At 61.8% G+C, this 57,199-nt stretch carries 49 protein-coding genes (2 of these 49 running past the window's edge); 14 read left to right on the top strand and 35 right to left on the bottom strand.

The annotated features are described in order from the left end of the window. The gene (locus tag ACMGG8_RS18580) for an IS3 family transposase (RefSeq protein WP_414158119.1) occupies positions 1-502 on the top strand; it begins 634 nt to the left of the window's first position. Within the gene, positions 1-502 belong to an annotated coding region that runs on past the window's edge; the region does not span the whole gene. A 515-nt stretch (positions 503-1,017) separates the two neighbouring features. Here the strand turns inward: ACMGG8_RS18580 and ACMGG8_RS18575 are convergent. The 9 genes from ACMGG8_RS18575 to ACMGG8_RS18535 form a co-directional block, all read right to left on the bottom strand. After that, positions 1,018-1,764 (bottom strand): SDR family oxidoreductase, encoded by a 747-nt coding sequence (locus ACMGG8_RS18575; protein ID WP_414158118.1) that lies wholly within the window; start codon positions 1,762-1,764, stop codon positions 1,018-1,020. A 141-nt stretch (positions 1,765-1,905) separates the two neighbouring features. Next, positions 1,906-3,993 carry a putative bifunctional diguanylate cyclase/phosphodiesterase gene (locus ACMGG8_RS18570; protein WP_060839454.1) on the bottom strand — a complete coding sequence of 696 codons (2,088 nt, stop codon included), beginning with the start codon at positions 3,991-3,993 and terminating at the stop codon, positions 1,906-1,908. A 221-nt stretch (positions 3,994-4,214) separates the two neighbouring features. Continuing rightward, positions 4,215-5,708 (bottom strand): efflux transporter outer membrane subunit, encoded by a 1,494-nt coding sequence (locus tag ACMGG8_RS18565; protein WP_414158117.1) that lies wholly within the window; start codon positions 5,706-5,708, stop codon positions 4,215-4,217. Then, on the bottom strand, positions 5,705-8,812 hold the full coding sequence (locus ACMGG8_RS18560) for an efflux RND transporter permease subunit (protein WP_414158116.1): 3,108 nt from the start codon (positions 8,810-8,812) through the stop codon (positions 5,705-5,707). Before ACMGG8_RS18560 ends, ACMGG8_RS18565 begins: the two co-directional genes overlap by 4 nt. 121 nt (positions 8,813-8,933) lie before the next feature. Next, entirely contained in the window at positions 8,934-12,026 is a 3,093-nt protein-coding gene (locus tag ACMGG8_RS18555; RefSeq protein ID WP_414158115.1) for an MdtB/MuxB family multidrug efflux RND transporter permease subunit, read from the bottom strand. Next, positions 12,023-13,345 (bottom strand): MdtA/MuxA family multidrug efflux RND transporter periplasmic adaptor subunit, encoded by a 1,323-nt coding sequence (locus ACMGG8_RS18550; RefSeq protein WP_414158114.1) that lies wholly within the window; start codon positions 13,343-13,345, stop codon positions 12,023-12,025. Before ACMGG8_RS18550 ends, ACMGG8_RS18555 begins: the two co-directional genes overlap by 4 nt. A gap of 178 nt (positions 13,346-13,523) precedes the next feature. Then, on the bottom strand, positions 13,524-14,024 hold the full coding sequence (gene tpx, locus ACMGG8_RS18545) for a thiol peroxidase (RefSeq protein WP_060839459.1): 501 nt from the start codon (positions 14,022-14,024) through the stop codon (positions 13,524-13,526). 847 nt (positions 14,025-14,871) lie between these two features. Further along, positions 14,872-15,549 carry a type 1 glutamine amidotransferase domain-containing protein gene (locus ACMGG8_RS18540; protein ID WP_060839460.1) on the bottom strand — a complete coding sequence of 226 codons (678 nt, stop codon included), beginning with the start codon at positions 15,547-15,549 and terminating at the stop codon, positions 14,872-14,874. 67 nt (positions 15,550-15,616) lie between these two features. Beyond that, a complete protein-coding gene (locus tag ACMGG8_RS18535) occupies positions 15,617-16,060 on the bottom strand; it encodes an SRPBCC family protein (protein ID WP_414158113.1) in 444 nt (147 codons plus the stop codon). Between the two features lie 390 nt (positions 16,061-16,450). On the opposite strand from ACMGG8_RS18535, the gene ACMGG8_RS18530 reads away from it, so the two are divergent. Both ACMGG8_RS18530 and ACMGG8_RS18525 read left to right on the top strand, forming a co-directional pair. Continuing rightward, positions 16,451-18,076, top strand: a complete 1,626-nt coding sequence (locus ACMGG8_RS18530) for a J domain-containing protein (protein ID WP_414158112.1) — start codon at positions 16,451-16,453, stop codon at positions 18,074-18,076. Continuing rightward, positions 18,073-19,053: a DUF3829 domain-containing protein gene (locus ACMGG8_RS18525; RefSeq protein ID WP_414158111.1), complete on the top strand. Its 981-nt coding sequence runs from the start codon at positions 18,073-18,075 to the stop codon at positions 19,051-19,053. Before ACMGG8_RS18530 ends, ACMGG8_RS18525 begins: the two co-directional genes overlap by 4 nt. A gap of 43 nt (positions 19,054-19,096) precedes the next feature. On the opposite strand, the gene ACMGG8_RS18520 is transcribed toward ACMGG8_RS18525, so the two are convergent. From ACMGG8_RS18520 to ACMGG8_RS18510, 3 genes are all read right to left on the bottom strand, one after another. Further along, positions 19,097-19,768 carry a DUF3313 domain-containing protein gene (locus ACMGG8_RS18520; protein ID WP_060839464.1) on the bottom strand — a complete coding sequence of 224 codons (672 nt, stop codon included), beginning with the start codon at positions 19,766-19,768 and terminating at the stop codon, positions 19,097-19,099. A 197-nt stretch (positions 19,769-19,965) separates the two neighbouring features. Then, entirely contained in the window at positions 19,966-20,460 is a 495-nt protein-coding gene (locus ACMGG8_RS18515) for a DUF934 domain-containing protein (RefSeq protein ID WP_060839465.1), read from the bottom strand. Beyond that, positions 20,457-22,130: a nitrite/sulfite reductase gene (locus ACMGG8_RS18510; protein WP_060839466.1), complete on the bottom strand. Its 1,674-nt coding sequence runs from the start codon at positions 22,128-22,130 to the stop codon at positions 20,457-20,459. Before ACMGG8_RS18510 ends, ACMGG8_RS18515 begins: the two co-directional genes overlap by 4 nt. Before the next feature lie 266 nt (positions 22,131-22,396). On the opposite strand from ACMGG8_RS18510, the gene ccoN reads away from it, so the two are divergent. Both ccoN and ACMGG8_RS18500 read left to right on the top strand, forming a co-directional pair. Continuing rightward, positions 22,397-23,824, top strand: a complete 1,428-nt coding sequence (ccoN, locus tag ACMGG8_RS18505) for a cytochrome-c oxidase, cbb3-type subunit I (protein WP_060839467.1) — start codon at positions 22,397-22,399, stop codon at positions 23,822-23,824. A gap of 58 nt (positions 23,825-23,882) precedes the next feature. Next, entirely contained in the window at positions 23,883-24,101 is a 219-nt protein-coding gene (locus ACMGG8_RS18500) for a hypothetical protein (protein ID WP_060843700.1), read from the top strand. Positions 24,102-24,267: 166 nt separating this feature from the next. Here the strand turns inward: ACMGG8_RS18500 and ACMGG8_RS18495 are convergent, their stop codons facing one another. Both ACMGG8_RS18495 and ACMGG8_RS18490 read right to left on the bottom strand, forming a co-directional pair. Further along, entirely contained in the window at positions 24,268-24,759 is a 492-nt protein-coding gene (locus tag ACMGG8_RS18495; protein WP_414158110.1) for a hypothetical protein, read from the bottom strand. Positions 24,760-24,930: 171 nt separating this feature from the next. Next, positions 24,931-25,737, bottom strand: a complete 807-nt coding sequence (locus tag ACMGG8_RS18490) for a helix-turn-helix domain-containing protein (protein ID WP_414158109.1) — start codon at positions 25,735-25,737, stop codon at positions 24,931-24,933. A 78-nt stretch (positions 25,738-25,815) separates the two neighbouring features. Here ACMGG8_RS18490 and ACMGG8_RS18485 point away from each other — a divergent pair, with 78 nt between their 5' ends. Then, positions 25,816-26,508, top strand: a complete 693-nt coding sequence (locus tag ACMGG8_RS18485; protein ID WP_414158108.1) for an aspartate/glutamate racemase family protein — start codon at positions 25,816-25,818, stop codon at positions 26,506-26,508. Positions 26,509-26,719: 211 nt separating this feature from the next. Here ACMGG8_RS18485 and ACMGG8_RS18480 read toward each other — a convergent pair whose 3' ends face one another. Beyond that, a complete protein-coding gene (locus tag ACMGG8_RS18480; protein ID WP_060839472.1) occupies positions 26,720-27,232 on the bottom strand; it encodes a GNAT family N-acetyltransferase in 513 nt (170 codons plus the stop codon). A 106-nt stretch (positions 27,233-27,338) separates the two neighbouring features. Further along, positions 27,339-29,276 (bottom strand): hypothetical protein, encoded by a 1,938-nt coding sequence (locus ACMGG8_RS18475; RefSeq protein ID WP_414158107.1) that lies wholly within the window; start codon positions 29,274-29,276, stop codon positions 27,339-27,341. 196 nt (positions 29,277-29,472) lie between these two features. On the opposite strand from ACMGG8_RS18475, the gene ACMGG8_RS18470 reads away from it, so the two are divergent. After that, positions 29,473-29,868 carry a hypothetical protein gene (locus tag ACMGG8_RS18470; RefSeq protein WP_414158106.1) on the top strand — a complete coding sequence of 132 codons (396 nt, stop codon included), beginning with the start codon at positions 29,473-29,475 and terminating at the stop codon, positions 29,866-29,868. Between the two features lie 66 nt (positions 29,869-29,934). On the opposite strand, the gene ACMGG8_RS18465 is transcribed toward ACMGG8_RS18470, so the two are convergent. From ACMGG8_RS18465 to ACMGG8_RS18420, 10 genes are all read right to left on the bottom strand, one after another. Next, positions 29,935-30,912, bottom strand: coding sequence for a LysR family transcriptional regulator (locus ACMGG8_RS18465; RefSeq protein WP_060843707.1), 978 nt, complete (start codon positions 30,910-30,912; stop codon positions 29,935-29,937). Positions 30,913-31,625: 713 nt separating this feature from the next. Continuing rightward, positions 31,626-32,582 carry a peptidylprolyl isomerase gene (locus ACMGG8_RS18460; protein ID WP_235760162.1) on the bottom strand — a complete coding sequence of 319 codons (957 nt, stop codon included), beginning with the start codon at positions 32,580-32,582 and terminating at the stop codon, positions 31,626-31,628. Then, on the bottom strand, positions 32,579-33,061 hold the full coding sequence (locus tag ACMGG8_RS18455) for a YbjN domain-containing protein (protein WP_414158105.1): 483 nt from the start codon (positions 33,059-33,061) through the stop codon (positions 32,579-32,581). Before ACMGG8_RS18455 ends, ACMGG8_RS18460 begins: the two co-directional genes overlap by 4 nt. Positions 33,062-33,081: 20 nt before the next feature. Then, positions 33,082-33,729, bottom strand: coding sequence for a DNA repair protein (locus tag ACMGG8_RS18450; RefSeq protein ID WP_414158104.1), 648 nt, complete (start codon positions 33,727-33,729; stop codon positions 33,082-33,084). 14 nt (positions 33,730-33,743) lie between these two features. Further along, positions 33,744-35,447 carry a putative porin gene (locus tag ACMGG8_RS18445; protein ID WP_414158103.1) on the bottom strand — a complete coding sequence of 568 codons (1,704 nt, stop codon included), beginning with the start codon at positions 35,445-35,447 and terminating at the stop codon, positions 33,744-33,746. Positions 35,448-35,487: 40 nt separating this feature from the next. After that, a complete protein-coding gene (locus ACMGG8_RS18440; RefSeq protein WP_060839481.1) occupies positions 35,488-36,204 on the bottom strand; it encodes an energy transducer TonB in 717 nt (238 codons plus the stop codon). A gap of 3 nt (positions 36,205-36,207) precedes the next feature. Next, positions 36,208-36,633: an ExbD/TolR family protein gene (locus tag ACMGG8_RS18435; protein WP_011061113.1), complete on the bottom strand. Its 426-nt coding sequence runs from the start codon at positions 36,631-36,633 to the stop codon at positions 36,208-36,210. Between the two features lie 11 nt (positions 36,634-36,644). Further along, the gene (locus ACMGG8_RS18430; protein WP_060843714.1) at positions 36,645-38,462 is read right to left on the bottom strand and encodes a DUF2341 domain-containing protein; all 1,818 of its coding nucleotides are present in this window, start codon (positions 38,460-38,462) and stop codon (positions 36,645-36,647) included. 21 nt (positions 38,463-38,483) lie between these two features. After that, the gene (locus ACMGG8_RS18425) at positions 38,484-40,157 is read right to left on the bottom strand and encodes a ShlB/FhaC/HecB family hemolysin secretion/activation protein (RefSeq protein ID WP_414158102.1); all 1,674 of its coding nucleotides are present in this window, start codon (positions 40,155-40,157) and stop codon (positions 38,484-38,486) included. 32 nt (positions 40,158-40,189) lie between these two features. Next, positions 40,190-40,792 (bottom strand): transposase, encoded by a 603-nt coding sequence (locus ACMGG8_RS18420; RefSeq protein WP_060839484.1) that lies wholly within the window; start codon positions 40,790-40,792, stop codon positions 40,190-40,192. A gap of 1,015 nt (positions 40,793-41,807) precedes the next feature. Here ACMGG8_RS18420 and ACMGG8_RS18415 point away from each other — a divergent pair. Further along, entirely contained in the window at positions 41,808-42,071 is a 264-nt protein-coding gene (locus ACMGG8_RS18415) for a short-chain dehydrogenase (RefSeq protein ID WP_414158101.1), read from the top strand. A 156-nt stretch (positions 42,072-42,227) separates the two neighbouring features. Here ACMGG8_RS18415 and ACMGG8_RS18410 read toward each other — a convergent pair whose 3' ends face one another. Further along, positions 42,228-46,112, bottom strand: a complete 3,885-nt coding sequence (locus tag ACMGG8_RS18410) for a hypothetical protein (protein WP_414158100.1) — start codon at positions 46,110-46,112, stop codon at positions 42,228-42,230. A 543-nt stretch (positions 46,113-46,655) separates the two neighbouring features. Here ACMGG8_RS18410 and ACMGG8_RS18405 point away from each other — a divergent pair. Further along, positions 46,656-47,303: a hypothetical protein gene (locus ACMGG8_RS18405; protein ID WP_414158099.1), complete on the top strand. Its 648-nt coding sequence runs from the start codon at positions 46,656-46,658 to the stop codon at positions 47,301-47,303. Between the two features lie 155 nt (positions 47,304-47,458). Further along, positions 47,459-48,364 carry a hypothetical protein gene (locus ACMGG8_RS18400; RefSeq protein WP_414158098.1) on the top strand — a complete coding sequence of 302 codons (906 nt, stop codon included), beginning with the start codon at positions 47,459-47,461 and terminating at the stop codon, positions 48,362-48,364. Positions 48,365-48,755: 391 nt separating this feature from the next. Here the strand turns inward: ACMGG8_RS18400 and ACMGG8_RS18395 are convergent, their stop codons facing one another. From ACMGG8_RS18395 to ACMGG8_RS18385, 3 genes are all read right to left on the bottom strand, one after another. After that, positions 48,756-49,133 (bottom strand): hypothetical protein, encoded by a 378-nt coding sequence (locus ACMGG8_RS18395; RefSeq protein WP_235760075.1) that lies wholly within the window; start codon positions 49,131-49,133, stop codon positions 48,756-48,758. 24 nt (positions 49,134-49,157) lie between these two features. After that, positions 49,158-49,721 carry a hypothetical protein gene (locus ACMGG8_RS18390; RefSeq protein WP_414158097.1) on the bottom strand — a complete coding sequence of 188 codons (564 nt, stop codon included), beginning with the start codon at positions 49,719-49,721 and terminating at the stop codon, positions 49,158-49,160. Positions 49,722-50,136: 415 nt separating this feature from the next. Further along, positions 50,137-50,406, bottom strand: a complete 270-nt coding sequence (locus ACMGG8_RS18385) for a hypothetical protein (protein ID WP_414158096.1) — start codon at positions 50,404-50,406, stop codon at positions 50,137-50,139. A gap of 199 nt (positions 50,407-50,605) precedes the next feature. Between ACMGG8_RS18385 and ACMGG8_RS18380 the strand changes: the two genes are divergently transcribed. After that, the gene (locus tag ACMGG8_RS18380) at positions 50,606-51,019 is read left to right on the top strand and encodes a hypothetical protein (protein ID WP_414158095.1); all 414 of its coding nucleotides are present in this window, start codon (positions 50,606-50,608) and stop codon (positions 51,017-51,019) included. Positions 51,020-51,446: 427 nt separating this feature from the next. On the opposite strand, the gene ACMGG8_RS18375 is transcribed toward ACMGG8_RS18380, so the two are convergent. The 3 genes from ACMGG8_RS18375 to ACMGG8_RS18365 form a co-directional block, all read right to left on the bottom strand. Further along, positions 51,447-51,884, bottom strand: coding sequence for a tetratricopeptide repeat protein (locus tag ACMGG8_RS18375; RefSeq protein ID WP_231978956.1), 438 nt, complete (start codon positions 51,882-51,884; stop codon positions 51,447-51,449). A gap of 532 nt (positions 51,885-52,416) precedes the next feature. Continuing rightward, positions 52,417-53,013 carry a hypothetical protein gene (locus tag ACMGG8_RS18370; RefSeq protein ID WP_414158094.1) on the bottom strand — a complete coding sequence of 199 codons (597 nt, stop codon included), beginning with the start codon at positions 53,011-53,013 and terminating at the stop codon, positions 52,417-52,419. Between the two features lie 62 nt (positions 53,014-53,075). Continuing rightward, positions 53,076-53,513, bottom strand: coding sequence for a hypothetical protein (locus tag ACMGG8_RS18365; protein ID WP_414158093.1), 438 nt, complete (start codon positions 53,511-53,513; stop codon positions 53,076-53,078). 133 nt (positions 53,514-53,646) lie between these two features. Here ACMGG8_RS18365 and ACMGG8_RS18360 point away from each other — a divergent pair, with 133 nt between their 5' ends. Both ACMGG8_RS18360 and ACMGG8_RS18355 read left to right on the top strand, forming a co-directional pair. Then, positions 53,647-54,117 (top strand): DUF6896 domain-containing protein, encoded by a 471-nt coding sequence (locus ACMGG8_RS18360; protein ID WP_414158092.1) that lies wholly within the window; start codon positions 53,647-53,649, stop codon positions 54,115-54,117. Beyond that, complete coding sequence (locus ACMGG8_RS18355; RefSeq protein ID WP_414158091.1) at positions 54,114-54,551, top strand: hypothetical protein; 438 nt, start codon at positions 54,114-54,116, stop codon at positions 54,549-54,551. The genes ACMGG8_RS18360 and ACMGG8_RS18355 overlap by 4 nt, the downstream gene beginning before the upstream one ends. A gap of 7 nt (positions 54,552-54,558) precedes the next feature. Here the strand turns inward: ACMGG8_RS18355 and ACMGG8_RS18350 are convergent, their stop codons facing one another. Both ACMGG8_RS18350 and ACMGG8_RS18345 read right to left on the bottom strand, forming a co-directional pair. Beyond that, on the bottom strand, positions 54,559-55,731 hold the full coding sequence (locus ACMGG8_RS18350) for a contractile injection system protein, VgrG/Pvc8 family (protein WP_414158090.1): 1,173 nt from the start codon (positions 55,729-55,731) through the stop codon (positions 54,559-54,561). 165 nt (positions 55,732-55,896) lie between these two features. Continuing rightward, complete coding sequence (locus ACMGG8_RS18345; RefSeq protein WP_108543970.1) at positions 55,897-57,000, bottom strand: polyamine ABC transporter substrate-binding protein; 1,104 nt, start codon at positions 56,998-57,000, stop codon at positions 55,897-55,899. A gap of 138 nt (positions 57,001-57,138) precedes the next feature. Between ACMGG8_RS18345 and ACMGG8_RS18340 the strand changes: the two genes are divergently transcribed. Next, on the top strand, positions 57,139-57,199 hold the beginning of the coding sequence (locus ACMGG8_RS18340; RefSeq protein WP_060839497.1) for a helix-turn-helix transcriptional regulator. It continues 725 nt past the right edge of the window; only the first 61 of its 786 coding nucleotides appear in the window; it begins with the start codon at positions 57,139-57,141; its stop codon lies beyond the right edge, outside the window.

Below are 57,199 nucleotides of genomic sequence, written 5' to 3'. Positions count from 1 at the left end.
GCGTCAGTTTGAGGTTACGGCGATGAATCAGGTGTGGTGCGGCGACGTCACGTACATCAAGGTCGGCAAGCGCTGGCTGTATTTTGCCGCAGTTCTGGACTTGTTCGCCCGCAGGATCGTGGGCTGGTCGTTTTCGATGATCTCTGATGCCTCGCTGACCTGTGAAGCCTTGCGGATGGCCGTCGAGCTACGGGGGCGTCCCAAAGATGTGTTGTTTCACTCCGATCAAGGTTGCCAGTACACCAGCCATAAGTTCAGGAATGAGCTGCTGGAACATGGGCACCGGCAAAGTATGAGTCGTAAAGGTGAATGCTGGGACAACGCTCCGATGGAACGTTTCTTTGGCAGTTTGAAGTCGGAGTGGGTACCTGAAACAGGCTACAACTCGGAGCATGAGGCCCGAACGGATGTACAGCGCTACGTCATGCGCTACAACACCATCAGGCCTCACAGTTATAACGACTATTGGTCGCCGGTGGCGATGGAGAAACTGGCGGCGTAGAACCTTAATCGGTGTCCAGGATTACTTGACCAGTTCAAGCCGGCTCCTACTTGACAGACCACAAGCTCAGAGGGGGCTGTAGGAGCTGGCTTGCCAGCGAAGGCGTCTGCGAGGTCAGCACAAGGCTTGTGGGCCTCTTCGCCGGCAAGCCGGCTCCTACATGGCAGACCACAAGCTCAGGGGGGGCTGTAGGAGCTGACTTGCCAGCGAAGGCGTCTGCGAGGTCGGCACAAGACTTGAGGGCCTCTTCGCCGGCAAGCCGGCTCCTACATGGCAGACCACAAGCTCAGAGGGGGCTGTAGGAGCTGGCTTGCCAGCGAAGGCGTCTGCGAGGTCGGCGCAAGGCTTGAGGGCCCCTTCGCCGGCAAGCCGGCTCCTACATGGCAGACCACAAGCTCAGAGTGGGCTGTAGGAGCTGGCTTGCCAGCGAAGGCGTCTGCGAGGTCGGCGCAAGGCTTGAGGGCCCCTTCGCCGGCAAGCCGGCTCCTGCGGATAGGCCGCAGACTTGCGGGGGCTCAGCGGCCGCCGCCCAGGTCGATGAAGCTGCCGGTGGTGTAGGAGGCCTTGTCCGACAGCAGCCAGAGAATGGCTTCGGCCACTTCGTCGGGACGTCCGCCACGGCCCATGGGAATCGCCGATTCCAGTTTGCTGACCCGGTCGGCGTCGCCGCTCAGGGCATGGAAGTCGGTGTAGATGTAGCCCGGACGCACCGCATTGACGCGGATGCCCTCGCCCGCCACTTCCTTGGACAGGCCGAGGGTAAAGGTGTCCAGGGCGCCCTTGGACGCAGCGTAGTCGACGTATTCGCCCGGAGAACCCAGGCGCGCCGCCACCGACGAGACGTTGACGATGCTGCCGCCCTGCCCGCCATGGCGCGGCGACATGCGCAGCACCGCGTGCTTGGCGCAGAGGATCGGCCCCATGACATTGGTCTTCATGATCTTCTGGATGCGGAATTCGGACATTTCATCGAGACGGGACTTGTGCCCCACGGTCCCGGCGTTGTTGACCAGGGCGGTGACCCGGCCCAGCTCGCTGTCGACCCGCTGGAACAAACCGATGACTTCGTCTTCGATACTGACGTCGGCCCGCACCGTGATGGCCTGCACGCCCAGGGCGCGAACCTGCTCCAGCACCTGATGAGCCGCCTGCTCGTCGGCCTGGTAATTGATGCACACCTTGAAACCCTGCTGCGCGGCCAGCAATGCCGTGGCCGCACCGATTCCCCGCCCGCCACCGGTGATGACGATGACTTTGTCCATACTGCCGACTCCCTGACTGATCATTTCAACGCCCGCCATTAAACACCCCGCAGGCAGCGATGAAAACCGCAGTGACATCAAACAGCCTCTATTCCGGGCTCACAGGACCGTGCCCCTGGTGATGGCCGGCCGAGGCCAGCCTCAGGTGTCGTGCCGGGCCTGTTGTTCAGCCTGGTGGATACCCTGCATGAAGCTCTCGGGCGGTAGCGGGTGACCCAGGTAATAGCCTTGCAGCGAGTCGCAGCCCAGCTGGGTGAGGAAGCTCTGCTGCACCCCGCTCTCCACCCCCTCGGCGACGATGCGCAGGCCCAGGGCCTGGCCCAGGGCGACAATCGCCGAGACGATGGCGGCGTCGTCGCTGTCGTGCTCCAGGTCACGGACGAAACCGCGGTCGATCTTCAACTCGTTGGCCGGCAGGCGCTTGAGGTACATCAGGCTCGAATAGCCGGTGCCGAAATCGTCGATGGACAGGTCCACCCCCATGTCCGACAACTGCTGCAGCACGATCATGCTGACATCAGCGTCGTTCATCGCCGTCGTCTCGGTGATTTCCAGGGTCAGGTTGTTGGCCGGCAACTGATTGCGCTCCAGGGCCTGGGCCACACTCTTGACCAGCCCCACATGGCAGAACTGCAAGGCCGAGAGGTTCACCGCGATGCGCCAGTCGGTGTAGCCCTGGACATACCACTGGCGCATCTGCCGGCAGGCCTCGTGCAACACCCAGTCGCCGATGGCGATGATCAGCCCGCTCTTCTCCGCCAGTTCGATGAACTTGTCCGGCAGCAGCAGGCCGTGTTGCGGATGCTCCCAGCGCAACAGCGCCTCGGCCCCCACCGGACGCCCGTCGCCGGCATCGAACTTGGGCTGGTAGTAGAGGCGGAACTGATTGTGTTCCAGGGCATTGCGCAGGTCCTGGAGCAACTGCAGCTGGCGCCGGGCGTTGCTGTTCATCGACGCATCGAAAAAGCTGTAGCCGTTCTTGCCGGTGGCCTTGGCGTGATACATGGCCGCGTCGGCATTCATCAGCAGTTCCTGGGCGGTCAGGCCATTGCCGGGATACACCGCGATGCCGATGCTGGCGGAAATCTGCAGCTCGTGTTCGGCCACGCGGAACGAGCGGGACACCAGGCCCACCTGCCGCGCCGCCAGGCGCAAGGCATCATCCGGCTCGCCGAGCTGCACCAGCAGCACGAACTCGTCGCCGCCGATCCGTGCCAGGGTGTCTTCGCTGCGCAGGTCCTCGCGCAGGCGCAGGGCCACCTCCCGCAGCAACTGGTCGCCCATGTGATGGCCAAACGCGTCGTTGACCGGCTTGAAGCCGTCCAGATCGATGAACATCAGCGCAAAGCAGCCGCCATGGGCGGTCACCCGGTGCATCGCCTGATCGATGCGGTCCGCCAGCAGAATGCGGTTCGGCAGACCGGTCAGGGTGTCGTGCAGAGCCAGTTGGGTCAGCTCCTTGTTGGCCTCGGTCAAGGACTGCGCCAGCACCGCGGTGCGGGCTTCCAGGCGCGCGTCCAGCACCGAGGTCAGCAAGGCGATGATCAGCACCGCCAGGGTGGTGATCAGCACCAGATTGTCCAGGCCCTTGCCACTCAGGCCATTGCCCAGGGCCCCGCAGAAACTGCCGTCACTGAAACGCGCAGCGGCCATGCCGGTGAAATGCATGCCGACGATGGCAAACCCCATGACCACCGCCGCGCCGGTGCGGGCCAGACGCACATGGGGCGTGTTCTGGCGCAGGCGGAAGGCGATCCACAGCGCCGCCAGCGAAGCACCGAAGGCAATCAGCAACGAGGCGCTGAACAGGCTCGGGTCGTAGTCGATACCCGGCTGCATGCGCATCGCCGCCATGCCGGTGTAGTGCATGCCACTGATGCCGGCGCCCATGATCAAGGCGCCGAACAGCAGTTGCCACAGCGGCAGGCGCGGCTGGCTCACCAGCCACAGGGCAAAGCCGCAGGAGAGGATCGAGATCAGCAGCGACAAGGCGGTCAGCGCGATGTCGTAGCCCAGCTCGATGGGCAGCTCGAAGGCGAGCATGCCGATAAAGTGCATGGACCACACACCGATGCCCATGGCCAAGGCTCCGCCGCACATCCACAGGTAGGCCGCACGGCCTTTGGTGGTGGCGATGCGTCCGGTGAGATCGAGGGCGGTGTAGGAAGCGAGGATCGCCACGAAAATGGAGATCACGACCAACGCGGGGGAGTAACTACCGATGAGCATGGGGCATCTCTTGGCCGTTGTGCCGATGTTTGCCCGGCGGGCAAAAGCGCAGATTGTACTGATTGCGCAGAAGAACGCATCTACAAAGTGAGCAAACCGCCAGTAGCCGGACAGAACGTCTGCCCCGGGCCTTTGATGCCCCTACAAGGCTTGTGGGCAAGGCCGTTGCGCGGCCATGTCCGCGGCCCTCGCGCCCCCCTGCGCGAGGCCCTGATGGCGGCCTATTTCTGCTCGCCGACCTGCAGCTGGCCGTCCCAGCCGCCACCCAGCGCGGCGATCAATTGCACGCTGGCAATCAGCCGGCTCTGCAGCAGGCTGAGGACGCTGCGTTCGTTGCTCAGGGCGGTGGTCTGGCTGGTGACCACGTCCAGATAACCGATGAGTCCGGCCTTGTACTGGTTCTCGGTCAGGCGCAGGGCCTCGCGGGCCGAATCCAGGGCCTGCTGACGCACCCCCGCCTCGTCCTCCAGGACCTTGAGCTGGATCATGTAGTTTTCCACCTCGCGGAAACCGTCGAGCACGGTCTGCCGGTACTTGGCCACGGTCTGGTCATAGGCCGCCTGGGTGCGATCCACTTCCGCCGAGCGCTGGCCACCGTCGAACAGGGTCATGGCCAGCTTGGGGCCCACCGACCAGAAGCGGTTCGGCAGGCTGATCCAGTCGGCGTAGGTACTGCTGCTGTAGCCGCCGGCCAGGCTCAGGGTCAGGTCCGGGTAATAGGCCGCCTTGGCCACGCCGATATTGGCATTGGCGGCCATCACCGAACGCTCCGCCGAGGCGATGTCCGGACGCCGCTCCAGCAACTGCGAGGGCACCGCCAGGGGGACCTGGGGCAGCAGCGGAATCCGCGGGGTTTCTGCCAGGTTGAACTCGGCCGGCGGTACGCCCATCAGCACCGCGATGGCGTTTTCGAACTGCGCCCGCTGCCAGATCAGGTCGATCAGGTCGGCCTGGGCGCTTTTGAGCTGGGTCTGGGCCTGGGCCACGGCGTCCTTGCCGGACACCCCGGCCTGATACTGGTTCTGGGTCATGGTCAGGGAGCGCTGATAGGCGGCCACCGTGGCTTCCAGCAAGCGCTTCTGTTCGTCGATCACCCGCAGTTGCAGGTAGTTCTGCACCAGCTCCGACTGCTGGCTCAGGCGCATCGCCGCCAGATCGGCGAAGCTCGCCTCGGCGCTGGCTTGATTGGCTTCCAGGCCACGGCGCAGCTTGCCCCAGACATCCGCCTCCCAGCTCACGCCCAACTGAGTGTTGTAGGTGTCGCGAATGCCGCTGCTGGAGCTGCTCAGCCCCGAACTGCTGCTGCCGGTGCCCTGGCTGGCCCGGGTCTTGCCGACGCTGAGGTCGACACTGGGAAAGAACGCCCCACGGGAGCTGCGCACCAGGGCCTGAGCCTGACGGTACTGGGCCTCGGACTGGGCCACGCTCTGGTTGGAACGGTTGAGCCGCTCGATCAGGCCGTTGAGCTGGGCGTCACCGTACAGCTCCCACCAGGCGCCCCGGGCCAGGGCATCGCTGGGGTTGGCCTGGCGCCAGCCCTGGGCCTCCTTGTACTGCACAGGCTCGGCCACCTGGGGCCGCTGATAGTCGGGTCCGATGGCGCAGGCACTGAGCAGCGCCACGCACAGGCCCAGGCTCAAGGCCCGCGAACCCCGGGCCATGGCCAGGCGCTGGGCGGACAGCAGAGTAACGGGACGGGACGATTGGTCGGTCATAGCGGCGTTTCCAGAGCGGCATCGGTACGGACCCCACGCCAGTGGTTGAACTTGTGGCGCAGGCGATCGAGATAGAGGTAGACCACCGGGGTGGTGTAGAGGGTCAGGACCTGGCTGAAGACCAGGCCGCCAATGATGGTCAGGCCCAGGGGCTGGCGCATTTCCGAGCCCTCGGCGCCCCCCAGCAGCAACGGCAAGGCGCCGAGGATCGCCGCCAGGGTGGTCATCAGGATCGGCCGCAGGCGCTGCAGGCAGGCACTGCGGATCGATTGCAGCGGGTCCAGGCGCTGGTGGCGCTCCAGTTGCAGCGCCAGGTCGATCATCAGGATCGCGTTCTTCTTCACCACGCCGATCAGCAGGAACAGCCCCAGCAGCGAGATCAGGCTGAACTCGCCGCCCAGCACGTAGATCGAGAGCAAGGCGCCGACCCCGGCCGACGGCAGTGTGGAGAGAATGGTCAGCGGGTGAATGTAGCTTTCATAGAGCACCCCGAGCACCAGGTACACCGCCAGCAGCGCACCGAGGATCATGAACGGCTGGCTCTTCTGAGTGGCGGCGAAGGCGTCGGCGGTGCCGGCCATCTTGACGATCACGTCCTCGGGCATGCCCAGCCTGGCAATCGCCCGTTCGATGGCGGCGGTGCCCTGCTCCACGGTCACGCCTTCGGCCATGTCGAAGGAAATGCTCTCCGAAGCGAACTGCCCTTCGTGGCTGACCCGGTCGTCTTCCAGGCTGTTTTCATAGTGGGCGATGGCCGACAGCGGGATCCGCGCCCCGGCACTGGTGATCACCTGCACCTGGTTCAGGGTGATCGGGTCCTGGGCGTATTTCGGGTTGACCTCCATCACCACCTGGTACTGGTTGAGGCTGTCGTAGATGGTGGAGATCTGCCGCTGGCTGTAGGCGTTGTTGAGCACCGCGGTGACCATGTCCATGTCCACCCCCAGGCGCTTGGCCTGGTCGCGGTCGACCACCAGGGTCACCTGCTGGGCGCCGCGGCCTTCGCGGGCGTCGATGGCGGTCAGCTCGGGCAAGGCGCGCAGCGCGGTGACCACTTTCGGGTACCACTGGCGCAATTCGCCCAGATCGCCGCTTTGCAGGATGTAGGAATACTGCGAGGTGGTCTGCTCGCGGCCGCCGCCGAACTGCAGGTCCTGGTCGGCCATCAGCATCAGTTGCGCGCCGGGCACCTTGGGCATTTCCTTGCGCAGGCGCTCGATGACCTTCTGCGCCGAAATATTGCGCTCCTTGATCGGTTTGAGGCGCACCAGCATGAAGGCGTTGTTGGTGCCGTTGTTGCCGCCAATGAAGCCGGCCACGCTTTCCACCGCGCTGTCCTTGAGCACCGCGCGGCGGAAGATCTCCATCTTCGGTTGCATCACGCTGAAGGACAGGCCGTCGTCGCCGCGCACGAAGCCGATCAACTGGCCGGTGTCCTGCTGCGGCATGAAGGTCTTGGGCACCACCACGTACAGGGCCACGTTGACGCCGATGGTGACCAGCAGGCTGAACAGGGTCAGGCGCTTGTGCCGCAGCACCCAGTCCAGGCTGGTGGCGTACTTGCCCACCATCCACTCGTTGCTGCGCCGGCTCCAGCGCTGCAGGCGGTTTTCCTGGCCCGGGGTGTGGGGCTTGAGCCAGCGCGCGCAAAGCATCGGGGTCAGGGTCAGGGACACCACCAGGGACACCACGATGGCCGCCGCCAGGGTGATGGAGAACTCGCGGAACAGGCTCTCGATGATCCCGCCCATGAACAGGATCGACAGGAACACCGCCACCAGCGACACGTTCATCGACAGCAGGGTGAAACCCACCTCCTTGGCCCCCAGGTACGCCGCCTTCATCGGCGCGATGCCTTCGTCGATATGCCGGGAAATGTTCTCCAGGACCACGATGGCGTCGTCCACCACCAGGCCGGTGGCGAGGATCAGCGCCATCAGCGACAGGTTGTTCAGGGAGAAGCCATACAGGTACATCACGGCGAAGGTGCCCACCAGCGACACCGGCACCGCCAGGGTCGGGATCACCGACGCGCGGAAATTGCCGAGGAACAGGAACACCACCAGGATCACCAGGGCCACGGCGATCAGCAGGGTCATCTCGGCCTCGTGCAAGGTGGCCTTGATCACCGGCGAGCGGTCCATGGCCAGGTTGAGCTTGACGCTGGCCGGCAGCACCGCCTGCAACGCCGGCAACTGGGCCTTGATCTCGTTCACCGTCTCGATGATGTTGGCCCCGGCCTGACGGTTGATCACCAGCAGCACCGCCGCATCGTCGTTGAAGAAGCCGCTGTTGTAGCGGTCCTCCACGCCGTCGCTGACCTTGGCCACGTCTTTCAGACGCAGGGGCGCACCGTTGTTGTAATGGATGATCAGCGGTTCGTAATCACGGGCTTTTTCCAGCTGATCGTTGGCCTGGATCTGCCACAGCCGCTGGTCATCCTCCACCGAGCCCTTGGGCCGGCGCTGGTTGGCATTGGCAATGGCGTTGCGCACGTCGTCCAGGGCCACGCCGTACTGGTTGAGCAGCTGCGGCTCCAGCTCGATGCGCACCGCCGGCAAGGAGCTGCCGCCAATCTGCACCTCGCCCACGCCCTGCACCTGGGACAGGCTCTGGGACAGGATGGTCGAGGCCAGGTCGTACAGCTGGCCCTTTTCCAGCACATCGGAGGTCAGCGACAGCACCATGATCGGTGCCTGGGACGGGTTGACCTTCTTGTAGGTGGGCATGCTGCGCATGCCGCTGGGCAGCAGATTGCGCGAGGCGTTGATGGCCGCCTGCACTTCCCGGGCCGCGCCATTGATGTCGCGGTCCAGGTCGAACTGCAGGATCACCCGGGTCGAACCCTGGCTGGAGCGGCTGCTCATGGTGTTGACCCCGGCGATCGCGCCGAAGGAGCGCTCCAGCGGCGTGGCCACGGTGGAGGCCATGACCTCGGGGCTGGCCCCGGGCAGGCTGGCCTGGACCACGATCACCGGAAAATCCATCTGCGGCAGCGGCGCCACCGGCAACAGGCCGAAGCTCACCCCGCCCAGCAGCATGATCGCCAACGACAGCAGCATGGTCGCCACCGGGCGCTTGATGAAAGGACCGGACAGGTTCATGGGCGACCGCTCCAAGCTTCAAGCCTCAAGCTGCAAGCGAAAAGCGGGATCGGTGCACGCTCTTGCTTCTGCTTTTGATCGAGCTTGCAGCTTGCGGCTTGCAGCTTGCCGCTGACGCCCCTCACACCACTTCTCCTACGGCGGGCTTGGCAAACCGGCGGCCCAAGCGGTCGAAGTACAAGTAGATAACGGGCGTCGTGAACAGGGTGAGGATCTGGCTCACCAGCAGGCCGCCGACCATCACCAGGCCCAGGGGCTGGCGCAACTCGGCGCCGGAACCGGTGGCCAGCATCAGCGGCACGGCGCCGAACAGCGCCGCCAGGGTGGTCATCAGGATCGGCCGGAAGCGCAGCAGCGCCGCCTGGTAGATCGCCTGTTCCGGGGCCATGCCCTGGTGGCGTTCGGCATCGAGGGCGAAGTCGATCATCATGATCGCGTTCTTCTTGACGATGCCGATCAGCAGGATGATGCCGATGATGGCGATCATGCCCAGGTCGTTGCCGCTGAGGATCAGCGCCAGCAAGGCGCCCACCGCCGCCGAGGGCAAGGTGGACAGGATGGTGATCGGGTGGATGTAGCTCTCGTAGAGCACGCCGAGCACGATGTACATGGTCACCACCGCCGCCAGGATCAGCAGCAAGGTGCTCGACAGCGACGCCTGGAAGGCCTCGGCGGCGCCCTGGAAGCGGGTCTGCACCCCCACCGGCATGCCGATCTCCTGCTGCACCTGCTCGATGACGTTCACCGCCTTGCCCAGGGCCACGCCCGGGGCCAGGTTGAAGGACATCATCACCGCCGGGAACTGGCCGATATGGGCGATGGCCAACTGCGCCTGGCGCTCCTCGACATGGGCCAGGCTCGACAGCCGCACCTGCCCGCCGTCGGTGGTCTTGACGTGGATCTGCTCCAGCGCCTGAGGCCCGATGCGCTCGCCGGCCTGGGCCTGGAGCACCACCCGGTACTGACTGGCCTGGGTATAGATGGTGGAGATCTGCCGCTGACCGAAGGCGTCATACAGGGCGTCGGTGATGTTGGACACCGAAACCCCGACCCGGGACGCCGCATCGCGGTCGATCACCAGGTACACCTGCAAGCCCTTGTCCTGCAGGTCGCTGGTCACGTCGGTGAGTTCCGCACGCTGGGCCAGGGCTTCCACCAGGCGATTGCTCCACAGGCTCAGCAGCTCGGCATCCGGCGACGACAGGCTGAACTGGTACTGGGTACGGCTGACCCGGTCTTCGATGGTCAGGTCCTGCACCGGTTGCATGAACAGGCGGATGCCCAGCAGCTTGTCGACCTCGGGCTGAATCCGCGCGATCACCTGGGCCGCGCTCAGGTCACGCTCGCCGTGGGGCTTGAGGTTGATCAGCAGGCGGCCACTGTTGAGGGTGGCGTTGTCGCCGTCGACGCCGATGTAGGACGACAGGCTCTGCACCGCCGGGTCCTGCAGGATGATCTTCGCCAGGTCTTGCTGGCGTTGGCTCATGGCGGCGAAGGACACCGACTGCGGCGCCTCGGAAATACCCTGGATGACCCCAGTGTCCTGCACCGGGAAGAAGCCCTTGGGCACCACCAGATACAGCAGCACGGTCAGGCCCAGGGTGCCGACGGCCACCATCAGGGTCAGGAACTGGTGCTTGAGCACCCACTGCAACTTGCGCCCGTAGCTTTCGATCAACCATTCGATCCAGGCGCCGCTGGCGCGGTAGAAGCGCCCCTGCTCTTCAGGCTTGGGCTCACGCTTGAGCAACCGCGCGCACATCATCGGGGTCAGGGTCAGGGACACCACCAGGGAAATCAGGATCGCCACCGCCAGGGTGATGGCGAACTCGCGAAACAGCCGCCCGACCACGTCGGCCATGAACAGCAGCGGGATCAGCACCGCGATCAGCGACAGGGTCAGGGAGATCAGGGTGAAGCCGATCTGCTTGGCGCCCTTGAGCGCCGCCTGCAGCGGACTGTCGCCCTCCTCGATGAAGCGCGAGATGTTCTCCAGCATGACGATGGCGTCGTCCACCACGAACCCGGTGGCGATGGTCAGGGCCATCAGGGTCAGGTTGTTCACCGAAAAACCGGCCAGGTACATCACCCCGAAGGTGCCGATCAGCGACAGCGGCACGGCAATCGAGGGAATGAGGGTGGCGCTGGCCCGGCGCAGAAAGAGGAAGGTCACCATCACCACCAGGGCGATGGCGATCAGCAGTTCGTGCTGCACATCCTTGACCGAGGCGCGGATAGTCTGGGTGCGGTCGGTGAGCACCGTGACGTCCAGGCCCGCCGGCAGGTTGTCGGTGATGCTCGGCAGCAGCGCCTTGATCCGGTCCACCACCTCGATCACGTTGGCCCCGGGCTGGCGCTGGATATTGAGCAGCACCGCCTGGTTCTCGTTGGCCCAGGCCGCCAGGCGCTCATTCTCGGCGCCGTCGACGATCTCGGCGACATCCTTCAAGCGCAGTGGCGCGCCATTCTTGTAGGCCAGGATCAGCTCGGCGTAGTCCTTGGGCGAAGTCAGCTGGTCGTTGGCATCGAGCATCGAGACCCGGGTCGGGCCATCGAAGTTGCCCTTGGGCTGGTTGACGTTGGATGCACCGATCAGGGTGCGCACGTCCGCCAGGTTCAAACCGTTGGCCGCCAGGGCCTCGGGGTTGACCTTGATCCGCACCGCCTGGCGCTGGCCGCCGGCAATGCTGACCATGCCGACGCCGCTGATCTGGGCGATCTTCTGCGCCATGCGCGTGTCCACCAGGTCATTGAGCTTGGGCAGCAGCATGGTCTTGGAGGTGATGGCCAGGGTCAGCACCGGGGTGTCCGCCGGGTTGACCTTGTTGTACACCGGCGGCGCCGGCAGGTCCTTGGGCAGCAGGTTGGTGGCGGCGTTGATCGCCGCCTGCACCTGCTGCTCGGCCACGTCCATATTGATGTCGAGGCTGAAGCGCAGGGTCAGCACCGAGGCGCCGCCGGAGCTGGTGGAGGCCATCTGGGTCAGGCCGGGCATCTGCCCGAACTGACGCTCCAGGGGCGCGGTGACCGCGCTGGTCATCACGTCCGGGCTGGCGCCGGGGTACAGGGTCATGACCCGGATGGTCGGGTAGTCCACCTGGGGCAAGGCCGACACCGGCAACAGGCGATAGGCGATCAGGCCGGCCAGGACAATGGCCAGCATGCTCAGGGTGGTGGCTACCGGACGGAGGATGAACAGTCGCGAGAAATTCATGCGCCGACCTTTTGCGCCTTGCCATCAGCCGACTTGCCATCCGCAGCCGGCGCACCGGCGGGCTTGCCCTGCAGGTGTTCGGTGGGGGTGGTGGGCACGGCCGCGCTGTCGTTGACCACTTCCACCTCGCTGCCGTCCTTGAGGCGGTCGGTGCCTTCCATCACCACGCGATCGCCGGCCTTGAGGCCGTCCTTGATCACCGTCGACTCGCCGTTGCTGTCGCCTACCTGCAACTGACGGATCTTCACCTTGTTGTCGCCATCCAGGGCGTAGACGAAGGTGCCGTTGGTGCCGAACTGGATCGCCGCCGAAGGCGCCAGCACCACGTTCTTCAGGGTGTCGGCCAGCAGCCGCACATTGACGAACTGGTTGGGGAACAGGCCCTGGTCGCGGTTATCGAAGCGCGCCTTGAACTTCAGGGTGCCGGTGGTGGTGTCGATCTGGTTGTCCAGGCTTTGCAGCACGCCGCTGGCCTGCAGCTTCACATCGCCCCGGTCCCAGGCTTCCACCGGCAGCTTGGCGCCGCTGTGGTAGCGCTTGAGCACGGTGTCCAGGCTGTTCTCCGGCAGGGTGAAGGCCACGCTGATCGGCTGGGTCTGGGTGATGATCACCAGCGCCGTGGTGTCGTTGGCCGACACCAGGTTGCCCACGTCCAGCTGGCGCAGGCCCACGCGTCCGGCGATCGGTGCGCGGATATTGGTGAATTCGAGGTTGAGCTTGGCGTCGTTGACCGCCGCCTGATTGGTCTTGACCGTGCCCTGGTACTGGCCCACCAGCGCCGCGGCGGTGTCCAGGGTCTGCTTGGCGATGCTGTCCTGGGCATACAGGCCGCGGTAGCGCTCAAGGTCGACCTGGGCGTTTTTCAGCTGGGCCTGGTTCTGCAGCAAGGTGCCTTCGGCCTGGAGCAAGGCGTTCTGGTAGGGACGCGGATCGATCTGCGCCAGCAGGTCGCCGGCCTTGACCATCTGCCCTTCCTCGAAGTTGACCTTGACCAGTTCCCCCGCCACCCGGCTGCGCACATTGATGGTGTTCAACGCGGTCACCGTGCCCAGGGCCTTGAAGTACACCGCGAAATCACCCTGGGTCACCGGCGCCACGCGCACCGGGATCGGCCCGCTGGCACCGCCGAAACCGGGGCGCAGGCTGCCGCTGCGTCCGGTATGCCCGGCCGCGGCCTTCGCCTGTGCACCCTCTTTGGGGGCGCTGCCGGCGGGCCAGAATTTCCAGCACAGGCCGGCCACCAGCAGCAGGACAAACAGGCCGAACAGCCAGCGACGAGAGTTGCGGGGAGCAGAGGATTGCATGGAGTGATCAACCATTGGGCGCGTGGGAGTCTTCTTTGAGGAAGGCTGAACGATAAGCACTAGAGCGGGTTTAGCAAAGCGCCTTTACCGGCAATTTACCTTTGACTGACGTTTTAAGGTGCGGCGCTAAGCCACTGAAGCACAAATAAAAACGGCCTGGACAGAGCCAGGCCGTGAATAATTGTAAAAGCGCTTACTTGAGCACAGCCAGGGCCGCGTCGTAGTTCGGCTCTTCGGCGATTTCCTTGACCAGCTCGCTGTGCAGCACGGTGTCGTTTTCATCCAGCACCACCACGGCGCGGGCGGTCAGGCCAGCCAGCGGGCCGTCGGCGATGGCCACGCCGTAGTTCTCGATGAACTCGCGGCCGCGCAGGGTCGACAGGTTCTGCACGTTTTCCAGGCCTTCGGCACCGCAGAAGCGCGCCTGGGCGAATGGCAGGTCGGCGGAGATGCACAGCACCACGGTGTTGGCCAGATCGTTGGCCTGGGCGTTGAACTTGCGCACCGACGTGGCGCAGGTCGGGGTGTCGACGCTTGGGAAGATGTTCAGCACCTTGCGCTTGCCGGCAAGGCTGCTCAGGGAAACGTCGGCCAGGCCGGCGCCCACCAGGGTGAAGGCAGGCGCTTTGGAACCGACTTGCGGCAGTTGGCCATTAACCTGCACCGGATTGCCTTTGAGAGTGACTTGAGCCATGAACGGAGTCCTTATTGAACAGTGATGATGGAACAGCAATGAGCATTCTTAAGAGGCCGAAGTTAAGCATGAAACGGCGCGAGCACCTATTGCCTGGCGGATAAATCGTCCAACAACCTGGCAGATTGCAGGGACTGGCTTGCCAGCCAAGGCGGTTTCGAAGCTGGCATCCGTCAGGGTCGTCTTCGCCGGCAAGCCGATTCCTACAACAACCCGCGCACCACCTGCTGGCGTAGGAGTTGGCTTGCCAGCGAAGGCGTCCGCCAGAGCACCACAAGACTCAAGGCCCCCTTCGCCGGCAAGCCGGCTCCTACAACAACCCGCGCACCACCTGCTTGCGTAGGAGCTGGCTTGCCAGCGAAGGCGTCCGCCAGAGCACCGCAAGACTCAAGCCCCCCCCTTCGCCGGCAAGCCGGCTCCTACAACAACCTGCGCACCACCTGCTTGCGCAGGAGCTGGCTTGCCAGCGAAGGCGTCCGCCAGAGCACCGCAAGACTCAAGGTCCCCTTCGCCGGCAAGCCGGCTCCTACAACAACCCGCGCACCACCTGCTTGCGTAGGAACTGGCTTGCCAGCGAAGGCGTCCGCCAAAGCACCGCAAGACTCAAGGTCCCCTTCGCCGGCAAGCCGGCTCCTACAACAACCCGCGCACCACCTGCTGGCGTAGGAGCTGGCTTGCCAGCGAAGGCGTCCGCCAGAGCACCGCAAGACTCAAGGCCCCCTTCGCCGGCAAGCCGGCTCCTACAACAACCCGCGCACCACCTGCTGGCGTAGGAGCTGGCTTGCCAGCGAAGGCGTCCGCCAGAGCACCACAAGACTCAAGGCCCCCTTCGCCGGCAAGCCGGCTCCTACAGGTGCGCCAGCAGCAGGTCCGCCACGGGGCCACCGGAGGCCGGGTTCTGTCCGCTGATCACCCGCTGGTCTTGCACGGCAAACGGCGCCCAGGGCTCGGCGGCCTTCTGGTACAGGGCGCCGCGCTTGAGCAGTTCGGTCTCGGTCAGGTACGGCACATAGGCGTCCAGCTCGGCGAGCTTCTCCTCTTCATTGGAGAACCCGGTGACCTGCTTGCCGGCGATCAACAGCGAACCATCGCTGAGCCTGATGTTCAGCAAGCCCACCGCGCCATGACAGACCGAACTGACGTAACCGCCCTGCTCATAGATATCGCGACTCAGGGCCTGCAACTCGGGGTTGTCGGGGAAATCCCAGAGCACGCCATGACCACCGGCGTAATAGATGGCCACATAGTCCCGGGCCTGGACCTGCGACGGTTGCAAGGTCGCGCCCAGGCGGCTCATGAAGGCGCTGTCCTGGTACCACTGCCAGTCGGTGTCGTCGGCCATGGCCAGGCTGTGGGGATCGATCGGCACGTAGCCGCCCTTGGGACTGACGTAATCCACCTCGAACCCGGCCGCTTGCACCTTCTTCACAAAATGCACCGCCTCCCCCAGCCACAGACCGGTGGCACGGTTCAGGTTGGGGTATTTGGCCACGCTGGTCAGGACCACCAGTATCTTCTTGCTCATGGGCATGCTCCTTGAACTTGAACTTGGAATAGGAATGGGAATGGGCAAACACGGCATCGCCGCGCCGTCACCCCAGCAAGCGCAACATGTTGCGGTGCCGGGCATCGAAAATCCGCGCCATGTAGGCGTTGACCACCAAGCGTTCCAAAGGTGCGCCACCGATGGCGCGATAAGTCACGCGGTCGGTGTACAGGGTGCCCCCTTCGGCGGCCTCGACCCGATGTTCGTGACGAAAGGCACGCAGCGGCCCCTTGAGCATCTCGTCGACAAAATGCCGATCGCTGACCTCACGTATAACCACCGTCCATTTCGCCGGTATGACACCGAACATCCAGTGCAGGAAGCTGAACTGGCGTCCGACACTGATGCGCAGGTCATTGATGTCGATGCCCCCCAAGGGGGTCACCCGCTCGGGAAAGATCTTGGGAAAGTTGGCCCCTTCGAGGCAGAAATCCAACACCTGGGCCGGGCTGTGGCCCGGCAGAAAAGTCGTGCGTTCCACTACAGGCATAGTTGATAGCTCCTTGCTCAGCCAACAAAATAATTACAATCAACATCACATAATCATAATAACTAATTGTTTTTATTATCTTTTTTATAGTCTAGAAACAACATTAACTAAACCATACATAACGCATGGAAATAGTCACAAATCGCTTTAACAGCCCTTTTCCACTGACGGCCATCCGCTCGGACCTGCCCCGCGCCCGCCCGGCGCAACTGAGCGCGGCACAGCAGAACCCGCGCGCCCCTGCCACCCGGACTGAATCGCCAGACGCCTGCCGCTGTTGATTAGACGGATTCGAGTCGAGGGACTTTTACCCGGGAAACCGGTAGGGTGCGCCATTTCCTCCAGTCATGTCTGGATGTTGCCAAGGGTTGCATGGAGTTCTATCGCCCAATGAGTTGCTGGACCCTACTCGGCCTGCCGGTCACCGCGGATACCCGCACCATCAAGCGCCACTACGCCAAGCTGCTGAAACAGACCCGCCCGGATGAAGATCCGCAAGGTTTCCAGCGCTTGCGCGAGGCCTATGAACAAGCCCTGGCCCACAAGGACTGGGAGCAGAACCAGCCCCTGGAAAGCGACACCGACCACAGCCCGGCCGCCAGCGAGCCGATGCTGTCGGCGCTGTCGCCGGTGCAGCGGGTGGCCGTCCTGCTCAAGGAACTGCACGTCGAGCAGCTCGATCAGCGCTATCGGCAGGCCCAGGAACAGGACTGCGCCCATGAGTTCGAACTGGCCCTGCTGCGCCATTGCGTCGAACACCCGGCCCAGGCCAAGGCGGTCCTGCACTGGGGCTTCGAGCATCTGCGCTGGATGAGCGCCTGGCAGCGCCTGGACCTGCCGGAATACCTGGTGCTGGAGCTGCAGCAACAGCTGTATCAACAGGTTCAGGCGCCGCTGGCCGCGGCACTGCAGGCCAGGGATGAAACGGCGTTCCTGCAGGCCTACGCCCAGCGCTCGGCGCACCCCTGGCTGCTGCACTTGAAACATCGCCAATGGTTCAACCACTGGCTGGCGCAATTGCTGGCGGACAGTCCCTATTGGTCGGTGGCGATCTTCCAGGCGCTGTGCGCCGGCCAGGGTTGGCGATCCGCCGCCGACAACAACTGCCCGGAGGTGTTCTGGCCGCGCCTGCTCAAACGCCATCAGGCCCCGCTGTTCCTGGCCCGCCAGCAACAACTGGCCAGCGAACCGCCCATGACCCCGCAACACCGCGCCGCACGCCTGTTGCTGGCGCCCCTGGGCTTCAGCCAGCGCCGTGCCTGGGCCCGGCACCTGGGCAGCCAGGACTGGCAGGCCTGCCACAAGCTGGCGGCGAGTCTGGCCGCCGACTACCCGGACATCGCCGCCGGCATGCCGGCCGGCAATCCCTACTTCTGGCGTGACTGGGAGCACGCCATCGACAGCTGGCCGATGCTGCTGGGCGTGGTCCTGGCTTGCCTGGCCGGCGCCGTGGCCCAGTACAGCGGACAAGACGCCAGCCCCTGGGAGATCGTCGGGGTGACGCTGGTCTGGTCCTTGTGCTTCTGCGCCGCGGGCGAAGGGCTGCAGCGGCTCTGGCAGCCCCTGAGCCAGCGCCTGCTGCAGTGGGACGAACGCCTCAGCCGGTGCCTGCCGTGGCGCCATGCGCCCTATCACTCCATGCAACTGATCCGCGACCTGTTGCCCGTCGCGCTGCTCGGCGGCCTGCTGGGCGCGGTGATCCACCCGCTGGCCACCCCGGCCTATCTCGGGGTCCAGTTGCTGGTCGCCCTGGCCCGCCAACGCCGGATCGACCCGCTGAGCGCCTGGCAACGCATCAACCCCTGGCCACGCCGCCTGCTGCTGGGCACGGCGCTGATCCTGCTGGTGGCCGCCATCGCCACCCTCAAATGGTTCGACGAGCGCCACACCGCCGGGCGCTATCAAGGCCTGCAGCCCTGGACCGAACGCCTGTGCGCGCGCATGCCGGCCCAGGTCGCCGAGTGCGCGGCGCCCGCCACCGAAGCCCAGTGGTATCCCAAGGAGGCCCGGCCATGAGCCAACGCCCGTTGCTGATCTTCGGTTGTGCGCTGATCTTCGGCTTGTTTGCCCTCCTGGGAGCCGGCTCGCCAATCGCCCGCTTCGAACTCTGGCTGGCGGGCCTGGACAGCCGCGCCAGCGCCGAGGCCGCAGCCCGGGCGCCACTGATCGACTGCGTCAACCAGTACGACATGCCGTGGCGCCTGGGCTACTACACCTACGGCGCTCAATCGGCCTGGCGCATGGCGTTCGACGACCTGCTGAACAATGCCCGGGACTTTGCCGACAGCGCGAAAACCAACATGGACACCCTGCCCGCGCGCGAATGCGAGCCGCGCATGCTCTATCGCCTGCGCCTCCTGCAGCCCGATGCGCCGCTGATCGACCTGGCCGAGCGCTACATCGATGCGCTGCACCAGGCCAACCTGGCCCGTCGCGCCCATTCCAGCTCGATGCCCGGCGCCTACATGCCGGCCGAGGAAGATCCGGCCACCGTGGCCCGACTCCAGCCCGGGTTCGACCGCTACCTGCAAGCCTCCGCCGACCTGCGCGCCGCCCTGGCCAGCGCAGACATCGGCGCCCGACGCGAACAACAGCGGCTGCTTGAACAGCGCCTGGGGCGGGACATCCATTGGCACCTCCTGGACTACATGATCCAGGCGCGGCTCACGGTGGAGCAGCTCAGTCAGGGCGTGCGCGAGAAAACCCTGACCCCGGTGCAGTTGGCCAAGGCCAGCCAGGATCTGCAGCAGGCCTGGGATGCCGGGCAACCCCTGCGCAACCGGCCGCAGAACGGCCGCAGCCAGCCAGCCTATTACCTGTGGAGCCAGATCACCCGGCCGGCCCTGCACTACCAGCAGGCCTTACGCACTTTGCACGAAGACTGGCAGGAGCGGGTCGCGCCCGAGCGCCTGAGCGAGGACTATCACGCCGTGGTGCGGGCCTACGACTCGCTGCTCAGCTACTACAACAAGCAGGCCCAGGTGGATTACTGAAAAGGGGCGGCGGTTCGCTGGACCGCCGCCGGATGGACGGCGACTAGCGCGCCTTGAGCTTGGCGAACGACTGATGGAAGTCCGCGGCCCAGCCGTCGATGACGTTTTTCACGTCATCGGCCTTCATCACCTGGCTGTCATTCGCCAGGGGCTTGCCGGTGCCCTTGCGCACCACCTGGGCGATCACCTTGCCGCTGCTGCCATCGAGAAACACCGCCTCGGTACCGAGGGTGGTCTGCTGGTCGCGAATCCCGGTGGCGGTGCTCACCGCCGCCGCCACCAGCGCCACGGGAATCACTTCATAAGGCTTCAGGCCTTCGGTCTTGCTGCTGACTGCGGTGATGGCCGCGCGTACCACCACCACACCCGGACCGGGGCCTTGAGCCAGAGGCAGGCTGCGCGCCGCCTCGCGCCTGAGGGCCTGGTCGTAGTACTGATTGATCGCATTGAGGGTGCCCTGGGGAATCTTCGCCGTGGCTTGGGGCTGAGGGTAGAACTGGGTGGGTTCGATATAGATCGCCCGGTACCGGCTGACATCCAGCTTGGGATCGATCCAGCGCATCACCTCCACCCCGGAGGGCGACTTGGCCTCCTTGAGGCGGCTGTAATCCTGGAGAAACCCGGAATACTCGTCGGGCTGAGTCAGGTTGCTGGAGCAGCCGGCCAGAGCCAGGGAGGCCAGGCACGCCGTGCCAATCATCAGTGCAAGCTTCATGGGTCACTCCTGTAGGTGAAGCAGCCAGGAACTGGCGAGGGGGAGATACAGGTATAGCCAAGGCCGATCGGCCCAGGAGTGTTTTTTATCGCCCACTCCCCGGGCGACCTGGAGCCCCCTCGCGCCTTCGAGGCCATCAGCCAGGCGCATGACTCGCCGGTCCTTTCACCGGCAAGTCGGCTCCTACATCAGGGAGGTCAGCGGCGGCGGAACAATGGGCGCGGTTCGATCACCGAGCGACCGTAGAGCACGCTCATGCCCGCCAGGCCCTTGAGGGCGTCCTGGGCGCATTTGTCTTCGCGCACGGCAAAGCTGTCGAAGCCGCATTGGCGCATGTGGCTGAGCTGGTCGCGCAGCACGTCACCGACGGCACGCAATTCGCCCATCCAGCCCAGGCGGGTGCGCAGCAGGTAAGCCTGGCTGTAACCCCGGCCATCACGAAAGCTGGGGAAGTCCACGGCGATCAGCGGAATCAGCTTGAGCCAGGGCTTGAGGCTCTCCACCTCGTCGTCCGGACCGATCCACACCCCGTCCCGGGCCGGGTGATGCTCGATGCGGCGGATCAGCCACAGCGCCAGGGGCAGGATCAGCGGCCCCTCGGGCAGCGCCCCGTCGACTTCGCGCACCAGGCTCCAGGCATCGTCCTCCACCAACTGGGCTTCACCTTCATGCAGACGCAGCAGGTTGTTCATGCCAGTGCCTCCGCAGCCTTGGGATAGACCCGCTCCTTGAACGGCTCCAGGCCGATGCGCTGCAGGGTATCGACGAAGGGCTCGTCGCTTTCGCGGTAGCGCACGAAGGTGGCGATGATGCGCTCGATCACCTCGGGAATTTCCTCGGCGCTGAAGGACGGGCCGATCACCTTGCCCAGGGCGCTGTCCGTGCCCTTGGCCCCGCCCAGGGTGACCTGGAACCACTCGCTGCCGTTCTTGTCGACCCCGAGGATGCCGATGTTGCCGATGTGGTGGTGACCGCAGGCGTTCATGCAGCCGGAAATGTTCAGGCTGATGTCCCCCAGGTCGTGGAGGTAGTCCAGGTCGTCGAAACGCTGCTGGATGGCCAGGGTAATCGGCAGCGATCGGGCGTTGGCCAGGGCGCAGAAGTCGCCGCCCGGGCAGGCGATGATATCGGTCAGCAGGCCGACGTTGGCGGTGCCCAGGCCGTGCTCGCAGGCCCGCTGCCAGAGCTCGTACAGCCGCGACTTGGGCACATCCGGCAGGACGATGTTCTGTTCGTGGGCAATGCGGATCTCACCGAAACCGTAGTCCTCGGACCAATCGGCCACCGCCTCCATCTGCTGGGCGGTGACATCCCCGGGCGGCGACGCCGGGCCCGGCTTGGTCGACAGCACCACGCAGGTGTAGCCCGGCACCTTGTGCGGGTGCACATTGCGCGCCACCCAGCGGGCGAAGGCCGGGGACTCGGCCAGGTGACTGCCGTAGTCCAGGTCGGTGTCCGCCAGGTGCTCGTAGATCGGCGGCACAAAGGCGCTGGCCACCCGCTGGTACTCCTCGTCGGTGAGCTGCGCCGGACCGTCCTTGAGGTGCTGCCACTCCTCTTCCACTTCCTTGGCGAAGGCCTCGATACCCAGGGCCTTGACCAGGATCTTGATCCGCGCCTTGTACTTGTTGTCGCGCCGGCCGTGGCGGTTGTAGACCCGCAGCACCGCCTCGACATAGGACAGCAGGTGCTGCCAGGGCAAGCCGTCGCGGATCTGCAGGCCCAGGATCGGGGTGCGCCCCAGGCCGCCACCGACGATCACCCGCAGCAGCATCTGGCCACTGCGGTCGCGGTACAGGTACAGACCGATGTCGTGCATCATGATCGCCGCCCGGTCCTGCTTGGCCGAGCAGATGGCGATCTTGAACTTGCGCGGCAGGAACAGGAATTCCGGGTTGATGGTGGACCACTGCCGAAGGATCTCCGCCAGCGGGCGCGGGTCGAGGTATTCGTCGGCGGCGACCCCGGCGAAGGCCTCGGTGGTGATGTTGCGCACGCAGTTGCCGGAGGTCTGGATGGCGTGCATCTCCACCTCGGCCAGACGCTGCAGGATGTCCGGCACCTGGGCCAGCTCGATCCAGTTGAACTGCAGGTTCTGCCGGGTGGTGAAGTGGCCGTAGCCGCGGTCGAAGTCCCGGGCGATGCTGGCCAGGGTGCGCATCTGCCGGGCGCTCAGGGTGCCGTAGGGAATCGCCACCCGCAGCATGAACGCATGCTTCTGCATATAGAGACCGTTCTGCAGGCGCAGAGGCAGGAACTCCTCTTCACTGAGCTGGCCGCCCATGAAGCGCTCGACCTGATCACGAAACTGTGCCACCCGCTCAAAGACCAGGGCCCGGTCATATTCGTCGTACTGATACATATCCCTACCTCATCGAAACTGGTCGTGCTCTAACGGCGCGTGCTGTGAGGGGGCGACTATGCGCGTGCGGCGCAGAACGTTACAGATTCAGGTAAAAACTAAAAAACCATATCAGCCGTGACGGCGGCACCGTGGACACGAGATAAATCTGATCCGTATTAATGCAGTTTTTCTGAGCCTGTTTTGTTTCCTCGCTGATTCCTACAGTGCACCCCGTGCCAGACCGGGTGGCCTGGCAAGACTTTGCAACCGTGGAAGCATTGACCATGAACTCAGCAACAATCGGACAGGCCTACAACTACAAGGTGGTTCGCCAATTCGTCGTCGCAACCGTGGTATGGGGCGTGATCGGCATGGCCATGGGGGTGTGGATCGCCTCGCAACTGGTATGGCCGGAGATGAACCTCGATCTGCCCTGGAGTACCTTCGGCCGCCTGCGGCCGCTGCACACCAGCCTGGTGATCTTCGGTTTCGCCGGCAGCGCCCAGTTCGCCGCCAGCTACTACGCGGTACAGCGCACCTGCCAGGTACGGCTGTACTCCGACACCCTGGCCGCCTTCACCTTCTGGGGCTGGCAGTCGGTGATCGTGATCATGCTGATCACCCTGCCCCTGGGCTACACCACCACCAAGGAATACGCCGAGATCGAATTCGCCGGCGCGGTGTGGATGGCGGTGGTCTGGGTGGCCTACGCGATCGTCTTCTTCACCACCGTGGTGCGGCGCAAGAGCCAGCACATCTATGTCGGCAACTGGTTCTTCGGTGCCTTCATCCTGGTGATCGCCATGCTCCACGTGGTCAACCACCTGTCGATCCCGGTGGACTGGTTCAAGTCCTACCCGGTGTATTCCGGGGCCACCGACGCCATGGTGCAGTGGTGGTACGGCCACAACGCCGTGGGCTTCTTCCTGACCACCGGCTTTCTCGGGATGATGTACTACTTCGTGCCCAAGCAAGTCGGACGCCCGGTGTACTCCTATCGCCTGTCCATCGTGCACTTCTGGGCGCTGATCACCCTGTACATCTGGGCCGGCCCGCACCACCTGCACTACACCGCGCTGCCGGACTGGGCCCAGTCCCTGGGCATGGCCATGTCGCTGATCCTCCTGGCCCCGAGCTGGGGCGGCATGATCAACGGCATGATGACCCTGTCGGGCGCCTGGCATAAGTTGCGCACCGACCCGATCCTGCGCTTTCTGGTGCTGTCCCTGGCGTTCTACGGCATGTCGACCTTCGAAGGCCCGATGATGGCGATCAAGACCGTCAACGCCCTGTCCCACTACACCGACTGGACCATCGGCCACGTGCACGCCGGGGCCCTGGGCTGGGTGGCCATGATCACCTTCGGCGCGATCTACCACATGGTGCCCAAGGTCTTCGGCCGCGAGCAGATGTACAGCGTGCCGCTGATCAACCTGCACTTCTGGCTCGCCACCATCGGCACCGTGCTGTACATCGCCTCGATGTGGGTCAACGGCATCACCCAGGGCCTGATGTGGCGCGCGGTGAACGAAGACGGCACCCTCACCTACTCCTTCGTCGAGGCCCTGGTGGCCAGCCATCCGGGGTTCGTGGTGCGTTTCGCCGGCGGCGTGTTCTTCCTCAGCGGCATGCTGCTGATGGCCTACAACACCTGGCGCACCGTGCGCGTCTCCGATGAAAAGCTGGCCCTGAGCGACGCGCAGATCGCCTGAGCCGAACCTTACCCGCCGGCCCCAGTGGCCGGCGTTTTTTTCAGGGAGCCTTGGGCCGATGGATATTCTGTTCAACCTGCTGGGGGTGGCGTTTCTCTACCTCTGCATCGAGTACTGCCTGCGCCACCAGAGCGCCAAGAGCCTGGACGACGCCAGCCTGATCCCCTTCGCCGACGACCCCGACGTCGCGCGCCGGGTCGAGCTGGCCACAGGCAAGAAGATCAACGCCGTGGCGCCGGAAGAGCCCAAGCCGGGCTGGATCAACCTGGACATGTAACGCACTCCGTAGGAGCCGGCTTGCCGGCGAAGAGGCCCGCAAGACGTGCACATGACCGGCGGCCGCTTTCGCTGGCAAGCCAGCTCCTACAGTTGCCGGCGCTGCGTGTTGCCCCGTAGGAGCCGGCTTGCCGGCGATCGCTTTCGCCGGCAAGCCGGCGCCTACATCAGGCGCGCTCGCGGGGGATCAGGCTCTGCAATTGGGCGGCCAGGAAGTTGCCGTCGAAAACGAAGGTGTCAGGGTCCTTGAGGCCATTGGTCTTGCGCCATTGCCAACTGCCGGAGGCCTCGCCCACCAGGGAAACACTGCCCAGGCGCGCCGCCGTCAGGCCGATCACCGCCAGGGATATCTGTCCATTGGCCCCCATCACATCCGGGACAAACTCCACCGGCTTGCCCGCAATGCTGATGGTCAGTTTCTCGCTGTTGAAGGTGGAGCTTTGCACCGGCAATGCCGCGCTGAAAGCCACATAAGGCTCGCGATGCAGCTCCAGCAGGTCCGGCTGCAGCACCGGTACCAGCCACTCTTCAATCTGCCCGAACAGCTCATGAATACGCCGGGCCCAGACCAATGACTGGCTGTCGAACAGCTGCTTCTTGTGGGCTTCGCTGGCGGCATAGTGCCGGAGCATCTCGCCCAATTGCTGGATATCGTCCATTGCGGTGTGTCCCTGGCATCGACCTTTGGGAACTGCAGGTCGCCGGTCTTGATCATGGCAGATGCCGGTGCCGGGCGTTGGGGTGTTTACCCCAGGGCCAGCCCATTCCTCCAGCCGCTGGCGTCGGCGGGCATGGCACCGGCCTTGCCCCGCCATATTGCTACGGGCCGTTTACTGCCCGCGGCTGGGATACCGGACAGGTGCAGGGAGACACGAGTGAAAACGCAGCCGGTACTGGCGCGGGGTCAGGCCGAGGCTTTTGCGCAAGGCGCTGCCCAGGTGCGATTGGTGGGCAAAGCCGCTGTCGTGGGCAATGGCCGCCAGCGGCAGGTCCGTGCGCTCCAGCAAGCGCCGGGCTGCCTGCAGCCGCACCTCGGTGATCCAGGCATGGGGCGTCATGCCGACGGCGCAGCGAAAGTCCCGCAGCAGTCGCAGTTCGTTGTGACCGTAAGTGAGTGCCAATTGCGCCAGGGACAAGGGCTGGGCGTACTGGTCGGCCATCTGCTCCAGCACCTGCCGCAGCCGTGGTAACGGCGCCGTGGCAATGTGGCGGGACTGGGACAGACCGACAAAGGCCAGGGCACAGTGCTCCAGGGCCAACTCATCGATGACAGGCGCCAACAGCAGGCGCCGGGCTTCACGCCCCAGGGCCAGGGCCTGGGCATGCCCCGAACGCTGCAAGCGGCGCTCGCCGGGGATCAGCGGCGTCTGCTCCTGCCAGCGCGCCAGCAGGTATTCACCGCCACAGGCAGATTCGGAGAACACTTCCACGCCCTTGGGCGTCAGGGCCAGGGTGCCGGGCCAGGTGTCGAAATCCTCGCGCCGGTCGGAATCGATGGCATGCACCCCGCGCTGGCGCTCCAGGGTCACCCCCAGGGTCTGCCACTGCACCGGATCACGAGCGCTGTAGGCAGCGGCCGGCAACAGTTGCAGCAGCAGCCGCCCCTCCAGCAGACGATGTTCGAGCACCTCGGGCATGTGAAATTTCCTGATAGATCGCAAGCGTTAGCGCGACCAGACTGCGGCTCACTCACCCACACCACAGAGGAGTTGCCCATGCGCACCATCGGCCTGATTGGCGGCATGAGCTGGGAGTCCAGCGCCGAATACTACCGCCTGATCAATCAGCAGGTTCGCGATCAATTGGGGCCGCTGCGTTCCGCGCGGTTGCTAATGTACAGCGTCGACTTCGGGCCTGTCGAACAGGCCCAGCATGCCGGGCGCTGGGATGACGCGGCGCGGATCCTGATAGACGCCGCCCAGCGCTTGCAGGACGGCGGCGCCGAGTGCCTGGTGCTCTGTACCAACACCATGCACAAGGTGGCCGAGCAGATTCAGGCGGCCACTGCCGTGCCCTTCCTGCATATCGCCGACCCCACGGCCCAGGCCGCGCTGGCGGCCGGCACCCTGAACGTCGGGCTGCTGGGCACCGCCTTCACCATGGAACAGGAGTTCCTCAAGAGCCGCCTGAGCCAACAAGGACTGAATGTGCTGGTGCCCGATGCGCAGGAGCGCCAGGCGGTGCACCGGATCATCTATGAAGAGTTGTGCGTGGGGATCATCAGCGACGCGTCGCGCCAGGTGTACCAGCAAGTGATCGAATCACTCAGGGCCCGCGGCGCCCAGGCGATCATCCTCGGCTGCACGGAAATCGGCCTGCTGCTCAAACCCGAGCACAGCCCCCTGCCCCTGCTCGACACCACCGAACTGCATGCCCGGGCAGCGGTGGATTTTGCTTTGCTGGAGTGAACCTCAAGGCCCGCAGGGCGCAGCCTGCGGCAGCGGCTACAAAGCCTGGCTCGGCACTGACCTGTAGCCGCTGCCGAGCCCTGGCGAGGCTGCGAAAAGGCCCGCAGGGCCTTGCTTGGCGATCGCCTGTCGAACCTCGAGCGGACTCAAGATCCCTGCGTCTCCTGCGGAGCCGTTCACAGCCTGCGGCAGCGGCTACACAAGCCCGGCCTCAACCACGCAGCCGCGCCATGCTCAGCACGTCAACGAATTGCCCGCCACGGACGGCGTAGTCCCGCAGCCGGCCTTCGGTTTCGAAGCCGAATTTCTGGTACAGCGCAATGGCCGGCTGGTTATCGGCATACACCGTGAGTTCGACCCGGCGCAGGTTCATCCAGTTATCCGCCACCTCCAGCACCGCCGCCAGCAGACGGCTGCCGACGCCCTGACGCTGCCAGGCCGGGGACACCCCCATGGCCACGTCCGCGCAATGGGCGCGGCGCACCCGCGCCACCTGGTTCAGGCTGCAACTGCCGATCACCGCGCCCTGGTGCAGGGCCACCAGGGCCACCAGCCCTTCATTTTCCTGCCCCAGCCCGACGCGCTTACGCCACAACTCGCGGGACTGATAAGGCAGTTGCAGGGTCTGGGCCGCCACGCTGGGTTCGCTGTACAGCGCCGTCAGACCCTCGATATGGGCTTCGGTGCAACGCTCGATAACGATAGTGGGATTGGCGTTAGGCATGGCCGGTCTTCCTTGAAGGGGAAATGGCCAAAGAGTGTAAGGGCATGAGTGCGACTCTGGCGAGGCACTCAAGCGCAGAGCGGCACAGGCCTCAGAAACCATTTCCCTACAGCTCGGGCGACTGACTTTGCTGGCGCAGCAGATCCTTGGCATAGCGTACAGGTGAAAGCAGCTGTAGCACCTGATGCTGCAAGGCATCGGGCAATGCCAGGTAGAGGAATAGCCCCGGGTTCAAGGCTCGTTGCCTCTCCAGGTGCAATGCCGACAGATAAAAGCCCACATCACGCAGGCACTCGTAGGGACGCAGGCCGCCGATACGCATGATCGACTTGTCTTTGCCCGTCCCGAACTCTGCATTGATGCAGCGCTTGAGGGTCGCTGCCGCGATCTCCACCTCAGCGCTAGCGGCACTCAAGGCCCGTTGCAGAATCTCACTCAAGCGTTGCAGCGGATTGCACAAATACTCAAACGGGTACTCACAGTGAGCGAGTACGTAGCGGTTGTACCTGTGGATCATGATGAGCGCCACATCCGTGCCCTCCAGCATGAGTTCGCGCTGGCAATGACCGAAAAGGGTTTCATAGCCCACTAGGTGACGAATATTCCGCTTATCGACACAGTCATCGAGAATCGCTTCCAGCTTGTCCGTGGCATGGGGCTGGAACCCCGGGTCGTACTTGTATTTAAAGGCATAGACAAATGCCAGGAGCTCCATCGCCAGCCACCCCAGGTGATGCTCGGCGTGGTAGGTATCCAACAATGTCTTGAGCACATTGACCTGCTCTCGGGCCACCACGGCAAGCCGCTGTTCCCGTTGCGGCCCTTGGGCTTGTTCGGCCTCGACCAGGCCCCTGAGGGTCAGTGCGGCCGTAAAAAACGCCTCTTCGCCGAAGAGCTGATGAACTAGGGTCAAGGCGGAGGAAAAGATCGCGTTGAGCAGGAACAGCGACAATGGCATGTCCTCGAAGAACGCCAGCCAGCGATCCTGGCCTGCCCCGGACATCACACCCAACACCTGAACACTGGTATTGACACGCGACATCCGCCGCCCGACCTGCAGGTCGCTCTTGATCTGCTCCAGCAAGACATAGGCATGGAACTGCCGCACGTTATGCCTGATCAGATGGCGAGTCGCCTCCGAGCGCCCCATTTGCTGTGCTTTCTGCGATAGAAAGTCACCGGGCTCCACATGCCTGATCTGCTCTTTGAAAATGCTCTCCAGCCTGACGAACAGCGGGCTCGACGAGCGTGCGCCAAACGCAGCATCGCCCCTGGCCTGCTGATAAAGGTTGCGGTGTACTTCCTGCAATTCATCCGGCAGGACCGGCCTGGGCTCAGGCTGCGCCCACCGCCCTGCGGCGTGCAGCACCTTGGCACCTTCGAGCAACTGCTCCAGGTGCTGGATCACGGCCTCGGCTTTCTTCGGCGGTCGGCCCAACGCCAGCTCCAACTCCGTCAAGGGCGCGTCGACCGAAGTTCTGCCGGGAAACGAATTAGTACGAATCAGGCGTCCCAAGCGTCGCAGGAACTGCAAAACAGCCGCCTGCGCCCTTTGCTGGGGAATTCTCAAGCCCTTAGCGACCTGTAGCAGAGACACCTCCAGACTCCCCAGAATGGCCTCCCTAGTCGCCACCGGGTCACCGAACAGTCGGTCTCCATGGCGCTGATAGCAACGCGCCAGATAACGCAAAGGGATCGAACCCTGCTCGCTCTCCAGCGCGTCCTCGAACATCAGCTCAAGCTGCGGCCAGACGATCATCCAGAAGTACATATGCGTAGCGCATACGTCCTTGTCAGGAAACAAGGCCACAAACCCCAGGTGCTTGTGAATCTCGCGCAAATTGCCCAATACCGGGGTCAGCAGTGGATCATCGGCCCCGCCTACCATCCGCCTGGTTACTGATTCGAGCATTGCCTGTTGACGCTTCTCACGCTGTTCCAGGCTCTGCCCCCGCTGTGGCAACGGGTCCTTCGACCTCTTGAACAAACCACGTTCGTAAAACAGCTCGATGACTTCATGAAACTTGGGAACCCTGTTAATCAAACCGCACCCACCCTCCGTTGTTCTGCGCCCATCCTGAGAGGTTGTTCGCGGCGCTACAACATTTTCCCGTCATCCCCTGGTTGAATTGCGCAAACCGGAGCCCGGCCGCCGATTAACGTACCGGGCATCCGAACTCAGTCACCAAGCGCCTCGGTAAACCCCATCACTGAACAAGCAATGCAACAGGAATGACTGTATGTCCTACAAAGATGACCACGAAGCGTATGAACTGAAACAACGGCAAATCGACGCCATGGAACAAGCACTGCTTGTGGCCCGTGGCATTCCCCGGGCTGAAGCAGCCGAGATCGTGGCAGAGCGCAAGCGCCTGCAAGACGCCTACGCCGGGGACCCTGGCGTTAACCCGGCGCCAGGCGTATGGATCAACCCAGAGGGCGAGGACCTAGAGGGTGACGTGCCGGTAAACCGGCAGGAGGCCATCAAAGCCAACGCTATCGCCAAAGACCTGCTCGGCGACGAATTCAGTACCGACACCCAGTGGAACATCGCCCACTTCCCCGACAGGAAGACCAGCACCGCCGAAATACAAGACGACTGGGAGGATCTCATGATCCCTGAAACCAAGGCATGAGCCTGAGTGCCCGGTCCGGACAGCACCAGGCGTTCGGGCCTGGCCACTCCCACGAGGCGGCTCACCTCAAACAAACCAATCCTCACGCTCGCTGAAGGTATTGAGGATCAGCTCCACCAGTTGCTGCACCTGTTCCTCATGCTCCACCCGGGCATTCACCGCCAGCCAGGCGCGGCGCTGCATGCTGTCCTTGAACAGGCCCGGCAAGGCGGTCAGGCCGCGGTCGAAGTGGCTCATGTACTGCGGCAGCAGGCCGATGCAGGCGCTGCAGCGGATCATTTCCAGCATCAGTTCATAGGAGTGCACCTGCACCACGCCGGCCAGGCGCTGTTCCACCAGGCTGTTCCAGGGCCGGAACGGCTCCACCTGACGGTCGTGCTGCCATTGCACCAGCATGTAGTCGCTGAGGTCGTCGAGGCTGTCGGGACGCGCCGCCACCCGTGAGTAGCGCTTGGCGATGTGCGGCAGGTAGTCGATGCGCGCCAGGGGCACGGGTTCGCGAGTGGCGAAGCTGGGGCCCGGCAGCGGCGAGTCTTCGGCCGCCAGCCATAGCACCAGGTCGGCGCTCAGGGCCTGCAGGGACAGGTCGCTGTCGATGGAGATGATCTCCAGGCGAGCGCTGGCGTTGCGCCGCAACAAGGCGATCAGGTCGCGACCGAGGATGTCGTGGAGGATGGTTTCTGCCACGGCCAGGCGAATCAGCGGCTGTTCCACCACCGGCAGCCGGCGCTGGTGCGCCAGGGCCAGCAGTTGGCCCTGCAGTTGCAGGCCTTCGCGGCTCAGGCTCAGGACATTGCCCTGATAGCAGAACAGCGAACGCCGCAGGTGTTCCTCCAGCAGCGCCAGTTGCTTGCGCAACAGGGTGGCCTTGATGTTCAGGCTGCGTGCCGCCTGCATGAAGCAGCCGCAACGGGCACTGACCAGAAAGTACTGGGCGACCTCCGGATCGATCCCGGCGGCCAGGGCCAGCCAGGCCTCGCGGGGTTCCTGGGGCGCGGTGTACGGCGCTACGCCCTGAAGTGGGGCGGGTTCGAGAAATGCCATCGGTGACTCCCTGTCTTGTTGACTGTTGCTTCCTTGACTGGCGGGCGGTGGGGCCGGTGAGATCGCCTTCGCTGGCAAGCCAACGCCTACGTTTGCCCGATGCTGCGTATTGCCCCGTAGGAGCCGGCTTGCCGGCGAAGAGGCCCGTGAGACCGCCTTCGCTGGCAAGCCAGCGCCTACGTTTGTCCGATGCGGCCTATTACCACGTAGGAGCCGGCTTGCCGGCGAAGAGGCCCGTGAAATCGCTTTCGCTGGCAAGCCAGCTCCTACATTTGTCCGATGCTGCCTATTGCCCCGTGGGTGCCTGCTGCCGGCGAAGAGGCCCGTGAGATCGCCTTCGCTGGCAAGCCAGCGCCTACATTTGTCCGATGCTGCCTATTACCCCGTAGGAGCCGGCTTGCCGGCGAAGAGGCCCGTGAAATCGCTTTCGCTGGCAAGCCAGCTCCTACATTTGTCCGATGCTGCCTATTGCCCCGTGGGTGCCTGCTGCCGGCGAAGAGGACCGTGAGACCGCCTTCGCTGGCAAGCCAGCTCCTACGTTTGCCCGGTGCTGCGTGTTGCCCCGTAGGAGCCGGCTTGCCGGCGAAGAGGACCGTGAGATCGCCTTCGCTGGCGAGCCAGCGCCTACGTTTGCCCGATGCTGCGTATTGCCCCGTGGGTGCCTGCTGCCGGCGAAGAGGCCCGTGAGACCGCCTTCGCTGGCAAGCCAGCTCCTACAGCTTGTCCTCCAGGACCTGGTTCAGTACCGCGCCATCGATGCTCAGGGTCGCGGTGTTGAGCATGCCTTCCAGGTAGGCCTTGGCGATCTGTTCCTGGCGCTGGGCGCGCAGGGCCTGGGTCAGGCGATCACGCAGTTCGTCCAGGGTCGCGGTGCGCGCCGGTTGCTGTTCGGTGAGCTTGAGCACGTGGAAGCCCGCCGCGCTCTGCACCACCTCCGAAACGCCACCGACCTTGAGCCGGGCTACGGCGCTGCGCACTTCTGGCAGCAGTTGCTGCAAGGGTTGCAGCCCCGAGTCACCGCCGCGCTGGGCGCTGTCGCGATCCTGGGAGTACTGCGCGGCCAGGGCGGCGAAGTCTGCCGGCGCGGCCTGGGCCTTGCGGCTCAGTTCCTGGGCCTGGCGCCGTACCGGCTCGACGGCCTGCGGGTCGCTGACGCCAAGGAAGATCTGGCTGACCCGGTATAGCGGCGGGGTCATCCAGGCCGCCTTGCCGCTGTCATAGGCCTGCTGCAATTCCGTCGCGCTGGGGTAGTCCGCCGGCACCTGGCTGACCGACTGCAAATAGTCGCGAAACACGATCTGCTCGGTGGCGGCGCGGGTCTGCTGCTCCACCTCCGGGCGCTGGCGCCAGCCCTGGGCGTCGGCCTGTTCCAGCACGGCCTTTTCCGCCAGCCGCGAACGGATCCAGGCTTCCAGCGCCGGGCGGTTACCCCGCAATTGCGCGCGGGCATCCTCGGGCAGGCTGGCGAACAGCGTCTTGAGTTCCTCGGCCGCCACCTGCTGGTTGCCTAGGCGCGCCACGGTCGGTGTGGTCGCCAGTGACTGCTGCAGCACGGCCGGTGCCGGCTGCTGCGCCGCCACCGGGTCGTTGCCCGGGCGCAGGGCCAGCCCCAGCGCCAGGCCGAGCAAGGTCAGTGCCCCGGCACCGACCACCAGGGTCGGTTTTTTCACAGGCTGGCCACCTCTTCCAGGGGTTGTTCCTCAGGCAGCGGCTGTTCGCCCCGGGCCTGCAACTGGGCCGCCTGCTGGCTGTATTCGCGCAGGTAGACGATGAACTCCTGCAACAACCGGTCCCACAGCTCCAGTTGGCTGCGCAGGTGAGTCTCGCCGACTCCGGCCACCACCACGTCCATCTCCATCACCAGGAACTCGCCCTGCAGCGACAACCGGGCAAAGCGCCGCGAGGCGTTCCACAGCTCCGCCAGCCCCGCCGGCAGCTCGCCCTGCACCCGCAGGGCGCAGCTGTAGGTGAAGTCCACATAGTGCCCGGCCTCGCTGCCCGGGTTGCCGAAACGCACGGCATAGCCGATGCCCTGGCTGGCGCTGAGCAGTTGCACGATGCCGTTCTGCTCGGTCTGGTTGACCCGGTAGCCGGCGCCTTGCAGCAGGTCGGTGAGGCTGTCGGTGGTGACGCTGGTAATCAAAGTCATGGTCATCTCTTCCCTGGTGATCAGTGGGCGCTCGCCGCCCGCGGGGCGTCGAACTGGGTCTGGTAAAGCTCGTCGCCAAAACCCTGGGCCAGTTCTTCGAACTTGACCCGGGCCTTGCCGGCGAAGGGCTGGCGGATGTTCACCACCTCGGCCACGTCGATCTTTTCGTAGGCCGTCAGAATCTGTTTGGCGATGCCGTACATCTGCTGATTCTTGACCGCGCATTGCTGCACTTGTGTGTCACGTTCGCTCAATTGCGCCTGCAATTTCGCCCGCTCGGCTTCCTTGCCCCGGGCCAGCACCAGCAAGTCCTCGTAGGCTTTCTTGAACTTGCCCAACTGCTCGCTGCTGGCCGCCGCCTGGGCTTGGGCCTGGCTTTGCAGGTTCTGCTGCTGGCCGGCCAGTTGCTCGGCCACGCCGCGGGTCTTGGCCAGCTCGGCGCTCAGTTGCTTGACCTGGGCCTGGGCCTCCCTGGCCGCGTTCTCGGCGGCGATCCGCGCGGCCGCGGCCTGGGCCTGCTCGCTTTGCAGGGCCTGCAACTGTTGGGTGGTGCTGCGCAACTGGGTGCGCAGGCGTTCCTCCATGCCTTCGGCGCTGGCCCCGGCACTGGCCAGCACGCCCCAGGCCAGCAACAGGCTGACCGCCCCTGCCCTCACTCGGCTGTTCATAACCTTCCTCCCGCTTAGAAGCGCGTGTTGAGTTCAAGCTGCATGACGTCGACTTCGTAACGCGGCCCGTAGACTTCCGAGGCGCTCATGTAGCGGGCCGTGGCGTAGATGTTCTTGTCGATGCCGTAGTTGCCGCCGACGAAATAGCCCTTGGCGTTGGTGCCCCCCAGGTGGAACGAGGAGTCGTTGAAGCCGTCGGGCAAGGCGTCGGGCTGGATGTACTTGTAGCCGGCCAGCAGGTTCCAGTCGCCGGACTTCTTCATCTCCAGGGCGTTGCCCAGGGTGAACTGCACCATCAGCGCGTTGCCGCCGCTTTCGAACTGGCCGTTACGGTTGATGTTGTTGACGATCTCGCCCTCGCTGCGCTTGAGCATCTCGCCCTTGTCGTAGGCCAGGTTGCGGATGTAGTTGGTCTGGCTGCGCAGGCGCAGGTCGTCCGGCAGCTCGGTGTCCCAGGCCAGGTTCAGGTCGAGCACGTCGAACTTGGAGGCCAGGCCGACGAACTGCGGCTGCGGAGTCAGGCCCGGGGTGGCCGGGTTGGGGGTGATGTCGCGCAGCAGGAACACGCTGTTGCCCTTCTGCATGAAGGCCACGCGCGAGCCGTCGGTGTCGCAGCCCGGAGCCCCGGCCCAGGGCGCGCACGGGCTGGAGCGCTGGCCTTCGATGTCGTCGAAACGGTAGTAGGCCAAGGCGCCCTTGAGGCTGTTGCTGCGGTTGATCTTCCAGTTGGCGCCGATCTGCCCGCCGAACAGCCACTTGGTGTCGCTCTCGTTCTTGTCGAAGCCGTTGCTGGTGGCGGTGTCGTTGGTGTACTCCACCGGGAACACGCCAAGGGTGCCGAACAGGCCCCAGTCGCTGCTGAGCTTGTGGTTGAACAGCGCCGCCACGCCGTCGAAGTTCAGGTCGTTGGAATACAGCATGTCGGTTGCATAGAACGGGTTGGCGAAACGCCCGCCGGTCAGGGTCAGGTCCTGGCTGGCCTTCCAGGTCAGGTAGCCCTGGTCGAGCCAGATGTCCTTCTTGCCGAAGCCGCCGCCCAGGGTCTGGGTGGTGGACACCGGGTTGTTGTCCGAACCGGTGCCGATGCGGATGCCGGCGGTCCATTCCGGCGAGATCACCGCCTTCATCCCCAGGCGCGCCCGCAGGCGGAACAGGTTGTCGCGGTCTTCGCGGCTGTTGAGCAGCGGTGGCAGCTTGCTGTTGGTGTCCTTGTTGACGTCGTAGGGGCCGTTGTCGTTGAGCTTGGCGTAGTCGACGATCTCGTTGCTGTTGTTGTCGGCAAAGAACCGCGACTCCTCGCGCAGGCGGATGTCGCCGTCAAAGCTGATGCGCGACACCCAGTCCGGAAAGGTGTTGGGCTGGGCCCAGTTTTCCTGCTTGGCGGTGGCCATGACCTCGGCCTTGACCTGATCGCGGATCTGCTCGCGGACGATCGCCGGCACGTATTGCACCCGCACATCCCCCGGCGCCGCCGCGGGGCCGGTGGCCGCCACGGCGGTGGCGGCGCTGGCCTGGCGGGCCTGCTGGGCCTCTTTTTCGGCCTGGGCAATCAGTGCCTCAGCCTTGGCCTGCGGCAGTACCCCCTGCTGCACCAACAGACGGATCAGGTTGATCGTGGCGTTCTCCGAAGGCGCGGCCGCGGCGGCCGAGGCCTGTCCGGCCAGGGTCAGGGCGACCATGCCGAGCGCCAGGGTCAATCGATTCACGGTGGAAATCATCTGCACACAACTCCTGTAGAAACTGCAAATAGGGGTTCGCTCATTCCGGCCGCCGGCCCTTGAGGGACAAGCGCACCGGCAAGGTCAGGGACGCCGGCATACGTTCTTTCAGGCGCGGCGTGGCCCGCAGCGCCGCCAGCACCTGCTGGTCGGTCTCGGGGTTGCCGCTGGAGCCGGCCAGTTCGGCGCGGGTCACTTGGCCGTCGGCGCCGAGCCACAGGTCCACCTGCAGCGCATAGGCCTTCTTGCGCAGCTCCGGGTCCTCGCGCAGCACCCGTTGAAAGGTCGCCGCCAGGTACTGCTTGTAGGTGCCGGTGCCCAGCCCGCCGCCACCGGCGCCGGCCATGCCACCGCCCTTGCCGGCACCGACGTTGAAGCCGTCGTTGCCCGCCTGGGCGTCGCCATCGATCTGCATCGGGTTGGCCAGATCGTCCGCCGGCGAGGGCGGTGCTTCCTCCTCCGGCTTGACCTCCTCGGGGGTCGGCGTGGGTTCGGGTTCCGGCACCTTCTCCTCCACCGGCTCCGGCTCCTTGGGCTTCTCCGGAGGCGGCGGTGGGGGTGGCGGCGGTGGCGGCAGCGGGATGATGGTCGGCACCTTCGGCGCTTCCCGACGCACCCCGGCCATGTCATTGGCCCACTGCCACAGCAGCCAGGCGGCCACGGCCCCCAGCAGCAGCCCGGCGCCCCACTTCAGCAGGCGCACGGCGCGCGGCTTGTGCTGCACCGGCGGCAGCTCGATCGGTTGTTGTGCGGTCATGGCTCAGCCCTGGCTCGGTTTGCCGGTGACCAGGCCGACCTGGGACAACTCCAGACGGCGCAGCAGGTCGAGGACTTCGATGACCTTCTGGTACTGCACCGTGGCATCGCCACGGACGATGATCGGGAAGTCCGGGTTCTGCGCCTTCTCGATGCGCAGGCGCTCTTCCAGCTCGCCCAGGGTCACCGGGTAGGCGTCGAGGAACACCTGGCCGCCGTCGTTCACCGAAATGGCCTTGGTCTTGGCCTCGGACAGCGACACCGAGGCGCTGGCCTTGGGCAGGTGGATCTGGATGCCCGAGACCTGGGCGGTGGCGGTGAGGATGAACATCACCAGTACCACCATCAGCACGTCCACCAGGGGCGTGATGTTGATGCTGTCGACGGCGGCGTCGTCTTCGTCGTCATGGGAGGCGTTCACGGAAGCCATGGCAGTTCTCCTCAGGCCGGAACCGACGCGTTGCTGTGACTGACCCGCCAGTGGGCGTTCTCGCTGTGCTGGCTCTCGCCATGCAGCTCCGCCAGCCGGGTGATGAACTCGTCGACGAACACCCGCATGTCGGCGCCGACTTCCTTGTTGCGGGTGATCAGGCGGTTGTAGCCAAACAGCGCCGGGATCGCGACGAACAGGCCCATGGCGGTGGCCAGCAAGGCCGCGGCCATGCCCGGGGCGATGGCATTGATGTTGACGTCACCGGCCATGGCGGTGCCGAGGAACACCACCATGATCCCCAGCACCGTGCCCAACAGGCCGATGTAGGGGCCGCCGGCAATGGCGTTGGACAGGGTCGAGAGCTTGGAACTCAGCTGCTGGTTTTCCCGGGTGCGCACCCCGTCCATGGAGCAGCGGATGGCTTCGATGGTGGCCGCCGACACCGAGGAGGTATCGGCGCCCTGCTCGCGGCGGGTGCGGATCTCTTTCACCGCCACCAGGTACAGGCGCCACAGCGAGGAATGCTCCAGGCGGCTGGCCAGGACCTGATCGTCGGCGAACATCTCCAGGCGGGTACCAACCTTGGCGAACTGCTCGCGAAACAGCGCATTGGCGGCGCTGACCCGGCCGACCATGCGGTTCTTGCGCAGCATGATCACCCAGGACTGGATCATCATCCCCACCAGCACCAGGATGATCACCCAGGCATCCACCGGCACCGCCTTGAGCAAGAAGCCCAGGCTGCCGAAACCAAAGCCCGACTGTTCTTCATCGACGCCATAAGCCACCAGCTTCGACTCCGCGCCCTGGGCGCTGGCATCGGCCAGGATCAGCGCCGCCGGACGCGCCACCTTGGACAGGCGCAGCTCGTCCAGGGCCCCGGTGAACGGCAGGAAGTGGCTGGCCTCGGCGCCGGCGGCGGGCGGCAGGTCGGCACCGATCGCCAGCACCGAATTGAAGGTGGGAATGGCCTGGGCCAGGCTCGCGGTTTCGCGGCCATTGACGTACAGCGCCAGGCGGCTGCCCTCGCCGCTCAGGGCCAGGTGCTGCCACTGCCCCGGGTTCAGCGGCTGGGTGGAGGCGGCACGCTGGCCGTCCACTTCAACGAAGGGCATGCCCTGGTTGATGCCGACCAGCAGGCTGCCGGCGCCTTCGCGGCGGGCCAGCAGCAGTTGCTCACCGCTGGCCTGATCCAGGCGCACCCAGGCGCTGAAGGTGAAGGCGCCGCCGGCGTTGTGCTGCAGCGACGGGCTGGCCGGCAGCAACAGCGGCTGGCCGCTGAACTGCAAGGCACGGCCGATGACCCCGTCAATCGCCGCGCCGGTGGCGTTCTGCGCGGTGTTGCCGTAGGCGGTGGTGTCTTTGGCCGGGGTGCCGTTGCTGCCGTCGAAGTGGTAGATGGCGGTGTAGCTGGGGTCGAAGGTCAACTGGCCGTTGGCGGTGCTCGGCGCCTTCTGGTTGCCGTAGTACATCCAGATGTCCTGGCGCTGGCCGCCTTCGACCTTGGGCACATCGACCCAGATCAGCGCCATGCCCATCAGCGGGTCGAAGCTTTCGATCTGGTGGTTGAGCACGGTCTTGTCATCGGCGGCGACAAAGCGCAGGTCGGCGCCGTCTTCCTTGACCCCGTCGAAGGTGAAATTGCCGGTGTGCAGGCGCACCAGCAGCGCGGTGCGGCCCAGGGCCTCGTTGATGGCCGCGCCCTGGGGCGTGGTGTCCACGCTGATCTGCTTGCGGTAATGCCAGTCGTCCTGCCACCAGGCATGGGCCGTGGCCGGGAGCACGAAGCCCAGGCAGATCAACAGGCTCAGGAATAAGCGTTGCATGGGAAGGGTCTCCGTAAAAAGTCAGAACGTCGCCTGCACACTGAAGTGCAGGCGCGGGTCGTATTTCTGGGTGTTGGGGCCGTCTTTGAGCGGGTAGCCCCAGTCGAGGCTGCCGGACAGCCACTTGCTCAAACTGGCGCGGGTGCCAAGGCCAACGCTGGCCAGGCTGTACTGGTCTTCCTGCTCCGGCAGCGGCTCGTGCAGGGACAGGTGCGCGCCTTCGGCAAAGGCGTAGAAGCGCCACTCCTGCACATAACTGCCGAGGAACTTGGCCAGGGACGGCGTGCGCAGCTCCTGGGAGAACAGGTAGCCCTCGTCCCCGGTGCGCTCGGCGGCCAGGTAGCCGCGCACCGAGGTGGCGCCACCGGCGGAATACTGTTCGTTGGACACCAAAGGCCCGGAGGCCAGCTGGAAGGCGGTCTTGGACGCCGACTGCCAGTCGTTGGCGAAGGTGTAGGTGAAATTCAGGTCGCCCTTGAGCACCGAGAAACTGGCGCTGGCCTCGTCGCGCTTGTAGTGGAACTCCTCGGCGTCGCTGCCGTAGCCGAAGAAGCGCCGGGTGCCGACGATCAGGTTCAGGCCCAGGCCCAGCTGGGATTTTTCGCTGTAGCGGTAGCCGTTGTAGCCAAAGGTCACCGGGGCGTACTTGAGCGGAATCTGGTCGCTGCTGCGGCCAAAGCGCATCTCTTCCTCGAAGTCCTTGAAGTCCACCCCCACCGACAGCGAGTTGGCCCAGTTGCCGGCCGCGGGCAAGGTGTAGATCGCCGACACCCCGTAGGAATGGCCCTTGCCCAGCACGTTGCTGCCGCCGATGGTGGCGATGTTGCTGTCGGACTGGTAGCCGGAGAACTGCAGGGCCCAGCGCTCGCTCAAAGGCGCGGTGTAGGACCCGGACCAAACTTTGGCGTTGTCGGTGTCCTGGGGCGCGGTGAAATAGGTCAGGGAAATGCTGTGGCCCAGCTGCCAGAGGTTGTCGTAGCCGACATTGACCACCGTGCGCAGCTTCTCGGTGTCGGCGCTGTAGTCGTTGTTCAGGCCGACGCTGGCGTGCCAGGGGTTCTGGTCTTCCACTTGCAGGTCCACGTCCATGGTCCCCGGGCGCTGGCCCTCGCGCACCAGCGGCATGACCTGGCGCCCGGCGCCACGATTGAGCCCGGCCAGCTGGCTTTGCACCGTGGCAAAGTCCGGCACCTGGCCTTCTTGCAGCGCCGGCACCTGATCGCGGATCTCCACCGGCGAGTAATGCTTGGCGCCCACCACCCGCACCCGGCCGACCTTGGTTTCACTGACCTGCAGATAAACGATGCCGTCCTCGACCTTCTGCTCCGGCAGCTCGACGAACACCGACTGGTAGCCGCGCTCCTGATAGACCTTCTGCAGCGCATCCCGGGCGCCTTCGATATCGGCCAGGGCTTTTTGCGGCCCGAGGAACGGATACACCGCCTCCTCGATGGCCCGCGCATCGAGCACGGTATTGCCGCGCACGAAGTACTCATTGACGTCCACCAAGCGCGCCGCCGTGGCTTCAACCGCAACCGACTCGCCCTCCTCGGCCTGCACCGCTGGCGCCAGCGCCAGCACCGTCAACCAGCCGCACAACGGCCACCAGCGCCCGCCACTGCCGGGTCGCCCTGATTTGCCCAGATGCTCCACACCGCCCCCTAAAAAACTGAAAATTGGCGCGCGTTCGCGCATTGCCGTCGCCGTCTGCACAGCGTTTGGCCGCTTCAATTGCTGCTGATCGAGGTGTTTTCGTGGCGCGCCAGCCAGGTGTGCAACAGCGCAAAATTCAGCGAGAACTCGGGCATTTGCAGCAGAGCGCCGCAAAACACTTCACCGATGATTTTCTGGATCAACTGCACCGCCCGCGGGTTGTTCAACAGCGTGGCGATGTCGCGACTCAGGACACTGAAGGCCCAGACCTTCTGGTTCAGATCCAGACCGACGAACCAACGGAACAACAGGTTGTAACTGAGCTGTTCATACAGCTGCTGCTCGCTGGGCACCGAATACAGCAACTGCAGCAACAGAATGTGCATCACCGTACGCGGCGCGATCAGCATGCCGGGCTCGGCATTGAGGCCCTGGAGCAGATCGCGGTGCTGATCCAGCAACTCATCGATCTGCGGACGCAGCAGCACCAGCGAATGCCCCGGCGGGATATAGCTGGCCACCTCCTTCAAGGCGCCCTGCCAGTCATCCTGGGACACGATCCAGACCCACGGCGCGCCGTAGCGATAGACCGACACCGGCTTCTTGCGCGCGGCCTCGACAATCTTCGACAGCCGTTGATCCAGCTCCTGCATGCCCACTTTCGAGTAGCGTTCCATAGTCCCCATAGCCTCACTCCCGGCGTCCCGCCTCGGCTTAAAAAAGTGGCCTGGCGGCCCCCTCAAGCGCGTTACATACCCAAGACGTGCGTGGCGATGTGCTACCGAACTTTTGTCATAAAAGCTTCATTCACAAAGGCCAGTGGAAGACGGAACAACGACATACAGGAACCTCGTAGGAGCCGGCTTGCCGGCGAATGCAGCCGCCCGGACAACGCTGAACTGTCTTTATTCCGCGCACGACCAGACCGCCCTCTTCGCCGGCAAGCCGGCTCCTACGGGAAGGAATTGTTGAGCTGGAGAAGGCTTAAAAATGCGCCGCCCGGACGGGCGCGCCGTTAGCCGTGGCTCTGGCTCTGGCTCTGGCTCTGGCTTTGGCTTTTGATCTTGATCTTCAAGCCCCTTCCCAGCCGGCCGAACGCAGGCGTTGCGCAGGGGGCAGCTCGGCAAGGATGCCGAGCTAGCCGCCACCCGGCCATGGATGGCCGGTTGGCGGCGGCCCCCGGAGCAATGCCGGAGAGAGGGAACCCCGAGCCCTAGCGAGGGGCCCATGGAGGGGCAAGCCCTTTTGGTTACTTTTACGGCGTTTGGTAAAAGTGACTCGCTGTAAGAGCGAAACCGCCAGCGGCCGCACCCGCAGGAATGGATATGTACCCCCAACCACCCAGAAAAACTGGCCGGCTCACAGGCCGCCAAGTCCCCCTCCGCAATCCTACAAAACTTGCAGACCCGTCTGACTTGTCCCCCCAAGACCCACCGTCCATAGTCCCCACTCGCCCCAATGGCGACCGGGTTTGGCGACCTGGAAATCAACCAACAGGCAGTCACGCTTGCAGCGCTAGCCGTCGAACATTTATGGTCACGGCTGATTTTCTATGGTGGCTGTGCGCGGGAGACCTTCAGGGTCTGCCGGTTTTCTGTTGGTTAATCCGGTTCGCCAACCTGCGTACAGCTGCCACCCTTTCGTTTGGCGACGATCTGAGCAGCTCCCTTAACCAACAGCGGAGTGATCCTCATGAACCAACGATTTATTCCCATCACCGGCATCGACTGCCTGATTCCCTGCCTGTTTATAGACAAGGCCGCACCATTGGACGTGCTGCACGCCAACGGCGCCGCACGTTTACTGGCCGTGACTCAACTGCTGGAAAGCCTCTCCCGCGCAGAGCTGAGGAATACTGACGATACCGATCTGCAACATATCTCCAACGCAGCGGCAATTCTGCTTCGTGACAGTTGCGACCTGTTGGGAGTGATGGGCTGGCGCCTTCAAGCCTGACGCCTGGGCGCTCCGCGCTGCTTGGTAGCGCGGAGCGTTTCAAATGGGGTCTTGGACTTTTTAGGGGGGAAAGTCTTTTAAAAGTGGCTGCAATCGGCCAGAAGCAGCCTCTCTAGGGAGTCAAAAAAATCAGCGCCGACTCAGTGAGTCGGCAGGTCAGATCATGCCTTTAGGCTTGGCGGTAGCGCTGATGATAGCGTCTTCTTCCACTACGGTCTGAACGAAGCCTTTCGTTTTAAGAGCGTTGACCAGCCTCACGTTGAGAACGGTATTAGGCACCTGGATTTTTTTGACATTCGGTGAAAGCTTTGTGAAACCGCCATCAGTCAACATACCAAGAATCAGGGATGCCTCTGCCCAACTGCACGATGGCAAGCATTGGATCAGAACTTCAGAGCGCTGAGCTGAGGTAAGCCCCTCCGCACTTGCAAACTTCTTGAGTGCAGGGATAAACGCTGAAGGAAAGCTTACCGAGTGTTGATTAGCGAGGCGGCAGGTTTCAGCGACCTCTTTGACGGCCTCATTGTCGGTGTCGATGACTTCAATCGGTAACGCCGTCCACATTTGGATCTTTTCATTTAGATCAAGCGCACCGCTTTTACTGAGTGGCACTGCCATGCTGAGCGACAGTTGAGTTAGATCAATATGGTCGCGTGCCTCAACCCAATGTGCCGCGAGATAAGGAACTTCCAGATCTGCACTGAAAGTCCTGATGCTCTCACGGATCTCAGGGCTGTATGCCAGAAAGGCGGCGGTTGTGAGCATCTCCCAACGCTCCCTCCATTCCAGTCCTTTGAGGATCAACGTATCGCTCAAGACGATATCAGCGAACAGCACTTCAAGCGTTTCGTTAGATAATCCTGTTGGGGCGATTAAGTACCTCTGCAGCTCTTGATGCAGGGAGGTATGGAGGCCCCAGAGCTCCCCTTTTAGCTCCTTACCATGACGCTGGATAAAGCTTGCGAAAGCCTCCATATCCAAGGTTTCGCAACCATTATGCTCCAAAGCGGGTACGAGTATGTCTTTGAAGAATGTCCACACCGCGCCGACCTTCACTTTCACCCGATCAGACTGGAGTATTTGCGCCCACAACGATGGGGTCGTGTCTTCAAGCCGGTCGAATGTGCATGTCGTTCGATCAAACAGCTGAACCACGACATCGGACTCGTCCGTCTCTTCCACGATGGCCCATAACAGTTCTGTGAGGGAGTCCGCCGACTCATCCAGCGTGCCAATTTGGGCTAAAAGTGTGATTGCAAACTCCTCCGCAGACTCAAGGAGGAGTTCATTCAGCCCCTCAATCTGAAGGGCCTGCAGTCGACGATAGGAAATGATGTTTTCACTGAGATCGGCTTTACTTGCATGAGCGGATTCGCCTTTTTGGCAAATCAGCGTGAGCAGGTTCAGATTTACTTCAACACAACCCCATTCGATCAGCTTCTTGAGGTCGTCCAGGACGATGCCATCATTTAACGCTGAGAAACGCACCGGCAGCTCTCTAAGCCAAGGCCAGCCTTTACCTCCCGCTTCAAGTCCAGGCATCAAGCGCGAGACGTCTTGGATACTCGCAATGGCATCACAGATTTTCATGTCCGGCGCTGAGTCAAGCCTTCGGAGCTGTGCAACCTCTAATCCATCCATGAGTGCACTGATCAGGGTTTGCCTCAGTAAAGTTGATTCGAATCGCTCAGCGTTCAATAACGCGCGGAACAATTCAGGCTCCAGAGCAAAAACAGATTGAATGAACTTCGGTGATGTCGCGGTTGATATCAAAAATTCGGTTGCTTGCGCCATTCTGCCTAGGTGCCCTTCCAGCCCACTCTTGAGAATAGTCGCGAGCTTACTGCGCTCATGGCTCATGCCAGAATCGTTGTATGGACAGCCAGAAAGGTACTCAATCAGGGCGACAATGATGCCCCTGCCATCGCTCAGATCATCTATATCCAGCTTTTCCACGGCCTTTTTCGGGGAATTGATTACAGTCGCGACATCAACGGAAACACCACGTCTCAATTCCAGGATCAGGTTTTTGTCTTCAGATGTGAGGGATCCTGCGTAGAAGTAGCCGAAGTAATCCGTGTAATCGGTATCGAAGTGTCCGTGGCGCATCAGGTACACAACAATGTCCAAGCCGTTCAGCTTTTGAGAGATGACATCGCCGTAGTTTTTTTTGGCTGCTGCCCGGAAGGTTTGGTGATTAATTCGGCTTGCCTCAATTCGGTGTTCGGCCATTTCATCATCGATATCAACAAGGGTTCGTTGGAGCAGATCAAACCTTTTTGGGTATGACGTCGATGTCAGTAGTTGCTTAGAGTCAAAAGGTGCTGCTCTCTGGACTGCATCCCCGTACCTATCGATGATGGCCATTGTTAGATTAGTGCTCTGAGAAAAAATCGACTCAAAAACATCATCCTTAACAAAGTCGGTCAACGAAAAATTAACGCCACTTGGCATCCAAACATGGGTAGCCGCAATGCCGGATTTTTTAACAAGTTCTAGCCATACGTACGCCCGCAGCTCATCCACACTTCCAGCGATTTCCTGTACCCGCTTTTCACGCTTTTCCCGCAACGCCTGGTAGGCATCCTCAGCCTGTTTGGACTGCTGGAATCGCCACTCACTGAAACCTTGGATGGTCTCGTAAATGGCGCCACGTCGTTTGACCAAGTGTGCGTATTCATCAGGATGCAGATTGCGAATCGCGATGATTGAAAACAGCTTGTTCGGATCAAGCTTTAGACCGGAGCCGCCGCTGAGAATGCTGGAGAACATGTCGAATTCGTTGACGATATTCTTGATCAACCGCATGTCATCGATGAAATAACAAACGGTTTCGACCAACGTCTCATTAAGCCCAACGTCCAACGCGACCCCATTGAACTGTCGCTCACGAAGCATCTTGAACATTTGCTCGCGAGAGTTCTCTGAGTTGACCACGGGGATTATCGGGATGATCAGGTCAAAAAATTTCGTTTTCTCACCGACGGCGAACAGCTCATCACGAAGCGCATAGATGAAGTAAACCGGTCTTTTGATCTGCGGGGACTGCTTGATGATGAAATTGATTTCCCGCAGACGCGTGAAAACGTCGTGAATTCCGAATCTGTCGAGATCCTCGATGACCACGATATCGATTTTACTGCGTTCAAAGCAGTAGACGATTTCGTCAACATTCTTGTGCAACACTGAGCCGTGGTGTGTCGTTTCCAGTTTTCCGCCCTTGATCGTAAAGCCGTCAATGCTGAACAGGGACAACAGCTTCAGAGCCGAGAACAACATGTAGATGCCACCGCCCCCGAACACCACAACGGCCATCCACCCAGGGATCCATAGAAGCCATTCGAGCAACCACGCTGGGTCAATTTTTGGCAGTTTCTCGACTGTTGGGACGTAAAGCCTCAGTACGCTTACGATTATAAGCACGTAGAAAATGGTACGCACCCATATACTCGACGTAGATGCCTGGATGATTCGCTTCAATCTGCTCTTCGGCAGTTCATTTGACGGTACCGCGTACAGCAGTTGCTGAACGATAGTTTCCTCGATACGCGTCAAAATGTCCGACTCGGTTTTTTTCTCAGCACCTTTGAGGTCGGTGGTGTTTGAGTTGGAATCAGCGGGAGCGACAGGAGCATCAGTTGAGGCCGACTTTCCTGCCCCACCTTTGTTTAGATCTTTGCCGAACGCGGCCAGCGATACAAATGCATAGGTAAGCTCAGGGTGACGTTCGACAAACGTACGTATGACGCTACTTTTGCCGGCGCCGTACTCACCAGTAATCGCGATATTGCGAATCTGATCGTTGCTAAGCGCGCTCAGCAGCTCATTCTCGTAACGCTGGGATCGATCCATCTCCAAAAGTACAGGCGTTAGCGGCTCGAAGACATTTTTACCACCGGGCACAGCAAGGTATTCGCGCGCGGCGGCTGCGGCTTTTTCAACAGCTTTTCTGTAGCGTTTGTACTGTCCCATTGCATGATTCACTCGCGAGCTGACGCACTCGCACTTCGAAGTAAGCGCCTGAGCTATACGACGGAACATCCCTGTCTCCTATGCCGCTGGAAGGCTGTTCGGGGGAACCGCCAAAATAGTCTTCACTTAATACCCAGTGTCACTGAGGTACGTGTTTGTAGAAATTTTACCGATGATAGCGCACCGCCATCGCTGAATGGGACGAACTCTCTGCTGCTTCCCCTAAAGCACATCTTCTGGAGACCTCGCATGCCTAGATTTTTCGCTGGATCTCACCTCATTGTCGGCCTCGGTGTTTATACCCGCCACGTTATAGATGTCGAGCACGATCAGGTGATCCAGTACATTGGCATTCGGACGTGAGCGGAGTGTGTGAGCGTCCGCTTTTGGCCGTTTGCAGCCCTTCCTCAGGGCCGCTATCGGCCAGGAACGGCCATTTGGCTACCCCTTCACAGAGCAGACATTGCCTACGGCAGTTTTCCGGGATACTGATAGGTAAGATGCTAAAGGGTTGAAATTCATGCGCTTGCGCCTGCAAAGTCAGCGTCAGAAATATTTTTTTATACGGACAACTGTGTCTGTGTGAACCCTGTTAGGCATTAGGAGAGTGTTTTGACCATCGCAGACGTATTCATTATCGAAAGTCTGACAAAGACGGATGAGGTTAAACATCGCTACGAAGGTCAGCGGCTTGCCGAGCTTCTAAGGCTAAGCGGCAAGAATCCAAAGTATTTTTACTTTCAGTCGAAGAGTGAACTGCCTCACCTGCTCAAGCTATTTAAAATTTCTGATTACCGTTATCTCCACGTCTCTTGCCACGCATCCTCTGACATCGTGGCCACAACGAACGAGAATCTTTCCTATGCGGAGTTCGCAAAAATATTTAAAGGCTATCTAAAGCTAAAGAGAGTTTTTTTCTCAGCGTGCGAACTCGGCAATGAATTATTTACTATCAGCTTGGCTGAAACAAACAAAGGCATGCGCTCTGTTGTGGCTCCAGCAGAAGACATTGGTTTCGATCATGCCGCTGCCATTTGGGCTGCATTCTACGTATCGGTCTTCGCGAGAAATGCAAATTCAATGTCAGGATCAGATATTCGCCAGAGAATTGAAACTCTTTGCGCTCTATTCCCAGTCGATTTTCATGTTTCGACACACCAACCAAAGTCAGATACCTGGCGACACACGAAAATTACAAAGACCTTGTTAAAAGGTAACGGCGCCAACACCAAAAAAACCTCTGAAGCAACAGAGGCATAACATGCCGGTTAGCTCTACGTTCCTGAATGGTCACTTCTCCAAAGCCCGGATCGCTACGGATTTTGCCGGTGCGCAGTTCGAGCATTGAAGAAGACAGCCAAGATGGTTGCGCCCTGAAACTGTAAGGGACTTTAAATTTATATAGGGAATTACTTATGCAGTGCTTATTTAGCGGTGAAAATCCTGACACCAAAGAACATGTGGTGCCAGTCTGGCTTCAGCAAAGAATGAAGCTTGGAAAAGAAACTTTCAATCTTCCAAATGATACGTTTTTACAGTACCGACATGCAGTGGTTCCTGCTAAGGGCACACATAATACAAAATTTTCGGAAATCGAAACGAGAATATCTCAAGGGATATTGAAGGGCGAAGAGGTTTATTTATGGGCGCTAAAAATCCACGTAGGGCTTCTAGCCAGAGACTCAACCCTCAAAGATGATATCAAAGATCCAAAATCAGAAACCATAATTGATTTGAGTGGGTTCGGCTATCATGTGAATGTATTTCGCACCTTATACCGTAATTGGGCTAATGGCGGATCTACTGATCCATCACCATTCGGGAGCGTGTTTATCCTCGACTCGTTGACCCCGGAAAACCATTTCGACCTAGTCCATTGCGCATACACTGGTGCGCTAGGGATTGATATTGGCAAGAAGTTTATATTTGTCACTTTTTGGGACCGAGGGAGAACCTTGAAATCAAATGCGCTGACTCTCTGGCATGAAGATCAAGTCCTCCGAGTTGAGAAACTGAAAAGCACTTCAGAGCATGGCGCGCATTGCCACCTGGCGCATCGAATCTGGTCCTGCGAAATAGCATATTTTCAGTTTCGAAGCAGGCCAAACTCGATGACCATACTGAAAACTCCAAATAAAGTTGCCGCACCTTCATATCCGATTATTTCCGCTCGACCAGTTGATATATTGGAGTATGTTTATGTGTGCAAAAATTTTGGTCTTCAGCGGGATTTATCAAAAGGGAACAACTCATATACTCAGTTCACTACTATCGAAGAAGCTCTAGAGGCTGCAAACCTTAAATCCTCTATTAAAGACTGAGCGGATTTATAACGCTAGGTACGTGCTAATGCATTTGAGGCCGAGATTTACCATTCTTAAATGGCTGCTATCGGTCGGAAGCAGCCTTTCGTGGATGACTGCTTTTGGCCGGTTCCTGCCCTTCTTGAAGTGCAGCTTTGTGAGACTCTGTACGAAAACCCAGAACTCCAATCATAGCCCCTCGCTGGCTCAGTTTTTGTAGAGCCCCCACTACTCCACAAGAAGGAATTCTGCAATTGCAAAGCGTTACGAGTTCTCAGATGAGACCTGATACAGGGTTGCCGATCTCTTCAAACCCCACAGTGGGCCATACACACGCCTGTAGCGCAGGTCAACGACCACTGTCTTGATGCGCATGTTCGTGGAATCTGCCCTCGCCAGTGGCCCATTCCTACCCTGCCGGCGTCATCTGGACCGCTACACAACGCCCTTTAGTTCGCACCTTCTCCACCAGTCGTGCTCTGTTGACGAACACATTGATTTCGCAACTGCCTGAGTGCTGCACGTCTTCCCAGTATTCTGCGTGCACAAGTTGCCCGTTCTGCGGCCCCGTGTAAGTACCCGCTGCCTCACGTGAAACATAGCTACTGTCACGTACATATCTGAGCACGACCATGTCTTCCTCCGGCGCCACCAAGATCTGCCTTGGCACGCCGAAGAAGTCGATCAGTTCGCCCACCGGGCGATCTTTCCAGGCACTGCTGGCCGACAATGATGCGCAGCCACTGAGCAAGGTGGCGAGCAGGGCCAACATAAACAATCGGTTCATAAGGTCTTCTCCCTGAAGGCCAGGTTACTTGGCAGACATCTGCGCGAAACCTTCATCAATCTTCTGCATGATGGCCGCCTTGGCTGCCTCGCGGTTCAATATCTCGAAGAACTGCGGCCCTGCCTTGCTCATTTGCGACGCGGACATCACACCCAAATGCTCCATCTTCTTGGCCTGGCGTTCAGTCGGCTTACAGACAAAGTCACGGCTTTGTGCCAGCCAGGCGTCAGGTTTGCTCTGCCATTGGCTGGAGTACTTCGCATTGCGAAATTCATTGAACACGCTGTGGAAATCCGCCGCACCCATGATGCGCACGCGGTTCTTCGCACAATCGATTTCGACATCGTAAGCGGTGAAGTTGGGTTTACCGGGCTCTTCGTAAAGTTGATAGACACCCAATGATTTCGCGCCACCTGGACGATTGACGATGTGAGTGGGGTCGCCGTCGGCGATGAAGACCTGATTCTTACCCAAGGCCCCCTGGTGGTGAACGACCCAGTAGTCGCCCTTCAGCACTTCACTCGCCTGGGCAGCGAGGGCACTACACAGTAATGCGGCAGGCAAAAGCTGCCTTGTAAAAGCGATCATGGGGGCGGTCCTTTGCCGTTATTTTTGAAGGCAATAGCTTCGCCCCCTGAGCACGTTGCAAAGGGCTATCTAGCACATCCGTCCTATGCCTTTGACGAAAACAGCGGTCGCAAGCCCCCCATGGAGCAAGCCCGCGGAACCCTCGCTGCGCCGCCAGGTTGGCCATGGCGTTGGCCCTGGTGGCCGAGGAACGTCCGCAAGTGGCCGATAGCTGTCCTCAACCAAAGTTTGCCTTGGGTTGAGGATTCAACCGGTCGACGCAACAGATTGGCTAAATGGCCCTGCAGGCGCTTCGTATTTCAGTTTTTTGCGAGCTCATTACGGATCAAAACTGAGTCGATGAGCACGAGCATTTTCGCGGACAAAAACAAGCAAAGTGCAATCTGCCAGACCGTCTTACTTTTTAAACACCACCCTATATATGTTCCAAATATTCCAAGGAAACCTCGCCACCGAGGTAAGGGCCGTCATCACTGCAATCCATTGCCGGCTCGTCAAAATCAATCCATACACTGGTCATAATCCTGTCTTTTCCAGCCATAGTTCGTTGAGTAGCAGATAACTCCACTTCACCACTCAGGGCTTCTTTTATATATTCAGGAGGTAACGAAACCACTCCAACTCCGCCATTCGGCCACCACAAGTGAGGCTTAACTTTTACCCTGTCACCATCATTGAATTTCATTTATTCTCGGCCATGCTACCGACTTTAATTTGCCATTTGACGCTTGGTTGAGAGACGAGCTTCAACCCGTTTCGGTGAGCAAAGCGAACGACTTGAACCCGTTGTCAAATGCTCAACTTCGCCCGGCAAGTACAACACAAAAACCGAACCCCGGCTCGGCCCGTTCCACCCGCCCTCCATAGAGAGATCAAGCCAGCCTATGCACTGTCACAACTTCCTCCTGGGGCATATCGAAGTCGAAGTGCAGGGACGCGCCTACGATCTGCATAACTTCTATAACGCCAGTGCTGTCCAACACGACGTCCTGAAAGGCTCGCTGACACTGACCTTCAACCGTCTGCAACAAGACTGGGTGCCCGCCGAAGAGGCACGCCAGATCATCCTCAGCTTCAGTCAACTAAGCTATTTCTGCGCCGATGCCAGAGAGCTGAATGCCTTCGAGAGCGACCTGGGCTGCGTGCATGCCATAGGCGTGGTGGAAGCCGGCGCCGCCACCGAGACCTTCTACCTCTCGGACCAGTTCCCTGCGGATCATCACCTGGTGATTGAATTCACCTCGGGCCTGATTCTGCGTTTGCAGGCGCAAGAGGCGCAGTGCGCCTTGTTCTTCTAATGAGCCAAAAGTATTAGCCGCAGATGCAATTCACTCCCGAACAACTGGCCCACAACACCGGCACCAGCGCCATGGACAAACAATGCCAACAATGACTGCCGAGCCTGACGGCGTCTGAGCGAATCGACGTTCTCAAACGCCTGTTGCCACTGAACTTCAGCTATGCACCGCTATTGCTGCAGGCCACGCAGTTGTCCCGGCAGTAAAACCAGCAACTGTTCAAGCACTGGCTGCGCACCGAGCACCACAACACCGCCCAAGAACTGATCAAGCGCCTGCAACCGCTGTTGGGGGAAGAGACGCTCTGGCGCATCTCCTCGCAAGAGACACTGAGAGCCCCATGAGGCCCAGAACTAAGCCTGCCTAAGCAGTAGGCAGAAATGATGCGGCGCTTTTGTCTCATTACAGACCTGAATTTCACAAAAAATCAGAGATTGGCCCGCGTCTTGAGAAAGACCAGATAGTGTTCCTCTTCAGCAGCAAAAATATCCGCCCCCGCCCCCATGTATGCACGCATCAGCTCATCTGCTGCGTAGTCTTCTTGACCCTCATCAAGCAGGACCTGCCCGAGTCGCAGATGCAAAAAAGGATTACCAATACCTCCTGGGCAGGTCATTGCATACTGCAAAGCTTCACGGGCTGAGGTCTTGAATCCTGATAGAAAGCAAGCATCCGCGATAGCAGCCAGAATCCAAGTTGCAGCCTCCCAGTCGTTTTTGGGCTCAGGGATCAACAACCAAGCTTTGTTGTATTGGCCAATAGCCTCTTCAAAACAACCCGACTCAGCCAGCAGGTCGCCAGCGGCACTGAGCTGTTTGATTTCTTCGTAAAGGTCCGGACTTAATTCCCCGTCATTGTTCATCATTACCACTCCATCGGTTTGTTTTAGCCAAACATAGGGCCAAGTCAGGTCTTTGTGCAGGTGTACCCCGCCACCAGCATAAACATCATCTTTTGCGGGTTCTCACAGGGACAAATTAACTCGTCAAACATCAGCGCCTGTGGCCACGATCTTCTGGCACATCGCGTCACAGAAGACCCGAACCGCACCCAATTACCACAGCAACAGTCGCCTGGAATAGCCGCGGCTCCTTTCCCTACCATCCAACTCAACCCCCAAGTCACCATGAACGCAGCAACGGATAAACCCCGAGAGAACTGACCGGTTCTCAAACCGCCAAACCCCGTAGCGCAATCCTACAGAACTTACAGAGTCACCTGACTTTCCCCCCAGGGCCCAACACCCATAGTCTCTCTCGGCTCGCCAAACCGCATTTAGAGTGCCCCTAGCCCTGCTAGCTTCCAAGAACCGCAGACACTTAGGCAAAGCTCCGACCAAGTGACAGGGCGTTTCCATGCTGCCTTTCTGAGCATCAGTTCAATAGCGCCCTATCGCCCTACCCCAACTGTAAAAAGAACCGGCCAATCCCCGCACCTGCCCTCTCTGAAAAGTCCTCATCCAGAAACAGATACCCCATGCCATCCGAAAGCACGCCTTTATGCTCAGGCAGCGCTACATCCAGATCACCCCCATAAATGGAAACCCTTCTGCGCCCTGCCCCCGCCAAAACAGGCGACTGCAGCCAGGCATCCACGCCATCCAGCTTGGAAGCCAGGTTCTCATCATCATCGGCGTCGCCATTCACCTCCAGCCGCACCGTCCCGCGATCTGAAATCGGCTGAGCCGCCTCATCCCGCTCGAAACCGGCTCGCGAATAGCCCATGACAACCGCTTCCGAGCGCCCCTGGACGGCACGCAACTTTCGATAGTGGCCGACCTCGCCCGGCAGGTACGGCACAAAAACCGACACCCAATACCCCCCATCAATCAAGGCCTCTGAAAACCAACGTCCAGGAAAGGCCATGAGGTGGGTCAGCGGCACTCCATCAGGCGAACGGGGCCAAGCCAGATCGGTCGGCAGACAGGCCCCGCCGCCGACATAGGCATCATCTTTTGCAGGCGTTTCACCGGTAAATATCAGCTCGTCAAACATGCGTATCTTTGCACTCAGTCATGGGTTGCAGCCTTCGTTAACAGCCCCAGGCCAATACCGGCTCAAGGCTTCAGGCCATACACCTTGCCTCGACAATCCACCCTCAATTCCTCCAGAAAGGGCCGCAACTGCGCCTCCTCCATCAACGCCAGCAACTGTCCAGCCGCCTCCCGCAGCAACTGCCACTGCCCATGTTCGAAGATCCCCCGATCGCCACAATGAAAGGCCGCCTCGGACAACCCATTGCATTGCCCCCAGAGGCTTTGCAGCCCAGCCCGGACTTCATCCGGCAAGGCACTGGCGCACGTTGCTAGCAGCGCCTCCAACGGCAACATCGCCATGGACCAGGCCTCACAGGCGGGGCAATCAGGGATGCTGGCCTGCTGAGCCTGCGCATCCAGTGCCAGAACCCCCAGGGCATCGATCGCCTCGCCCACCGCCAGCACCCGCTTGTACTCATCCTGCCCGTACCACTCCCAGACAGTGGTGGAGAACCCCATATTTTCGGCTCCGAAATTCGTCCGGGCGAATATACCGACATCACGGTCCTTTCGCGCATCCTGCAGCCTCGCCGCTTGTGTCGCGCTGCAAACTCTGGAATTGTCTGCCCCTTTGACCACGCCCCCCATCCCCATGAACCCACGCCTCGCCCAGCTTGTGTGCGACTACCAGGCCAGCGTCCGCTGCGCCGTCGAGTTGATGCAGCAATGCGCCATCCCCCTCCCCGCCAGCAACAGTGACTGGGCGGGGCTCGATATTCCGGAGCAAGGGCAGCTGACTGGCGGCGTTCGTTACTTCAAGCACGGCTATGGCTGCGCCGTTCACCTGCCAACGGCAACGGTGAGCTTCGACTTTGGCGAGCAGGGCGAGATCGACGGCGTCACCCTGTCCAGGCTCGCCGGCTTTGCCGAGAACCGGCTCGCGCAGTACGGTTTTACCGATGAGGATGAGCTCAAGCAGTGCTTCGAGCAGGAAGTGGCAGCCGGCTCGCTGGTGTATTCGGGCTATATCCTTTACTACCTCGCAACCGCCACCCCCCAAGCGAGCAGGCTCGAAGATAGCCACACCCCTTCATCACCCGAGCAACCCGAGAGCCCATCATGAAGTTCACCTCAGCCGGCCAACTCATCGACCCGCGAACCGTCGGCTATCGCAGCCTGGGCTTCGGCGAGGCGCTGTCGATCCCGGCATCGCCCTATGAACTGCGCATCAACCACAGCGATCTGCCGCCAGGTTTTCTGGACGTCGCCGACACCTTCAACGCCGAATGCAGAACCGACGATCTGGCCCAAGGCTTTATCGACATTCCGCAACTGGCAGAGCTGGACTACCCAAGCTTCAGGGCGCTGCTGCAAGACCATCCGGACCTGGCGGCGCGCCTGATCCAGGACTATCTGTATTTCGAGCTGTTTTTTTTCCTGTTGCCGAACTCAAGCGCACTCAAGGTGGTGATCAACAGCATCACCAGCATCCACTCAAGAGACAACGTCATCATCCTGAGCGGCGAAACCTTCGCCGCCAGAAGCGCCGGGCAATGACCGGGCGCTAGCCACAGCACAGGCAACCGCTGATCAGGGGCTGATCGGGGTCGCTTTCAAGAAAGGTGACTCTGACTTCCACGCCCGCTCGCAGCGGGGTCGTTGCGCAGCGCCAGTTGGCGGCGCCCCCAAGCCAGCAGCTGCTTTTGTCATCGAACCGTCCCTCGCGGTCCCAGGGAAACTTGACCTTGAGCCTTGCCAGGCGCCGATCACCGCGCAGTGCCTCGTCGTCCACCGCGATGACCACTGCGGTCTGGCTGCTCACCTGGGGTTTTTCGTGCGCCGAAGGCGGACGGTAGGCCAGGTCCCAGGGCACCAGCGTGAAACGATTGCGGTAACCCGACTGCCGGCCATCCCCGGCGCTCGGGTTGTCGACGGCGTGCTCGTCCGACAGCTGCGGTTGGCCGCCTGCGTGGATGACCCGAGTCAGCAGCCATGCCTCATTGCGCTCCTGGCCAGGGGCGCCACAGAGGTCCACAACATGGCCGCTGTGCAGTTCGGTGCGCGAACCCTGCCCCTCCACCTGACGATAAGCCGCGCGGCGGTACTCGCCGGCCGGCGGGCTGATCGCTCTGGCGGGCTCGGGCATGACCGCCGTGGCGGGCTCGATCCGCGGGAAGACCGCCTGATGATCGCCAAACACCAGCACGTGCCCTTGAGCACTGTGCTGGAAGTGAAAGTGAATCCCCTCCTCCTCGCACAAGCGCTGAATGAAATGCAGGTCCGTTTCACCGAACTGGGTGCAGCAGTCACGCTTGGGGTAGGAGGAACCCAGCTGGAAGCGGTAGGCGTCCCCCAGGATCCCGTGTTCTTCGAGTATCAAGGCGACGATGGCCGGCACCGAAAACTGTTGATAGATGCGCTGGTTGGTGCGATGGCGCAGGTAGGACAGATGCGGGACCAGGGCCAGATTGTAGCGCTGCGGATGCAAATGCTCAGTGTCTTTGCCGATGTGATAGATGCGTCCATGAACGCCGTTGCCCTGGGGGTCGAAGGCCAGAAAGGCCTCGCTGTCGACCAGGCTTTGCAGCTCCTGCTCTGGTCGCTCGCAGACAAACTCCACCTTGAAGAAGTAAGGCTTGCCGATCGCCTCCTCGCCGGTGAAGGCAAGCACTTGTACCTCCTGATCAAGTGCGTCGAGTGTCAAGCTGAAGTGCGTTTGATGGGCTGGGCTGAACATCCACTGTTCTCCTGTTGCTTGAGGTGTTGAATGGACGCAGGCACAAACCGCCATGCGGAAAAGTTGTTCTCCGCATGGCCAGTACATTTCATCGAATGTTTTAAATAATGAGCCCGCACTGGCGATGAAACTTGCACAGGGCAGAAGATGAAGAGTCCAACGAAATCAGATGCTGCTCTTCACCTTGGTCCAGACCCGAGTTCGGATCCGCTCCAGTTTCAATGGCAGCGGCTCAAGTGGAACCAGTGTGGCCACCGTTTGCTTGTCTGGATAAATCCAGGGGTTGTCGCGCAACTTCTGCTGGACAAACTCCGTGGCATCCTTGTTGGCATTGGGGTACAGGGTGTGATTTGAAGTCTTGGCAATCACTTCCGGGCGCAACATGTAGTTGATGAACGCCATGCCGGCCTTGGGATGCGGAGCGTCTTTCAACAGAACCAGATTCTCCGACCAGACCAGTGCGCCTTCACGCGGAAGGCTGTAGGTAATCCGGCGCCCAGTGTTGGACTTTTCATTGATGGCCTGGGCGGCAAGCGCACCATTGGCCCAGCCCACCACCGCACAGATGTTGCCATCCGCCAAGTCGGCGTCGATGCGGGACGAGTCGAAATAAAGGATGTAGGGACGGATTTTCAACAGCAGGGCTTGGGCTTTCTGGTAGTCATCCGGGTTCTTGCTGTTGCTCGGGAGCCCAAGGTAGTTCAGGGCGATGGAAATGATCTCGCTGGGCGAGTCGAGCATGGCCACGCCACAGGACTGCAGCTTGCTGATGTTCTCTTCCTTGAAGATCAGGTCCCAGCTATTGACCGGCGCATCGTCGCCCAGCGCCGCTTTGACCTTGTCCACGTCATAGCCGATCCCGGTGGTGCCCCACAGATAGGGCACCGCGTAACGATTGCCCGGATCATTGACCGCGAGCTGGGCCAGGATGTCCGGGTCGACGTGGGACAGATTGCTCAGTTGCGCCGGGTCCAGCGGCTGCAGCACTCCGGCCTGGATCAGGCTGGGCAGCACATTGGAGGTCGCCACCACCACGTCATACCCCGTGCGACCGGCCATGACCTTGCTCTGCATGATCTCGGCACTGTCGAAGGCATCCATGTGAATGCGGGTGCCGGTGGCCTGCTCGAACTCTTTTGGGGTTTCCGGCGCGAGCAGCCCGAACCAGTTGTACAAGTACATTCCGGGCTCTGCCGCCCCTGCCGATGTGCTGATCCCGGCACAGAGAAGCGCGGCTGAAAAAACGGTTCGCAAAGGTGATTTTCTCATGCAACATCCTTGTCCAGACGACGTGCCCTCATGGCTGTCGTAAATCCTGCAAGCGAATATACCGAGCCCAAGCCAATAGTAAATACCTCCAAATACTTACCCTTGACCCACGATTCCCTAACCCTAAAGGGGTAGAAAATGCCACTCGACCTTCATAGCCTGGCCTGGCATCGATCGATTGGAAAACTGATCATGCAGT

Origin of the sequence: Pseudomonas sp. BNK-45, assembly GCF_047456255.1 — a bacterium.
Taxonomy (GTDB): Bacteria; Pseudomonadota; Gammaproteobacteria; order Pseudomonadales; family Pseudomonadaceae; genus Aquipseudomonas.
This window is presented reverse-complemented; position numbering and strand designations above follow the sequence as displayed.

Excerpts from the sequence above, each read along its gene's own strand:
- ACMGG8_RS18495 (WP_414158110.1), bottom strand. The coding sequence starts at position 24,759 with ATGGACGATATCCAGCAATTGGGCGAGATGCTCCGGCACTATGCCGCC.
- ACMGG8_RS18530 (WP_414158112.1), top strand. The coding sequence starts at position 16,451 with ATGAGTTGCTGGACCCTACTCGGCCTGCCGGTCACCGCGGATACCCGC.
- ACMGG8_RS18345 (WP_108543970.1), bottom strand. The coding sequence starts at position 57,000 with ATGAGAAAATCACCTTTGCGAACCGTTTTTTCAGCCGCGCTTCTCTGT.
- ACMGG8_RS18435 (WP_011061113.1), bottom strand. The coding sequence starts at position 36,633 with ATGGCTTCCGTGAACGCCTCCCATGACGACGAAGACGACGCCGCCGTC.
- ACMGG8_RS18410 (WP_414158100.1), bottom strand. The coding sequence starts at position 46,112 with ATGTTCCGTCGTATAGCTCAGGCGCTTACTTCGAAGTGCGAGTGCGTC.
- ACMGG8_RS18440 (WP_060839481.1), bottom strand. The coding sequence starts at position 36,204 with ATGACCGCACAACAACCGATCGAGCTGCCGCCGGTGCAGCACAAGCCG.
- ACMGG8_RS18360 (WP_414158092.1), top strand. The coding sequence starts at position 53,647 with ATGAACCCACGCCTCGCCCAGCTTGTGTGCGACTACCAGGCCAGCGTC.
- ACMGG8_RS18370 (WP_414158094.1), bottom strand. The coding sequence starts at position 53,013 with ATGTTTGACGAGCTGATATTTACCGGTGAAACGCCTGCAAAAGATGAT.
- ACMGG8_RS18550 (WP_414158114.1), bottom strand. The coding sequence starts at position 13,345 with ATGGTTGATCACTCCATGCAATCCTCTGCTCCCCGCAACTCTCGTCGC.
- ACMGG8_RS18390 (WP_414158097.1), bottom strand. The coding sequence starts at position 49,721 with ATGATCGCTTTTACAAGGCAGCTTTTGCCTGCCGCATTACTGTGTAGT.
- ACMGG8_RS18560 (WP_414158116.1), bottom strand. The coding sequence starts at position 8,812 with ATGAACCTGTCCGGTCCTTTCATCAAGCGCCCGGTGGCGACCATGCTG.
- ACMGG8_RS18375 (WP_231978956.1), bottom strand. The coding sequence starts at position 51,884 with ATGATGAACAATGACGGGGAATTAAGTCCGGACCTTTACGAAGAAATC.
- ACMGG8_RS18455 (WP_414158105.1), bottom strand. The coding sequence starts at position 33,061 with ATGACTTTGATTACCAGCGTCACCACCGACAGCCTCACCGACCTGCTG.
- ACMGG8_RS18415 (WP_414158101.1), top strand. The coding sequence starts at position 41,808 with ATGAACCAACGATTTATTCCCATCACCGGCATCGACTGCCTGATTCCC.
- ACMGG8_RS18380 (WP_414158095.1), top strand. The coding sequence starts at position 50,606 with ATGCACTGTCACAACTTCCTCCTGGGGCATATCGAAGTCGAAGTGCAG.
- ACMGG8_RS18420 (WP_060839484.1), bottom strand. The coding sequence starts at position 40,792 with ATGGAACGCTACTCGAAAGTGGGCATGCAGGAGCTGGATCAACGGCTG.
- ACMGG8_RS18515 (WP_060839465.1), bottom strand. The coding sequence starts at position 20,460 with ATGAACAACCTGCTGCGTCTGCATGAAGGTGAAGCCCAGTTGGTGGAG.
- ACMGG8_RS18365 (WP_414158093.1), bottom strand. The coding sequence starts at position 53,513 with ATGGGGTTCTCCACCACTGTCTGGGAGTGGTACGGGCAGGATGAGTAC.
- ACMGG8_RS18470 (WP_414158106.1), top strand. The coding sequence starts at position 29,473 with ATGTCCTACAAAGATGACCACGAAGCGTATGAACTGAAACAACGGCAA.
- ACMGG8_RS18525 (WP_414158111.1), top strand. The coding sequence starts at position 18,073 with ATGAGCCAACGCCCGTTGCTGATCTTCGGTTGTGCGCTGATCTTCGGC.
- ACMGG8_RS18400 (WP_414158098.1), top strand. The coding sequence starts at position 47,459 with ATGCAGTGCTTATTTAGCGGTGAAAATCCTGACACCAAAGAACATGTG.
- ACMGG8_RS18385 (WP_414158096.1), bottom strand. The coding sequence starts at position 50,406 with ATGAAATTCAATGATGGTGACAGGGTAAAAGTTAAGCCTCACTTGTGG.
- ACMGG8_RS18450 (WP_414158104.1), bottom strand. The coding sequence starts at position 33,729 with ATGAACAGCCGAGTGAGGGCAGGGGCGGTCAGCCTGTTGCTGGCCTGG.
- ccoN (WP_060839467.1), top strand. The coding sequence starts at position 22,397 with ATGAACTCAGCAACAATCGGACAGGCCTACAACTACAAGGTGGTTCGC.
- ACMGG8_RS18555 (WP_414158115.1), bottom strand. The coding sequence starts at position 12,026 with ATGAATTTCTCGCGACTGTTCATCCTCCGTCCGGTAGCCACCACCCTG.
- ACMGG8_RS18535 (WP_414158113.1), bottom strand. The coding sequence starts at position 16,060 with ATGCCTGTAGTGGAACGCACGACTTTTCTGCCGGGCCACAGCCCGGCC.
- ACMGG8_RS18425 (WP_414158102.1), bottom strand. The coding sequence starts at position 40,157 with ATGCGCGAACGCGCGCCAATTTTCAGTTTTTTAGGGGGCGGTGTGGAG.
- ACMGG8_RS18445 (WP_414158103.1), bottom strand. The coding sequence starts at position 35,447 with ATGATTTCCACCGTGAATCGATTGACCCTGGCGCTCGGCATGGTCGCC.
- tpx (WP_060839459.1), bottom strand. The coding sequence starts at position 14,024 with ATGGCTCAAGTCACTCTCAAAGGCAATCCGGTGCAGGTTAATGGCCAA.
- ACMGG8_RS18510 (WP_060839466.1), bottom strand. The coding sequence starts at position 22,130 with ATGTATCAGTACGACGAATATGACCGGGCCCTGGTCTTTGAGCGGGTG.
- ACMGG8_RS18355 (WP_414158091.1), top strand. The coding sequence starts at position 54,114 with ATGAAGTTCACCTCAGCCGGCCAACTCATCGACCCGCGAACCGTCGGC.
- ACMGG8_RS18575 (WP_414158118.1), bottom strand. The coding sequence starts at position 1,764 with ATGGACAAAGTCATCGTCATCACCGGTGGCGGGCGGGGAATCGGTGCG.
- ACMGG8_RS18570 (WP_060839454.1), bottom strand. The coding sequence starts at position 3,993 with ATGCTCATCGGTAGTTACTCCCCCGCGTTGGTCGTGATCTCCATTTTC.
- ACMGG8_RS18540 (WP_060839460.1), bottom strand. The coding sequence starts at position 15,549 with ATGAGCAAGAAGATACTGGTGGTCCTGACCAGCGTGGCCAAATACCCC.
- ACMGG8_RS18430 (WP_060843714.1), bottom strand. The coding sequence starts at position 38,462 with ATGCAACGCTTATTCCTGAGCCTGTTGATCTGCCTGGGCTTCGTGCTC.
- ACMGG8_RS18485 (WP_414158108.1), top strand. The coding sequence starts at position 25,816 with ATGCGCACCATCGGCCTGATTGGCGGCATGAGCTGGGAGTCCAGCGCC.
- ACMGG8_RS18565 (WP_414158117.1), bottom strand. The coding sequence starts at position 5,708 with ATGACCGACCAATCGTCCCGTCCCGTTACTCTGCTGTCCGCCCAGCGC.
- ACMGG8_RS18395 (WP_235760075.1), bottom strand. The coding sequence starts at position 49,133 with ATGAACCGATTGTTTATGTTGGCCCTGCTCGCCACCTTGCTCAGTGGC.
- ACMGG8_RS18520 (WP_060839464.1), bottom strand. The coding sequence starts at position 19,768 with ATGAAGCTTGCACTGATGATTGGCACGGCGTGCCTGGCCTCCCTGGCT.
- ACMGG8_RS18465 (WP_060843707.1), bottom strand. The coding sequence starts at position 30,912 with ATGGCATTTCTCGAACCCGCCCCACTTCAGGGCGTAGCGCCGTACACC.
- ACMGG8_RS18490 (WP_414158109.1), bottom strand. The coding sequence starts at position 25,737 with ATGCCCGAGGTGCTCGAACATCGTCTGCTGGAGGGGCGGCTGCTGCTG.
- ACMGG8_RS18500 (WP_060843700.1), top strand. The coding sequence starts at position 23,883 with ATGGATATTCTGTTCAACCTGCTGGGGGTGGCGTTTCTCTACCTCTGC.
- ACMGG8_RS18480 (WP_060839472.1), bottom strand. The coding sequence starts at position 27,232 with ATGCCTAACGCCAATCCCACTATCGTTATCGAGCGTTGCACCGAAGCC.
- ACMGG8_RS18350 (WP_414158090.1), bottom strand. The coding sequence starts at position 55,731 with ATGTTCAGCCCAGCCCATCAAACGCACTTCAGCTTGACACTCGACGCA.